Consider the following 40,430-nt stretch of genomic DNA (forward strand, 5'->3'; position numbering starts at 1 on the left):
GCATTTTCACTAGCACTTCAAAAGCGCTAGATTCACAATATACCATGTATCATTAATAAAATCAACAGGTAATAATTGGAGTGTTTCATTTTGTTCCGCTCTTTTCGAAAGGCGGATTACTAATATAACATGATCTCTTCACTTCATCAAATGAAATAACTGGAAAAAAGGTTGAGTCCTATTTTCCCCACGTAAATACATCTATGTAATGAGTGGTGTCAGCTTCGCTAATACCACCCGTTTTCATTAGACCCTAGCCCCTGATAGTCGTAATCATATTCTCCCTTGTTTCATCAAGGAGCTGTTTTTAGCTTTAGCATGATTTGTTCTTTATGCTGTCCTCGTTCGTCTGTCCATTTTAGATTCATTTTCAAATCTGAGAAGTAGTATTCGAGCTGTTCTTTCGGCGTATCTTTTCCAGGAAAATCGGGTGAGGGGGAATTCGGGTACTCCTGAAAAAGCAGGAGCTGCCGCTTTTTATTGATCTCCTCTAAATCAATTGGATTAAGGTTGCTAGCCCTACTCCCGTTGACTAAATCGGCTTCGGCATACACTTTCGTTACTTGGTTCTCCATTTTCTTTTTCAAATAAAATGGGTAGGCAACCACGATCCCCATCACCCTTGCTCATCCGCCCAATCCAAAAATCCGGACAACAGACTCTCTTCTTCCGCTTCATTTCCGCGTAGCTTTGCTTCTAACCGATCTATCCGCTTGTGATATGCCTCTGCGTCGGCCTTGGACCTGTTGCGCAACAGACTCGCCCGCTTTTTCCACTGCTCGTACGCTTGCTTCGTATAATCCAAAGCCTTCTCCCAATTCTTCAACTGGTGTTCATACAGCTTGGCAGCCTCAATATACACCTCTTCCGGGACATATCCGGTGGACTGAATGCACGACTCCCAAACGGTTAGGGCTTGGAGCCAATCCTTTTGCTTTTTATACAAATGACCGATGGCAAGCTTGGCCCGGTTACTCCATGCATGCTCACTATCTGCGACAAGGCGATAGCCTGCCATAGCGGCTTCCTGATCCCCAAGCACATCGTACCATCTGGCAATTTCGTAGCTTTCCTCGAGAGATACCGTTACACTCCCTTGCCCTACCAGTAGCCGCGTCATGTGAATGTACATCGTAATCAGAGACAGGACGTCCGTCTCGTTATGCCGCAGCACGCCTTCGATGACATCAGGATCTTGGGCATGCAAAAAGTCGAAATACCGCACCGGCGCCAAATAACCGGGTAAATCATCCTCGCGAAACACATCCAGCTTTTCCTGCTCGATGATTCCCAATCGGCACGATTCCAGCTCCGCTTTCCACAATCTCCTCGCCCCGTGCAAAAGGTCAAAATGACCAAAGGTAGGCAAAGCGGGCACTTGATCGCGCACCAGCGTATGCCTCGTCCGCACCTGTGGCCAGTCAAAGGACTTTCCATTAAAGGTCACCAGATGCGAGGACTTCTGTGCTTGCTCCAAAAACGATTGGTACAAGGTCACCTCTGCATGCGGGCCCGGGAGAAAATGCTGGCGCACCACGACATGCTCCCCCTCGAAACGACTGTACCCCAAAAGAAAAATCGCATTGCCTGCCCCACCTGACAGCCCTGTCGTCTCCGTATCAAAAAACAGCAAGTCTTCTGGCTTTCTGCCCGCAGCGGACAGTGGATGCTCTCGACCAGCCGCTTCCCACATACGGATCGCCTCATGCAGCTCAGAAAAGGCGTAAGTCCCATGCCGCTGATTGATCGGATAGCGAACCTCGCGAATCATGACGTACTCGTCATCCCAGATGTAGGGCGATGCCTGCATTTCCTTCCACTTATCGGCAAATGGTATCTGTAGCTCGGCGTTGCTATCCGCTGGTACAGCTGCCCTCGTCTCTTCCATCGACTCTTCCTTGCGAATGGGCGTTTCCGATTCGACTGCTGGCGCTACCGCTTTGTCCGTTTCCAGCGAGAGATGTCCCTTCATCCGTTGCAGCTTGGATTTAAGAGACATAAGTGCTTCCCCCTTGCGCGATTCGCAGCAAGGTCATGGCTAGCCCTTTGCTACCGTCATCTGTCGCTCCCACACAAGATGGACAGCCTGACTCACACGGGCAAGAGACAATCATCCGCTCTGCCTGCGTCAAAATCGTCTCCATTTCCTTATACACTTGCTCGCTCAAGCCGATGCCTCCCGGATAACGGTCGTACAGAAAAATCGTCGGCTCCTGCGAATGAACGGCCTTTCGTTGCGGTATCACATGCAGGTCCATCGGGTCGCACATGACAAACAACGGAGCTACGTGCTGCAAGACATGCGCCAAACCGACCAAGCCACGCTCCACATCCTCTGTCCCGATCTCGCCGAGCAACGCTTCCGAAAAGCCGATCCACGCCGCATTTGTATGCAGCTCCTCTTCCGGCAAATGAACCGGCCCCGAGCCGATGTTTTCGTGCGTTTCGAACTTGATTTTCTTAAAGATCGTCGCCATTGCATTCACTGCCACTTCGCCATAAGCCAACGTGCTCTGTGCATGACGACGGGACTGATCCTGCTCCAATACCTTCAGCGAGACAGCCAGGTTGGCATCCGTGTAATAATCGACCTGTACTTCCCGGACATACGCCTTCTTTTCCTCGTAGTCCAGCTTTTCCACCTGGAATTGCGTCCCCTGATGCAGGTAAATGGCTTCGTCATGCAAAAGTGTCATGGAGCTAAAACGGTCCATTTCCCCGATAACACGCTCATTCCCCCGTTCACTGATGTCGATAATCACAACATTTTCCTGCGAAGCTGACCGCAGACTGATGTTGTGGGCCGGGAATGAATCGTTCATCCAGAACCACTTGCCCCGCGAGTAATGAAGCACCTGCTCCTCGGTCAAGAACTCCAGAATTTCCACGATTTCCGCACGCCCGAATGTATCTCCCTCCCGAAACGGCAGCTCGTACGCCGCACATTTGAGATGATCCACCAAAATAATCAGGTTATCGGGATTGATCCGCGCTGTCTCAGGACTGCGGTCGAAAAAGTACTCCGGATTGGCGATCACATACTGATCCAATGGTGTGGAGCTACCGACCATAACGACGACGGATTCCCCCTGCCGTCTTCCCGCCCGTCCTGCCTGCTGCCATGTGCTTGCGACCGAGCCTGGATAGCCAGTAATGACACACGCTTGAAGCTGCCCGATATCTACCCCGAGCTCCAGCGCATTGGTGCTGACCACGCCCATAATGTCGCCATTGCGCAAGCCGCGCTCGATCTCTCTGCGCTGGCTCGGCAAATAGCCGCCGCGATACCCTTGGATCGTTTTTGGTCCAAGCTTGCGGCGAATCAGCTCCTGCAAATACGTGAGCAATATCTCTACTCGTACGCGGCTTCTCGCAAACAGAATCGTCTGAATGCCATTGGTAAGAAACTGCTCGGTAATGTCCCGCGCCTCCAATGTAGCACTCCGTCTAATATTGAGCTGCTTGTTGACCACAGGCGGATTGTAGAAAAGGAAATGCTTGATGCCCGACGGAGCACCATTGTTATTGACCAGCTCTACCTCTTCTTCTGTCAGGGCTTCCGCCAATTGTTTCGGGTTGGCGATGGTCGCCGATGTGCAAATAAATTGCGGGTGGCTCCCATAAAAAGCGCAAATACGCTTCAGCCTCCGAATGACATTGGCGACATGACTGCCAAAAACGCCGCGATATGTATGCAGCTCGTCAATTACGATGTATTTGAGATGCTCGAAAAAGGACACCCACTTGGTGTGATGGGGCAAAATGGCGGAGTGCAGCATGTCTGGGTTGGTGATGACGATATTTCCTGCCTTGCGCACCATCTGCCGGATATTTGCAGGTGTATCACCATCATACGTTTCCGATTTGATGGAGAGGCCCATTTCCGTAATCAACTCGTGCAGTTCGGACTTCTGATCCTGCGCCAAGGCCTTGGTTGGGAACAAGTAAAGTGCCCGCGCTTGCGAGTCTTCCGATAACGTCTGGAGGATCGGCAAATGATAGCACATGCTTTTGCCAGAAGCCGTGGGCGTAACCGCTACGATGTGTTTACCTTCGCGCACATGGCGAAAAGACGTTTCTTGATGCGTGTATAAGGAGGGAATGCCTCTATTTATTAGGGCATCTCGAATTCGTCCATCCAGCTCACTTGGAAATGGAACGGACTTTGCTTCACGAGCAGGAATGACCCTCCAATGCGCAATGTTATCGCGAAATCGTTCATCTGTTTTTATGTGATCCAATATGGCTGCGATATTTTTTTTCACATTCATTTTCGTCACCTTCTTGCTACCATTTTACGAATGGACGTTCGGTATGTAAACATGGAATAAAGATCCACACGTTGAACTCAAGTTGTGGACGACAAAAAAATAACAGTGCAAAATGATAAAATAATTGAACTTCTTGAGGAATTGAAAAAGCATTAAAAGCTATTTCTAAAAACGCTATGTATTGCACCTTTTTATCGACAAAATCCCAAAGCATGGCACCAGTGAACGAAGAATACTGAGTTCCCCATATGTGTTCTCGCAATCAAATATTGATAGAGTTAGAGTTAAATCTTGTTCGTTCCCATGTGCGTGCCGACGAAAAAAAGCAATCAGATCAACCTTCCCACGATCCGATTGCTTTTCTTTATAAGAGTATGGGTATGTGTTTCTTAATAGTCCGTTAATGAAACAAGGATGCCAGATGATGCTCCAGCACTTTCGTAATCCGTTCCCCATCGACACGCTGCGGTTCGAGATAGGCATGCAGGGCCAGACCGTCGATGACGGCATAGAGCTTTTCTGCTTCCAGCTCTTTGTCCAGCTCTTTGCGTAATAAATTCAGTTGGTCGGCAGAATCCAACAGCTTGTGGACGCCGGCATAGATTCCGTCATGCTGTGCGTCAAAGCCTTCTTTCTTGTGTCGGAAGTACACGGTAAAAGCAAACCAAACTTCCATTTCGACCATCTTTTCTTGATTCGTAGGGAGAAGCTCCAAAAAGATTTTGGTGATTTTCTCTTTTGGCGCCAACTCTTCATTCGCGTGAATTTCTGCAATTCGAGCTATTGCCCTCTCTTTTACGAGCTGCATGGCATACATTAGCAGTTCATCCTGTGTTGCGAAGTAATGTCGCAGAGCACCTAATGAAAGTCCTGCTTCTTTTGCAATGCCCCTTACCGTCGCTCCCTCCATTCCTTGCTCAACAATGACACGCCACGTTGCTTCTGCTATTTGTTGTCTTCTTTTCTCATGATCGATTATTTTCGGCATAGTTGTATTTTAACAAGATTGGCAAGGGACAAGCAACCTTTAACAATACAGTTGTATTATTTAACTGCCGATGTTAAAATCCTTTTTGTTAGCACGATCGTATTAAAAAAAACTCCTCATGCAGGAGAAGAAACTTCCGAAAAGGGGACCTATAATAGTGAATTTTGTTGCATGGATGATTGTCGCGTGCGAAATCGCCTTTTGGGTGGTCATTGTACTTGGCCTTTTCACAAGGTACGTACTCAAACAAAAAAAGGCCGGGCTTTTACTTCTCGCCCTGACGCCTGTTGTTGATGTGGTTTTGCTCGTTGTCACGAGCGTGGATTTGTATCGTGGAGCTACCGCAACGATTCCTCATGCGCTGGCTGCCGTCTATATTGGGGTATCACTTGCGTTTGGGAAAAGCATGATTCAATGGGCGGATGAAAAATTTCAGCAATACGTCACCAAGGAAGGCACACCTAAACCCAAACTATACGGCATGGAGTACGCCAAGCATTACGCAAAAAGCTGGTTTAGACATCTCTTCGCCTATGTCATTGGGGCGGCCCTCTTAGCCGGGACCATCTACTTTATCAATGATGCAGAACGAACTGCTTCTTTATGGTATATTCTTCGGCTATGGACCGTTGTACTGGGGGTTGATCTGTTGTTTACAGCCAGCTATTTTCTCTTCCCAAAGAAAGATAAGCGAGGCACCGTTTCCAAAAAGGATTGGTGAGAGGCTATTCTACTAGCTTTCGTCTTCGTTGTCATCCTCACCAAATGCAAGCTCAATACAAATAAATTGAATCACCAGCTGGCATATTTGCTCGTTTTCATCTAACCCAAAATAGACAGGATAGGCTCCATCTCCAAATCCGGTCTGAATCATCGGAATCGATAAATCCGTGCCTGGTATCGTCCAGTTTATATAATCTCCAGTGCTTCTTTGGTATTTTGGACGGTCTTTGTAACTTTGTGCAAAAACTTCCGCGAAATAATCATCGTAAATATTGCCGTCTGGATTCTCTTTTTTCCAGCTATCATAAAAATCCAGATAAACATCCCTCGTTTTGACATCTACCACAGTAGCAAGGCCTGCATCCACATTAAAGCCAAAATATTCGCCTTCCCCAAGATTTTCGAGATCCTCGTCTCCTATGAGGGCTTCCGTAAATCTTTGGGGAGTTTTATCTGTGAACTCTACCTTCGCAGCTGCATAACGGTAATGGTCTTCTTCGACTGTTACCACACAAACGGTTAATGGGAAGGTTCCTGTAGGGACTTTTCGAAAATATGGGGCACACACTCTCTCCAGATACACAAGCGGATCACGAACCATGATGTCTCCAGTGGGAATCGTGATTTCTCCCAAAGAAAGCAGGTTGATTGGCTTCCCACTGATGTTCGTTGATGTGAAATAGGTGTGTAAATCACCAAGGGGCGCTAACATCTGTTCTTTTTGTTCATATCGTGCTAACCATTGATCGTCTGGAATTTTCGTCATCCTTATACCCATCCTACTATTGTCAATTTGTCAATCACTCCTAAAATTATACAAAATCACCCATAGAAACGATAGTACGGCTTGGATGTTTGCATAACGGGCAAGCCGATGCATAGTCATGGTTAGTGGATGAAGTCCGACCAAATCTATGCATGTCCAAGGATGAAGGAGGTTGCCCCAAATGAATCCACCAGACAAAGGGAATCAGATTCCTCAGCCGATGAGAAGTGACGGGACCGGATGGGTCGATCTCGGCCCACGGAACGTCATGCGTGATCGGCAAAATCCGAATATGCTCGTTCCTCCCGTCACAGATGCGGGCTTGCTGCCCAATCTGAAATTTTCCTTTTCAGATGCCTTCATGACGTTAAATCATGGCGGTTGGTCCCGGGAAGTCACCATTCGCGAGCTGCCAATCGCCACTACACTTGCGGGTGTAAACATGAGCCTGACGCCAGGCGGGGTTCGCGAGCTGCATTGGCATCAGCAGGCGGAATGGGCTTACATGCTGCTTGGTCGTGCACGAATTACGTCCGTTGACCAACGCGGACGAAATTTTATCGCAGATATCGGCAAAGGCGATCTGTGGTATTTCCCACCTGGCATCCCCCACTCGATTCAGGGACTAGAGGAAGGCTGCGAATTTTTGCTCGTTTTCGACGATGGACATTTTTCCGATCTGAATACACTATCGATCTCCGATTGGTTTGCTCATACGCCAACAGATGTGCTTTCCGCAAATTTTGGTGTGCCTGAATCAGCCTTTGCCGACATTCCTTGCGAGCAAGTGTACATTTATCAGGACGAGATTCCCAGTCCCGTAGAAGAAGATGAGGTAGAATCCCCGTACGGAACCGTCCCCCTTCCCTTTACCCATCGCTTACTTGCGCAACGACCACTGATTACACCTGGCGGCAGTGTGCGCATCGTCGATTCCCGCAACTTCCCGATCTCCAAAACAATCGCGGCAGCACTCGTAGAACTACGTCCCGGTGCCATGAGAGAGTTGCATTGGCATCCCAATAACGACGAGTGGCAATATTATATTTCTGGCCAAGCGCGGATGACCGTTTTCACCGGAAATGGAAACGCCCGAACCTTTGACTACCAAGCAGGTGATGTCGGTTACGTTCCTTTTGCGACGGGGCATTATATTCAAAATACCGGGACGGAAACGGTGTGGTTTTTGGAAATGTTCAAGAGCGACCGCTTTGTCGATGTGTCGCTGAATCAATGGATGGCACTTACCCCGCATGAACTCGTCGCTTCCAACCTGTGTGTAGGTCCTGAACTATTAGATGCTTTACGCAAGGATAAATGGCCCGTTGTCAAATATCCTGGATATGGCTATGTCCCGTGAATGCCAGAAAAGACCAGCCCGAATGGACTGGTCTGTTTTTTACTTCTCTTTTTTAGGAGCCTTGTAGCTCTTCGGTTGCTTCAGACCACGCTGCTCCATGACCTCACGCAGACGGTCCGGGTAATCCGTAATGATCCCGTCTACGCCATCGTCGATCAGCTTGTTCATCGTAGGTGTGTCGTTGACCGTCCACGGAATCACCTTCATCCCAACCTTGTGTGCGTCCTCTACCATTTTCTTCGTGACATAGGGCACATAATTCTCGTCGGTGACTTTTCCATTTTGTGGAGAGCCATGCACCGGAGAGATAGCGTCTGCACCAAATGAGTGTGCTGCCGCCACGAGGTCTCCTTCAAAGTCGTCAATGTCAATTCCGCCCAACCATGGTGAAGCTCCTGGTTGACCTGGCTGCAAGAATTGCGCACCGTTCGTTAGGGCCACAATCGGCAATTGCGGCTCAACCTCTTTCATGCGCATGAGCGCCCCCCAGTCAAAGCTTTGGATCGATACCCGATCAAGCATTCCGGCATCGCGCACTTCACGAGCGACGATCTGCACGAAATCTTCACGCGGAGCGGTTTGCTCCGGTGCTCCCGCCTCTACCTTCGTTTCGATATTCATCCATACATGGTTAGCCTTGTAGTCCTTGACGAGGTCAAATACTTCGCTCAACAGCGGCATCTTAGCACCTGGGCTTGGACGCTGCCCTGGGTATTGCGGCAATGTCTGTGTACCACAGTCCAGCGTGCGAACTTGGTCGAGAGTCAGGTCCTTTATGTACTTGCCAACGTACGGATACTCAGGATCTCCAGCGAAAAGTGGGCCAGTATCTCGACACTTGGCACCGGAAATCTTGCGGTCATGCGTAATAACCGCCTGCTTGTCTTCTGTGATTTGCACGTCGAGCTCGAGTGTGCTCACTCCTAATTCAAGGGCGTGGGAGAACGACGCCAATGTGGACTCTACCGTGAGCCCGATTCCGCCGCGGTGAGCTTGAAGATCGAACTCTTTTGGAGAGTTTTTTGACCAGTGCGGATTGCCAGCGGCAGAAGCAATTGGTGCTACACACACCATAAGGGCAGCAGTTGCTATCATTACCTTGTTTCTCATCATTTGCTTCACTCCTTAAAGTATGGCTTACCGTATTCACTATAAATGAATGATGTAAATTTCTATTCCCATCTCTATTAAGTAATCATGAAAGTTTTATTTGCCCAAATAATGGAACAGCGGCGAGCTAAGACCTGAACATAAAATCTTAGACTCGCCGCTGCTTTATTCAGCTATCGTATCCCTTCACTTCATCATCCATGAATGGACGCTTGACTGGAAGTCGCATTGGCATCCTTCAGGTTGCGGTTTTTAACTCCTAGTGACAAGACGAAACAGATAAGCAAAATCAAACACGCTAGCGCATACGGATAGTTGATATCTATATCGAATAAAAATCCTGCTACGATAGGTCCTGCAATATTGCCAAGACTCGTGAAGGCTGAGTTAAGACCTGCAACATATCCTTGTTGATCCTTTGCGAGCATCGACATTTGGGTACTGATGGCCGGACGCAAAATATCGATCGCCAAAAATACGATAAAGGTAACGGCAAAAATCATCCAAAATCCGTGAACAAATAGCGTCAACACAATAAACAAACCAGCAAAGAGCAGACAGACTGAGATGACCCTTTTCTCGCCAAAGCGATTCATGATCCAGCTAAAGGCAGTAAGCTGGACCACTGCGCCTGCTATTGACCCGAATGTAATGATAAACGCGATATCTTTTGGCTCAAATCCAAACTTATGGTCGACAAACAATGAAAAGACCGTTTCAAAATTAGCCAGTCCGAAAGACATGACAAACACAATGATCAAACTGAAAAAATAAGGCTCCCGATACGAGTGCATTAACTGGGAAAGGAGACTGCTTCGTTGTTTTTCGCTAGAATGCGAGTCAGCCAATGCTTCTTCCGTCGGTTTCGATTCCTTTAGGATCAACAACGTGATGCATGCAGCAATCAGTCCCGCAATTCCTGCGGTATAAAAAGGTGCGCGAATACCAAATTCAGCAATGTATCCTCCAATGCCTGGACCGATAATAAAACCAGTTGTAATGGCTGCCGTAATATACCCCATCCCGGCCGCTCGTTCTTCATTCGTTGTAATATCTGCCGAGTAAGCCATTACGGCTGGCATAATCAGTGCGGCACTGATGCCGCCTAACAACCTAGAAACAAACAGCAGGACTGGAGAATTCGCTATACCGAACAGCCCTTCTGAGATAGCAAATACGATCAAGCCAATCACAATGATCTTTTTTCTTCCGAATGAATCAGCCCATCGCCCGGCAATAGGGGAAAAAAGAAGCTGCGTCAGCGAAAAGGCTGCCACTAACAGACCAATGGTTCCCCCGGTAATTCCCAAACTCTCCATGTACTTCGGCATAATCGGTATAACAAGCCCGATCCCCGTAAAGACAAGGAAAATATTGAACATCAGAATCAATAGGGCTCCCTGATTTTTTAATAATAAAGCCACTTCCTATTCCTCCAATCCGTTACCAAAACACTGAATATCCATTCTAAATCATTACGTAAAAAAAGCTAGCGGGATGGTTTGACAATGCCAAATAAAAACACATCCATCGCTAAGCGAAAGGTTGCCAGCGCTTCCTCGCGTTCCATTCGTCGCGAGTGTTGATTTAAACCAAACATCAGGCTGTCCAGGATCATTGCGACTCCGGTTACATTCGTCATTTCAAATTCGCCGTTATCGATCCCCTTCTGGAGCAACTGTTGATTAAAGTCAATATAGCCTTTGATCATTTTGTTGATACGCTCCTCCACATCGGAAGGCTTCTCCGACATGTCGAAAAATTCATCAGCAGCCTTGGTCAGAGGATGGTTCATGAAATCGGTCGCAAAATGTTCAGCCATTCCATACAATTTATCGATCGAGGTCGTGTAGAGATGTTCCTTGGCTAGCCATTCCTCTTCCCATTCGCTATTCCAAGCTTCAATCAGATGCAAGAACAGCCCTTCCTTGCTCTTGAAATGATAATAAATGTTACCGCCGCTGTATCCAGTAGCTTTCACGATATCATCTATTGATGTGGCCTTGTAGCCTTTTTGCATAAATAAAATTCTGGCCGCATCCGCTATTTTTTTCTTGGTCTGCTCCGTTTGCTGCTTCTTTTTATTCAATGCTCCCACCAACTTCCCATCCTACAATACTGAACTTTCATTCAGTATTATAAGCGTTACATACATAGTTGGCAAACTTTCTTTGGTTTGAGTCAACATAGTGGAGGAGAAGAAAAAGTACAGGTCTCTACGACTCTGACACGCCAGCAGGGGGGATTCACTGGCCGTCTCCACTTCAAAAAGGGGACCGTCGAGCCAAAGCCACCCTACGGGCGGAAGTTTCTCAAGGATGAAGTGTTCGACAAGCGGGTCCCCTTTTTGAAGTTCCGACTGGGCAGGCGTTGTCAAGGTCTACGAGCCCCGTGCTTTTTCTTCACACCGGCTTTATTGGTTCGTTTGAGACCTTTTAAAACTTAGGATGATAATGACAGCAATAGACCGTATAAAGCCCCCGTAACCACAACCAGCCATGGCGGCAGCTTCCAGTGCTCCAGCATGATAAACAAAATAGCCGCTGCGATAAAATCCAATGGAGCAAGGATCGTACTCGTCCAAATCGGATCGTACAGGGCTGCGAGTAAAATACCGACGACTGCTGCATTCACACCTACCAGCATTCCTTTGATTTTGGAATTTCTCCTCAAGGAATCCCAGAACGGCAATGCGCCGATGACGAGTAAAAAGGCCGGTAGAAAAATGGCAATCGTAGCTACTGCTGCACCGATTCCTCCTGCAATCATCGCTCCCAAATAAGCGGCAAACGTAAACAATGGCCCCGGTACTGCTTGTGTTGCGCCGTAGCCCGTCAGAAAAGCTTCTTGCGTTACCCAGCCTGTCGGGATCACTTCCCTCTCAAGCAAAGGCAATACAACATGACCTCCGCCAAAAACAAGAGAACCTGCACGGTAAAAGCTCTCAAACAGTGCTAGTAAGGAGAAGCCTGTGCTCTCTCGGAGGATGGGCAGCACAAGCAAAAGACCGAAGAAAGTGATCCAGCACATAATGGCTAGTGCTCGACTGATTGGCACACGAAATTCAGGGAAATCCGAAACTTTTTGCTGCCGGAAGAACAGCAATCCTGTAATCCCCGCTAGAATCATAATTGTGATCTGACTCCATGCAGAATGCCACAATAACGTGATGGCAGCCGCGAGAATCGCAATCGTCACCCGTGCTCGATCCGGGGCCAGCTTTTGTCCCATTCCCCATACAGCATGAGCAACAATCGCGACAGCTACTAATTTTAGACCGTGAATCCAAGAAGCACTTCCACTGTCCAGTCCTTGTAAAGTGAACGCAAATATCAGGAGCGCCAATACCGAAGGCAGAGTGAAGCCGATCCATGCAGCAACCCCTCCCAACAATCCGGCTCGCATGATTCCAATACCGATCCCTACCTGACTGCTTGCGGGACCGGGGAGGAACTGACAAAGCGCAACCAAATCTGCGTAGCTTTGCTCATCCAGCCATTTTCTACGTCGAATGTATTCGTTGTGAAAATAACCGAGATGCGCGATGGGACCGCCGAATGAAGTAACACCCAGCTTGGCAGAAACGAGCAAAACTTCAAACACAGACTCCCATCTACTTTTTTGGTGTCCTGTTTCTTCTCGGAGATTATTCTTCACTAAGCTGTACACCTCTCCGCTTCATCATATAAGCTATTTTATCGCTTTTCCTACCCTTTCATTGTAAAAAGATCATGAAGAGGGCTCCGCATCGATACGGAGCCTAAACACGGCTATTCCATTCGAAATACTGGTCCTCGCGCTACGAATGGCAGATTACTCCCCTTCGGCAGCATGATGGCATGACTACGAGTTACTTTGATCCGATCACATTCCCCATCGGTAATGATCAAAATCGGCCCGTCCTTTGGAAAATCGGTTGCTTTCTCCAGCATGTCAATGCCCGGCTGCAGGATCGTTCCCCCGCGTCCTTTTACTTTGACGCGACCTGCAATGTCCTCGGGAGAAAGGTAGCCCGCATCATACGCCTGCGCATCACAAAAGACCACGCGCGCATACGGAACATCTCGGGCTTCACTGTAGCTCGCAATCGCCCCCAATGCTTTGCCGAGCAGCTTGGTATCCATCGAGCCGGATGTATCAATCACGACGCCAAATGTACGTGCCAGCCGATCCGTTTCCCGAAAGCTCCAGGCAGGACGGGCAATATCGGGTGTTGAGGACTGTCTGCGGCTTGCCCTTGCATACGTGCGACTCTTTTCCAATGGGGGAAAATGCTCGTCGAACCAACGGGCAAGCTGAACATCCCATGGGATCGGCGGTTGCCCCAAGGCGCGAATCTCTTCTACCAAACCCGCAGGCAAAAGCCCTCGTCCCCTCTCCTGGTGATAGATCAAACCTTGCGACATCGCATTGCGATAAAAGTCATCCAGCGTCGTTCCCGGACCCTTTTCCCAAAAACGCGGATCATCGCCATCCAGAATATCGCCCATGCCGACTCCACGTAAGGTGTACAGCTTGCGATACGTACGCATGTCCGTCACGATTCGATCATAAATCGCCTCCGCCGACAGTCCCTTCAGGTCTGGGTCGTAAAGTCCGCCAATTTGCGGAAAACGTCCGATACCGATCTCCATCAGCCATTGATTAATCACGTAATCACAGCTGACATTCCAGTAATACGGGTCTCGGCCTTGGCAACGCTCATGGTGGCGAAGCCCTGCGTGCAACAGCTCGTGTGCCATTACGAATTTGCATTCCTCTTCATCCAAGCCCGCCGCAGGATTGATGAAGATTTCGTTGGCTGTTACATCAATGGCTGCCACCGAGATTTGCAGCCGCTGACAGAGCTGTGAATCCTCGATAATCGTGAAATGACTCGCTAAGGAAGCCAGTAATGGAAAATGATTAATGAACCAGCGCTTGGCCTTTTGTGCTTCGGACAGCTGGTTCTCTTCATTCCCGAGAGCATCGGAATAACCGCCCGCTACGCTGACAGCACTTTGCACCGCTTGTGCCAGCCCGATCCCCAAGAGACGCTCCCACTTCACATCCCGATTGTAGGTGTACCTGACGTATTTATCCGAGAAAAGCATATCTGCCTGTTTTTCCCCGCCCGTTCCAAACAGCTTCAAATGCTCCGGCACCCCATGCTTCACGAACCAGTCATACAGCTCTTCTTCGCTCTTTCCCGATTTATCTAGCTCAAAGGCCATTTCAGCAGGAGGCTTCCCCAGCTTCATATCTCTCAAGAAGCGCGTAATATAACAATCGCATGCGATGTTCCACAATATCGGCTGCTCTTTTTCCACAAAATGACCGAAGCCCAAATGCAAGAGCGCGTGTGCGAGAACATAAATCCATTCCCCGACTTCCCCTCTGCGCTTCGGATGCGCGTACAAGCTGCCTTCCCGGGTCACGACTACCCAACCGTTATCCGGACAAATACTTCGCTCGGAACGGATAAAGTGCGCTCGCGATGACAGTGGACCAAACATCGGGTGATGACTCAAAAAATGGAGGGCCTGCTCGTAGTTTTGCGTCGACGGGTCGGTTTGAACTCCTCTGGCCATTGCTATTTGCCCTTCCTGTCCATGGCCAATCGCGGTAAATCACGAATGACCTCCACAACAAACCAGTCTGGCAATCCGTCGCCATCCTCGTGCCGCGCCACTACCATCTGCGCCATTTCCAGTGAGATAGAAGCCAGCTCCTTCAAGAGAGCCTTCGCTCGGTGGGCAAACCGTTTATGCTGCTCCCCCACGGAGGCTTTATCCGCTGGCAGTTCTTTTTTGATCTGCGAACGGAAAGAATCGGCCAGAAAATACAGTACGTCTCGATCCTCTGGAGCTGTCGGGAAAGAAGCCTCTCCCTCCAAAATACGGTTGAGCTGGTATTTGCCTTGAATGTTCTTGTGAAAAGCCCGAAATTGAGCCGCATGCTGAGGCGTCAAGCATCCGTAGGCCAGTACCCCCACCATCTCCGTCGTCAAGTTCTCACCGAATTCGTTCAGGGCATCCGAGAGCATGTGCCAGGAACGCGGAGTAGAAAACGGTTCCTCACTCTTCGGTGGCTGCGACCACAAATAGTCCGGGCGCACCTCCAAAAATTGCAGCACGTAGGAATGGATGCCGTTGCTGTACGCCCAATTCATCCATTGTTCATACGAAACTAGCAATTGGACATGGAACATCCGGTTGATCAGAGCAGACGACATCGGTTTGACAATCGCGCTATCCTGCGCGCGATTTCCTGCTCCAATCACAATGGACCCTTCTGGCAGATGGTAATCCCCGATTCTCCGCTCATGAATCAAACTGTAAAACGCCTTTTGCACTTCTTGCGAGCATGCATTCAATTCGTCAAGAAACAAGCAGTACGGTTCTTCTCGCGCAATTTGCGCAGGTGGGCAAAATCTGCTTTTCCCATCTACGATCTGTGGGACACCGATAATATCCTCCGGTGCCAGCTGACTACCCAATAACGATACGCAAGGCAGGCCCACCTGCTCGGCAAATGCCTCGACGAGAGACGATTTGCCGATTCCCGGTGCGCCCCAAATAAATACTGGACGAGCTACTGCAACGTTTAGCAGCACATCCATCAGTTGATTTTGCGTCACTTGAATTCCTAGATTCATTTCATAACCTCTCTTGTTTGATTGATTTTTGCAGTAATCTACCTCTTTCCATGATTGATTTCCATTGACTAGAGCGACCGTCACACCACAAATATTTCCTAATATTACAAGAAGATTGAATAACGGGCAAGAAAGAAGGCATCACATGGTAAGCCGTGCCCGAATAAAAACATAAACCGACGAATTCCCTTATGTATGATATCGGAATAGGATGAAACGACATAAATAAAGGAGGACGTTTTATTTGTCACAAGCAAATATCCCCAACATTGCGCCGCTGTTGACCATTACTCAAAACCAAGTCGTAAACTTGCTACTCGCATCCTTCGCTTTGGAGGAACTTGGTTTAAGCCATATCATTAACGCAGAGGCGGAGAAGCTTCACTATGTCCTTGGCACGCTTCCTGGATTAACAGGTCCCCCTGCAACCATTAGTGATTTGCTAAACGTGAATTCTAGCGTAGTAAATACGCTTAGAGAGATCACAAAGAAAGACATTCTGCTGAACAGCAAGCTGAATTCCGTATTATCCGCATCGTTTATTGCGAGTCTGACAGGACCAACAGGGGCAACGGGTCCTACTGGGACTACTGGAGTAGGAATAACGGGTGCGACAGGAGTCGGCTTGACTGGGGCGACCGGGGCAACTGGAGCGACCGGAGCTGGAGGCACTGGTGTTACGGGGGCAACTGGCGTAACAGGTACTACAGGAGCCACGGGTGTAACAGGCGCAACAGGTACTATTTCCAGTGTTTTCGGTAACTTCTGGCTATCCTCCGCTATCGATATTTCTCCCAATACGATCGTCCCGCTAAATGTGGCGAATGCAGACAATTCCCTTGGCTTTTTACTCGCTGGCGGGCAAGTGACCGTACCTGCAAGCGGCATCTATCTCATCAGCTATCGCGTAACTACTGCCCAAGCGAGTGAAGTGTCTTTCATTATCAGAAGGAATGGCGCCAATATAACGGGCTCTGCCGGAACTTCAAGCAGTGCAGATAGTGCAGCGGATGGAAATGCATTCGGCATGGTTACCTCTTTCACCCGATTAGCAGCAGGTGACATCGTAGACATATTCCGCACGGGAGGTATCGCAGACCAGTTCTTGCAAAGCTTCGCAGACGGAACGACGACGGTAACCAGCTTCCTCACTTTAGTGAAGATTGCCGAGTAAACCAAACATATATCATGACGCCACTCGAAGCACAGCTACCCCGGCTGTCGTTGCGAGTGAAGCTCTTGCTGCGGACAAGCCTACTTCTACTCTTTATGTAACATTCCTTTTTTTACCACGTCACATAGGCAAAGGGGGAATAACAAAAGATGAGAAAAATCGTGAAAACCAGTGGCATTACCATATTGGTTGCATCCCTGAGCGGATGCAGCTCAAGCGTACAGTTCGTATCAAGAAGCGAAAGCGAAAATAAACCTGTAGCAGAGCAAGGTCAAAGCAATCAAGTAGCCTCCAGTCCAAGTCCTCCCAGCCAACTAGCTGATTATGCGCTGAAAAAATCGGTCAATCCCCTCCCCAATGACATGTACTTCAAAGATTACGGCACCAACCAATTTGTTTCTACAGCGAAGGACCGTCTGTCTACTTTTGCCGCTGATGTGGACACTGCCTCTTACACCATAATGCGCAATTTTATTAAAGACGGGAATCTCCCGCCAGCAGAAGCCATTCGGGTGGAGGAATTCATCAACTTCTTCCCCACTTCGTATCCTGCGCCAACCGATCAGACATTTGCGATCCAGGCCGAAAGTGGCCCCTCTCCTTTTCAAACAAATCTTCAAGTAGTCCGAATCGGGATCAAAGGAAAGGAATTACGCGCAGAAGAGCGCAAACCCGCTCATCTCGTCTTTGTCATTGACGTATCTGGCTCGATGAATCGCGAAAACCGATTAGAGCTGGTGAAAAAAAGCTTACATGTTCTCGTTGATCAACTCCAACCTACAGATTCAGTAGGGATCGTCGTCTATGGATCAGAGGGACGCGTTCTTTTGCCCCCAACCTCTACCGAAGACAAACAGGCGATTTTATCAGCCATCGAAAATCTGCAGCCCGAAGGCTCCACCAATGCAGAAGAGGGGCTGGTGCTCGGTTATGAAATGGCGGCCCGTTCCTTCAAGCCCACTACCATTAACAGGGTGATTTTATGCTCCGACGGGGTAGCCAATGTAGGCGAAACAGGAGCCGAGGGCATTTTGCGATCAATCGAGGACTATGCGCGAAAAGACATTTACTTGAGCACCTTTGGCTTTGGCATGGGGAATTACAACGATGTCCTGATGGAGCAGCTAGCGAACAAAGGAGAAGGCAACTACGCCTACATCGATACGTTCTCCGAGGCGCGCCGCATTTTTACGGAATCATTGACGAGCACCCTCCAAATGATCGCTCGTGACGTAAAAATCCAAGTAGAATTCGATCCTAAGAAGGTAGATTCGTATCGCTTGATCGGTTATGAGAACCGCGATGTCCGCGACAAAGATTTTCGCAACGACAAGACAGATGCAGGCGAGATCGGCGCAGGCCATAGTGTGACCGCTCTTTATGAAGTGAAGCTTGCTTCCCCTGCCCATACAGATCTCGGGACGGTTCGCGTGCGCTATCATAATGCCTCTTCCCAAAAAGTAGAGGAAATCTCCGAACCCGTAAAGGTGCAAAATGTCTTGTCTCCTGAGGTGACGTTCCTTGCTGCTGTAGCAGAATACGGGGAAATATTGCGGAAGAGTCCGCATGCCGAAAGAAGCTCCCTTGCCGATGTTCTCAAACTGGCGGAAGCCACAGCCACTGGAGAGGAACAGCTCGAATTTGTCCGCTTGGTTAAAGACAGCATGGCAATCAGCAGGAACTAATGCCTGTTCCTATGCTTTAGTGTCTCGCCTGTACCTCATCCAAATATAAACCATCATTCCAATCGCCGAACCGATTAGCAAAAATGTGATGCCATAATGACGTATATAAACGACGACCTTGAGCCACTCTTTCTCAAGCGCCCGTCCCAGCAGTAAAAAAGTGACACTCCAAAGAAATGCACCAGCGTAAGCAAATAAAGCGAATCGTCGAAACCCCATCGTAGAGACTCCTGCCAAATAGGCGGTAATATGGCGGACACCAGGCAAAAAATAGCCGATGAGCAACAAGTATGGACCGTACTTGGCAAACAGCTTTTGGGTCGACTCTATTCTTTTCGGCGTAATATGCAAATACGGTCCAACCTTCATAAGCAAAGGCAGCCCCCACTTCCACGCGATGGTATAGCTGATCGTAATCCCTACTGCCGCTCCCAAAAAGGCACTCAGCACCGTCAATGGCATGTGCAAAACACCGCGGGAAACTGCATAGCCAGCGTACGTCATGAGTACCTCATCGGGTATGGGGAGCCCTACAACACCGAGTGTGAGCGAAAAAAAGATGCCGACATATCCATATTTCATTAAAAAAAGATCCAAATGCTGCTCCACGGCTACCTCCAGAAATGTTGTCCTATTTCATTGTATTCTCTCCCTATTCTTTGACATTCTGGCTTTTTTACAAAAATACATCCCAAAGCGTATGGTATCCTTAAAAAAATCTTATTTCCTTTTTCAGGTGATGCCATGAACTATATGGAGCAAATAACGTATGCCCTCTCTTTTATCGAAAAGCAGTTAACGGAAAAAGTCACTCTTGATGAAGTGGCATCTGCCGCTGGATATTCCAAGTATCATTTTCAACGCTTGTTCTTTCACGTGACAGGAGAAACTGTGGGCCAATACATTTCGAAGAGACGCTTGACTGAGGCTGCCAAAACGCTGTTACTGGAACAAAAGAGCGTGACGGAGGTCGCCTTTACATATGGCTTTGATTCCCACGAAGCCTTTACTCGTGCTTTTACCAAACGCTTTGGTCTGCCTCCTTCTGCTCTCCGTCGATCAGGAAAAATGCCGCGGTACACCATGCTGGAGCGTATTGAGCTACCATATTTGGAAAATATTCAGCTGCAATCGATTGAGCCCGTCTATGTCCCTGCCCACGAAGAATTGACCCTGATAGGCTGCTCCTCGGCTACCCGTTCGACCACAGATATTGTCCATTGCTGGAACCGACTGGGACAGAAAATCGCCATGCAGAAAAACCAGAAGCGTTATGGGGTTATTCGCTACCCGGACGCTTTCGGGCTTTCGTTGAACTTCGCCTATTTTGCTGGCATAAACAGTACGGAGCATGTTGGCTCAGACGGATTGGAATCGCTCACTCTGCCTGCATCTGGTTATCTTGTCTTCCCTCACAGAGGATCGGTGCAAAATCTCAAGCTGACGTATCAGTATATATACGGGAGCTGGATGACACACGCATCCGCATCCGACCAGCTTTATGCCCGATACGATTTTGAATATTACGATCATCGCTTTCTCGGGAATAACCATCCTGATTCGCTTTGTTTCATTTATATACCCGTTCTTGCACGAGAATAGTCAGTAGCGATTCGCATTTTCGATCAAGTTTTCCTCGTTTTCCTGTCGTACGCTGGACGTGTGAAAAGGAGTGAATCGAATGAAAGAACTGACCTATTTGACAGCAACGGAGATGGGCACTTGGATTCGCGAGCGGAAAATAAGCGCCGAGGAAGTTACCCGGCATACCTTTACAAGAATCAGCTCGCTTAATGGCAAAATAAACGCTATCGTCGCTTATGACGAGCAGGCTGCTCTCGAATCTGCGAAGCAAGCGGACAAAGAAATGGCGGAAGGCAACATTCGGGGGCCCCTTCACGGGGTGCCGATCACAATCAAGGATTCCTTTGCCACAGCCGGACTCCCCACTACTTCTGGCTTCCCCCCACTAAAAGGCTACATTCCGCAGCATGACGCAGCCATCGTCCGCAGACTGAAGCAGGCAGGAGCCGTTTTGATTGGCAAAACGAATGTCTCTACCCTGCTCATGGATCTCCAAACAGACAACGATATTTACGGCAGGACAAATAATCCGTGGAATCAGGAGAGGACTTCAGGAGGGAGCAGCGGAGGCTCGGCAGCCGCAGTGGCCGCAGGACTTTCTTATTTGGATATCGGGAGTGACATCGGGGGATCGTTGCGCGTTCCCGCTCATTATTGTGGTGTGTTCAGCTTGAAGCCAACAGAAGGAGCCGTGCCGGCAACAGGACACATGCCCGGCTTTGAGGGAATGTCTGATTATACCTCGTCCCGTCACTTGGCCTGCTACGGCCCTGTAGCCCGTTCGATCGAAGACTTGGAAGTGGCGTTTTCCATCATGAGTGGTGGAAACGGCAACGCTGGCTTGCCTCATGGACCACAAGTCTTGCCCCTTTCCCTCAAGGAACAGCCCCTGCACATTCGCTGGATGGAGGAGCTGCCCGGCTACCCGACGAGTCGAGCCATTCGCGATCAGTTGCGTCGCTTTGTCAAAGTACTGGAGCAACAAGGCATGCGCGTAGAACAAGTCACGGTACCACCTTTGGATGTACGCAAAGCTTGGGAAACATGGGGAAAAATCATCGACGCGGAGTTAAACTCCACGACGCCTACCCTTATGAGAGGATTGGCTCATCTCCTCACCATGCCGATCTATCGCCAGGTTCCCACGGCTACCATGCTCATCCCGCTGACGTTCAAAAACTACATGCGTGTCTTAACCATTCGGGAGCAGCTCATTCGCAGCTTCGAGCAATTTATGGCCGACTGTGACTTGTTCTTGTGTCCGGTCAGCTGCACGACAGCTTTCCCACATATGGCAAAATCGAAAATGTGGGGCTACAAGCCGCTTTACAACAAACCGCTGTACGTAGACGAGAACCCGCAAAACTACTGGGTCGCTACGACTTTTTATACGAATCTGTTTAATGTCACTGGAAGTCCGATCGTGACGATGCCAATTGGTTTTGATGAGCAAGGTCTTCCTATTGGCATACAGTGTGTGGGAAAGCGATGGCGTGATAGGGAATTACTACAGGGAGCGTCAAAATTGTATGCGACCTGCCCAGAGTGGCGGGCGCCTGAAATTTCTGTGGAGCCGCATTAAGAACAAATATTCCAGTCCAACTTGCATAAAGCCCCTTTCCTATGAAGAAAACTACCAGTGCGAACCCCATTTCTGGTAATGAGGAGGGCTTTATGCTTCCATTATTGAAAAAGCGCCTGACACTGATGCTTTCCCTGCTTTGCATGATGCTTCACCTGTCCGGCCTGTCCTATGCAAAAGAGACAGCAAACCCTCCATCTGTTCAACAGTCACCTCTCCTCCAATCGAAGTCGTTTCTTCAATCGCAGGAAAGGCTAGCCTATTCGCTTGGCATTCAAGCATACATCTACGGCTATCCATTAGTGATGTCCGCCAAAACGATGGAAGCCATGGTTAAAAGTCGTGCTCCGATCAACCAGTTTTACTATGCGGACACACTCGCTTCCCCAGCTTATCGGGATATTGTGACGCCGAACTCCGATACATTGTATATGAGCGCGTGGCTGGATTTGTCGGAGACGCCCGTCCGTTTGACTGTCCCTGCCAATCCGCAAAACCGCTACTATACCGTGCAAATGCTGGATGCGTACACGAATACGTTTCGCAATGTCTCCAATCGTTCCACCAAGCAGCAGGCCGGGCAATATATCATTGCAAGCCCACAATGGAAAGGGCCTACCCCTGCCCATATACCTGTGATCTACGCCCCTACGAATACCGTCTGGCTAATTGGTCGTGTCGAGGTAAAGGGTGAAGCTGATTTGCCGCAGGCTGTCTCGTTCGAAAAACAAATTGCGATTGCCCCTGTCCACCCAAAATTGCAAACGGCACATGTTCCCGAAACGCTTCCCCCAGATGTGTTATCGTCCCTTTCTTTTTTTCAAGTCATGACGAAATGGCTCCAGAGCAATCCTCCGCCCGAATGTGATCGCGTCTTGCTCGATCAATTTGCTCAAGTCGGGATCGATGTCCAAAAAGGCTTTGATCCTTCCGCACTCGGTCCAGCCAAACTTGCCGGCCTACAGCGTGCCTTGCGGGATACACCGTCTATTGTACAAAATGGCTTTCCCGGTTACGCCACCTTCCGTAATGGATGGGGCTCCTTTTCCCCCATCGGCACATATGGAAACCAGTTTCTCGCTCGTTCTTTTATCGCCTATTCCGGCATAGGGGCCAATGTGCCGAGCGAGGAAGCTTATTATCGCGCATTGACAGATGGCTCCGGAAAACCACTTACGGGAGCCAAAAGCTACACGTTGCATTTTACAAAGGAACAGCTTCCCAAGACGTCTGCTTTCTGGTCGATCAACGTCTATGACAACCAGTTGTTTTTAGCCAAAACAGCGGCTGATCGCGCATCGGTTCGCAGCAATACAGGAACGCTTGCGTACAATCCGGATGGTTCCCTTGACCTGTATTTGCAACAGCAACCGCCCAAAGGCAAGGAAGGCAACTGGCTCCCTCTCCCGGAAGGAGAGTTCAATCTCGTTTTGCGGATATTTGCACCGGAGCCTGCAACGCTAGACAATCAGCACGCTTGGCCCGCTGTCATGGAAAGCAACCCAATACCGTAACAGAACGCAAAAGGCACCGCCCCATCGTGAGCGGTGCCTACTATATTGAGTCTGTTACTTCTTCAAATCTTCAATGGAGTTGATCTCCATGTAGGTTGGAACAGCCAATCCCAACTTGGTTCCTTGCAGGTTCGGACCGAGGTCCTCTACGTCTTTCCCCAGCTTTTCCATGTAGTCTGCGTGCGTCGTTGGCAGCCAAGCTGCTACCATTCCATCCACATCGCCGTTCGATACACCGACCCACATTGGTCCAGCTTCTACTTGGCTCATTTCCACCTTGTATTTCAACTTTTGCTCCAGGACCGTCTTCACCACATTCGTACTGGCGATCTCAGAATCCCACGCGACATAGGCGAGCGTCAATTTTTTGCCTTCTGCTGGCTGGATGCCTTCTACCCACTTGTTGACGGTAGCCTCATTATTTTTCACCCATTCGGCTGCTGCCTCTTCCGGCTTTTTGCCGCTCTCAATATCGAGCATCACTTTTTCCATGTCCGCAGGTGTCCATGAAAACTTGTCGAGGAACGCATGCGCGCTTGGGTGTTCCTCTTTCAGTCCTTTGCGCACGATGGTATGAATTTGTTCATCCTTCCCGAAGACGCCTTTCGGGTCGTCGAGGTATTTCATTTCGAACTTAGAGAACATCCAGTGCGGTGTCCAACCAGTTACAATAATTGGCTTTTTGTCTTTGTAGGCTTGTGTCAGAGCTGCCGTCATCGCTGCGCTGGAACCCTCCACCAGTTCCCAATCTTTCAGATCGTAGTCTTTCATGGCTTTTTCCGTCGCTTTCATCAGACCAGCGCCAGGATCGATTCCGATAATTTTATGATTCACTTGTGCTCCAACGCTATTTGGTGCAGACGTACCCGTATTGCCCTCGGCAGGCTGATTTCCCTGCGGTGTTCCCGCGTTTGAACATCCTGCCATCACCATACTGAGTCCGAGTGCGACTGCCAGCCCTTTCAAGGCACCTTTTTTCATTTTCATGAAAACCCCTCCTACGCGTTTTTTCTTTTTCCAACACTTTGCGTGAGTCGATCCAGCAGAATCGCCAAAATAACGATGGCCAGCCCCGCCTCAAAACCTTCACCGATCTTGATCTGCGTTACGGCACGATACACGTCCGCCCCCAAGCCTTTCGCCCCAATCATGGAGGCAATCACGACCATGGACAGCGCGAGCATAATGCTCTGGTTAATCCCGGCCATCATTGTCGTCTTGGCAATCGGCAGTTGTACCTTCGTCAGCTTTTGCCAGTAGGTAGAACCGAACGCTTCAGAAGCCTCGATCAGATCGGCAGGAACTTGACGAATTCCCAGGTTGGTCAGACGGATTGTCGGTGGCATCGCAAAAATGACAGAAGCGATAACCCCCGGTACTTTACCGAGTCCGAAGAAAAAGATGGCAGGAATCAAGTACACAAACGCCGGCATCGTCTGCATGAAATCAAGCAGCGGTGTGACGACCTTTTGCACAGAATCATTCTTCGCGCACCAGACACCGACCGGAATCCCGATAATCACCGAGATCAACCCTGCCGTCAATACCAGCGCAAGCGTTTCCATTGAGTGCTCCCAATAACCCAAATTCTGAATCAGAAGAAGTCCAATGAAGGTAAAAAGAGCAATTGCCACTTTGCCAGCGCGATACGCCAGCAGCGTAAACAAAATGATCAAGACCCAAAACGGGATTCCTGTTAGAATCCATGAAAACAAGTCAACGGTTCCACCGATTCCAGCTGATATGAAGTCGAACAAGAAGCCCAAATTCTCTTCCAGTCCATCTACAATTGCCTCTACCCAACTGTCGAGCGGCAGCTTCGGAAATAGTTGGTTTTGACTCATGATGGATTCACCTGCCCCTCTTCATTCGTTGCCTCCGGAACTTGTTGATTTACTTTTCCAGCCAATCCACCCAGGACGGCACCTTTTACAATCACGCCCAACAGACGATTTTGTTCCCCGGTAACCGCCACAGGAATATCTGAAAACGCAACAAGGTCAAACATCTCATTGAGCAGTGTCTGCGGTCCGACAGTCGGTACCTCTGTTCGCAGTACGGATTCCAGCGACTGTCCTGCTTCCTTGGCTCCGTTTACCGCGTCTGCCGTTAGCACACCCAGCAATGTTTTTCGTTTATCCACTACGTACAGACTTGATACACCGCGCTCACGCATCATTTGCAGTGCGACGCGAGGCCCTCTGTCCAGTGTGATCGTCTCCGCTCGCTTCATGACTTTTTCAGCGGACAACACCTTGGAACGATCCACATCCTCTACGAAGCGTTCTACGTATTCGTTTGCCGGATTGGTCATGATTTCTTCCGGCGAGCCGATCTGCACGATCGCACCGTCTTTCATCAGAGCGATTCGATCCCCGATCTTCAATGCTTCGTCCAGATCATGCGTAATGAAAATAATGGTCTTCTGCATGGTGCTCTGCAGTTCCAACAGCTCATCCTGCATGTCCTTGCGAATTAACGGGTCCAAGGCACTGAACGCCTCATCCATCAACAACACATCAGGTTCATTCGCGAGTGCACGAGCGAGACCCACACGCTGCTGCATCCCGCCACTCAGCTGATCCGGGTAGCTTGCTTCCCAACCGCCGAGCCCGACGAGTGCGAGTGACTTTTTCGCTTTTGCCTCACGCTCGGCTTTTGGCATCCCTTGAATCTCAAGACCGTACTCCGCATTTTCAAGTACTGTCCTGTGCGGGAACAAGGCGAACTTTTGAAATACCATGCCCAGCTTCTTTCTTCTTACGTCCTGTAACTGCTCGGTGTTCATACTGACGATATCCGTACCGTCAATCAGGATTTTGCCTTCTGTTGGTTCAATCAACCGGTTCAACAATCGAACCAAGGTCGACTTCCCGCTTCCCGAAAGCCCCATGATGACGAAAATTTCGCCTGCATGCACCTCAAAACTCGCTTGATTCACCCCAAGGGTAAGACCCGTTTCCTTCAAGATTTCTTGCTTGGTCTTCCCCTGCTTCACCTGGGACAATGCGCGTTGGGGTTGGCGTCCAAAGATTTTGGTCAAATTCTCTACTTTGATCTTGGGCATATGGTCACCTCCAACTATTACGCCCGGCATCCGGACTGTTCTTTACCCTTACAATTGTAACCAGCCAATTTTTTTACCTCAAACTGGGTGAGGCATGATAATCCGTCATTTTCAGCGTTCAGAAAAAACTTTACGTACTTTACTTCCTGTATTCTCAGTTTATCACGTATATACTGTACAACATCTCCATTTACTTTTTTCTTTTGGAGACGTACAATTCTAGTCAGGTTACTAAGACTAGAGGAGCTGCTTTTTTCAAAATGGATACCAATCAGGAAAAAATCCTCGAAAAAGCTCAGGAACGCGTGATTGAAACGCTCGCTCGCAACATGGATCTGTATGGAATCACCATGTCAACGGGACTGCTGTATGGCACATTGCTCTTTCAGGACAAGTCAATGACACTCGATGAGATGGGCGAAGCACTGGGCATGAGCAAAACCAGCATGAGCACCGGCGTCCGCACATTGATGGAATTAAATATGGTAGAAAAGATATGGAAAAAAGGGACGCGGAAAGATCATTACGAGGTCAATCTGGACTGGTACCAGAATTTCATCGACCTCTTTTCCGTGAAGTGGCGACACGCCTGCGAACATAATGTACACGCCTTGAAAAAGTCGCTCCTGGAGCTTCGCGCTCTTCAGCAATCAGAAGAGCTTTCGGAAGAAGTCAGCGAGCGTGTGGAGCTCAGTATCAAGCGCATTGAAAATGGGTTGGAGTATTATCTGTGGCTGTCCCGTTTGATCGACTCCTTCGAATCACATGATATCTTTCAGTTTGTACCGAAAAAGGAAAATGAATCATAAGACGTTCGCAATTGAAAAAGACTCGTTCCTTGCAATAGGAATGAGTTTTTTTGTGGTACAATTATCCAGAATAGTTTCATTACTCTTCTACGATGAAAGGAGTGGTCAGTTATGAAAAAGGACAGAAATCAACGTTCTTATAAAGCTGTGCGTGTACGAAATAACCAAAAAGGGGAACGCAAACACTAACCCCCTTTCACCTAGGAGGAAATGGATTGATTCGAAAAACAGCTCTACTGATTATTGATGCGCAGGTTGGTATTATCGAAGGGCAATTTGGTCCTGTTTTTCAGCCGGCTACACTTGTCCAAACATTGAAAAAAGTAAGAGAGGATGCCTATAGCAAGGATATTCCTGTGCTGTACGTTCAGGATGCCGATGTCGGAGGAGTCGGTTCAGACGACTTTGCCATCCACCCTGAGATCGCACCTCTGCCATCAGAAACAGTGATTCAAAAACTAGCGACAGACTCGTTTCACGGAACAGACCTGCACGAAAAGCTACAAGCACTCGGGATTAACCACCTAGTCATCATGGGATGCAAAACCGAGTTTTGTATCGACAGCGCCTGCCGCAAAGCGACGACACTCGGCTATGATGTAACACTCGTCAAAGATGGGCATTCTACATCGGACAATAAGGTATTGTCAGCAGAACAAATCATCGCCCATCACAATACTTGCTTGCATGGATTGGGAAATATTGAGCCATTTATTTTGGTGCGGGAATCTACGGAAGATGTCTTCGCCCCTACCCATGATACTTACCGCTAATATTTTGCTGAATTTCTCGAAACCGTCTATTCAGGCGGTTTCTTGTTTTGTTCTGCTTGCGATTGGGCCTTGCTATAATGAAAGAAATGAATCAGCCTAATTAAAGGAGAAACCATGTCGACGACTATCGCTATACCAAGATTGGGAGTAGGAGCTGTCATCCTAAACGACAAGAATGAGATTTTGCTGGTTTTACGAAACAGAGATCCAGAAAAGAATACGTGGAGTATTCCCGGGGGAAAAGTTGATCCCTATGAACAGCTAGAGACGAGTGTCATCCGGGAAATCAAAGAAGAAGTCAATCTCGATGTCGAGGTAAAGGCTCTGCTTTGTACCGCAGAAACCATCCGCCCGGAAAGTGCCGAGCATTGGGTTTCAGTCATTTACGAGGTCACGATCCTGAGTGGAGAAGCACGCAATTTAGAGGAAGGCGGGGCGATTGGAGACATGCGCTGGTTTTCGTTCGATGCCCTTCCGTCGAATCTGGCTTGCTTCGCCGTACCAGCTATTGAGCATTTGCAAAACCGGAACCGTTCATAAAAAGCAAAACGGACAGTTGCCCCTGTGGCCTGTCCGTTTTTTCTGAAGAAGATTTTATTCCCCTTTTCGGATGATCTCTTGCACTCTCCCAACCTGTCCATCCGTCAAACGAACCTTGATTCCATGTGGATGAGTACTGGAGTTCGTCAAGATATCCTTAACGATCCCGCTGGTGCGCTTGCCTGTGCGTTGGTCCTGCTTCAATACAATCTCGACTTCAAGCCCCGCTGCGATATCTTTTCGATTTTTTCCGTTCATTTTTCCCTTCTCCTTTTTTCGTTCTATGTCCCGCTATGATATAATCGACAAACAAATCCATCTCACCGGAGGAATCCATGCTTACTTTTGAAGAAAAACTAGCGATTATTGAATCTTTTCCACAACTGACTCGGAATGACGTCTCCCTGAAACGGGTTAATTTTCATTATGAGGAAAGCCTTCATGACAAAAAGACGGTGGTCTATCATCTGCATCCGAACGGCAACGGGTTTGTGTTTGCCGCGTTTTTGAAGGGCTACCAAAAAGACGACAAGGGCTATGTCAACATCCGTGATTTCTCGGCGGACGAGCTGCGCAAGGTAGTGGAGGCTTCAATCCAATCCCTCTCTGTGAAACGTGAACCAGCTCCAAAAGCTACCAGTTCAGCTGAACAATTGGAGCAAACATGGGTTGACAAGCAAAACCGCACGCTCTTGTTGCAACAGGAAGACGCGCTGTGGAACGTATACCACGGAATGAATCTGGAAGCTTCCTTTGAATCGTACGTAGAAGCGGAGCAGTATCTGATTGAAGAAGGATTTTCCCTACAACAATAAGCCTTTCCTCCTCCCTGCTACATGTACCATACCAAATCGTAGACGTTTTGATCAAATCGGCGCAGGCGATCCGACTGCTTGCGCCATCCCAACACAGGGAGGCGATACTTCATGATCAAGTACAGAGAAACGCTTCTTGCAAATATCCATAAACAGATTGAGACGTGGTACGACCAGGAGGTTCCCGTCCCTCATGATGATCTTTATCGATTTCTCCATTCGTTGAAGGGAACTGCGGGGACGATTGGATTGAACGACCTATCTGATCTGTCTCAACTCCTTCTGGGTCAAATGGATGACATGCCTGCCAAGGATTGGTCGCTCGGTGAATGGCGATTGTTTTTGCAAGAGTTGATCAGCTTGTGTTACGAACAGCAGCCGGAACAGGAAGTTTTTATCGAGAACTCCACTCTCCAACTGGAATCCCCTTGTGAGCAACAGCCTTTGGTCCTCATCCTGGATGATGACGTCACCCTGCTGATGTATCTAAAGGAATATTTAGAAAACCACAATTGGTCTGTCATCGCAACGGTCTATCCTCATAAGGCTCTCGACTATTTTCACGACATGAACCCTGACTGCTTCATTCTGGATTTGAACATCCCGGAAACGGGCGGCTTCCAAGTGATGCAGACGATTAGCGAAAAAATTAAGAAGCAATACGTGCCTACGACCATCATCAGCATTGATTGCGAACGGGAGACCCGTCTGAATGCCTATCGTTTGGGCGCAGATGACGTCATGAGCAAACCGCTTGATATGGAAGAGTTGGTCGTACGCCTCGAACGCCAGCTTCGCCGGAAGCGCTGGATGAACAGCATCTTGTTTTTGGACGAGCTCACGGGTGTCAACAATCGGAATTCTTTTGTTGATACGTACCAACGGCTTCTTTCTGATGCCCAGCGAACCAACACCCCCTTCTCTCTGGCATTTTTAGATATCGATTTTTTCAAAGGGGTCAATGATACATACGGTCATCTGATTGGAGACGAGGTTCTGACTCGTTTTGCTGCTTTCATTGGGCAGAGCGCGGAAAAACATGATGTAATATTCCGGTACGGCGGAGAGGAATTCATCCTGCTGATGCCACGTACGACTGTAGAGACAGGAAAGATGCGCCTGGAGCAGATGCTCTCTGCTTTTTGTTCGCTTACGTTTGAGGCTTCTGGAGGAACGTTTTCTTTGAGCTTTTCCGGTGGAATCGTACAAGTAGATGATCCTCATAAACCGCATACGTATTGGGTAGAAGCTGCAGACACTGCTTTGTATGCGGCCAAAAATGCGGGGCGGCGCCGGATAGAAACCGCTCAAATCACAGAGACGCATGATCCCCCTAAGGTAAAACTGAAGGTCGCGATTATCGATGACGATCCGATGATTCGCGTGATGCTTGCCGATTCCATCCAAACCTGTTTTGACGGTTGGATGCACGTCGACATCCAGACTTTCGAAGAAGGAGCAGCTTTCTTTGACTCCTCTTGGCATCAGGGACAAGAGCCTTATCTCGTCATTTTAGACGGGATGATGCCACAGATGGATGGCCTCGAGGTTCTAAAGAAAATCCGGAATTTGCCGAATGCCAAGAAATATACGGTGATCATGCTAACAGGCCGTACGGAAGAGCAAGACATAGTCCGTGCCCTTCAGCTCGGTGCTGACGACTATATGACCAAGCCATTTCGTACGCGCGAACTGGATGCTCGCATCACACGACTGGTTAAGCGAATGTTGTAAGGAGGTAGCTAGATGGCAACCATTATGCTGGCCGAAGACGAAGCCGTGTTACGCATGTTAATTGGCGACACGCTCGAAGACGAGGGACACGAGCTCGACATCGCTTGCGATGGAGAGGAAGCTCTGCAAAAAATCGGCCAAAATGAGTACGACTTGATTATTTTAGATTATATGATGCCAAGGCTGACAGGCTTTGAAGTATTGCAGCAGCTCAAACAGATGGACGATAAAAAGGCAGTCAAGGTCCTGATCCTCTCGGCAAAAAGTCAACATGCCGAACAGGAGAAAATGCGTGCAGCTGGTGCTGATGACTTCATGCCGAAGCCCTTTAGTCCGATGGATCTTGTGCGGAAAGTGGAGGAAATGCTCGCATGACGGGGTTCTTGGCGTTTATCAGAAAAAGCATCACACGTCGCTTCATAGCGATGATGCTTCTTTTTCTGTTACTTCTGATTGCGGGCGCTGGCATCGTTCAAGATTTGAATAGCAACGCATTAACCCATTATCAGACGGAGATATACAATACCAAGGAAAAACAAAATTTGGTCGCAGACATCGCTGAGCACACGAACCAGATCTTTTTTCGCGCAAGGGGTTATTACGCTTTTTTGAGCCCATCTGAATACAATGAGCTATTTGTTGAAAAAAAGAAGCTGGAACAAGCGCTGGATGAATTTAAGAAGCTCCCGCTCAATGATGAGGAGAAAGCGCTTGTCGCTTCGATCGAATCTTTCTTCACGAACTTTTTTGCCAATGTGTTTCCTACTTTTTCGAGTTATGCAAAGAACGGAGACTTTGAATCCCTGCGAAAAGCTTCGGCCAGTGGCGTGAATCAGGAAGTAAACAACCTGCTTAAATACGCCGGGCGGTATCAGGAAGAGCACGATCAGCTTTTGTATACGAAAAACCAACTACTGTTCGAAGAGTTGTCACAGCTAAGCACCTGGTTTCTCGTGTACTCGCTGATGGTGCTGGTGATCATGATAGTAGTCACCATTCAAACTACGCGGGATATCGGCAGGCCGTTGGTTCGTCTATCCCAAAATGCTGAACAGTTCGCTAATGGCGGTACACCTCTTTTGCAGGATTTGAACAGGATTGACGAAATTGGTAGACTCTCCCGCTCCCTCGACTATTTGATCAGGCAAATTCAAGCCAAAGAAGAAGTGCTCATGGCGCAAAACGAAGAGCTGCAAGCCCAGCAGGATGAACTGATGATGCAGCAAGAAGAGTTACAAGAAGCATTGGGCAAGATGGAGGAAAACGAACGGTACTTGGAAAAGAAAAACCGTTTCATCCTCTCTTTGTCGAATACGCTGGATAAAGATGAGCTGCTGTCCAGTATCATTCGCAATATAACTGAAGTCATGGATGCCGATAAAGGTGTCGTCGTCATGTTGAACACTGACAGGGACGCAGCTAGCTTTGGCGTTTCCCAGAACGGTCTGGAGCAATTGCGCAAAGGATTGGATGATGGTCCATTCGTGCGAATCAGGGAAACGGGCCTGCCATATGTCCTGATGCGCGAAAGTACTGACGCTGAGCGCGGCTACACGGAGGAAATGTCACAAACATTTGAGCTTTACCTCCCAGTATTAGATGCTCAGCAGACAATCGTTGCATGTATCATCATCTCCCGGATCGGTCGAAAATTCACGAATCAGGAGCTACAAGTCATCATCGGAATAGCCAAGCAGATTTCCTTGGCACTCGACAAGCTCGCGATGTACGAGGAGACAGAACGGCAACGTAAAATGACGCAGGATATGCTCGATTCTGTTCAAGAAGGCATTCAGCTTATTGATCTGAGTGGAGAAACACTTCAGGTGAACTGGAATTTTTGTGAGCTCTTGTGTTACGACCATCAGCTCGCTTCGCAAGGGTTTGACTTGGAACAGTTCCTTTCCCATCTACAGAGTCGAACCTCTGAGCCTGATCGGCTGATTCAATATGTCAGATCTGTCGTTTTAGACGAAGGTGCCATTCCTTCAGGCAGTATTGTGTTTCAGATGACCGGACCGCAAGTACGCTATATTCAGCTCTATGCAGAGCCACTGTACCGGAATCAAGAGAAATGGAGTACCTTGCTCGTTTACCGTGACTTCACCAAGGAATACGAGATCGACCAAATGAAATCGGAATTCGTCAGTACGGTCAGCCATGAGCTGCGTACTCCTCTCGCCAGCGTACTTGGCTTTGCGGAGCTGCTGTTAACGAAAAAGCTCAAGCCCGAACGTCAACAGCGATACATAGCGACCATTTATCAAGAAGCTACTCGCTTGACTGCACTAATCAACGATTTCTTGGATTTGCAACGCATGGAATCCGGCAGACAGACTTATGAGCTAGAGAATGTTGCCATTGATCAAGTGATTCGGGATATTTTCGAACTTCATCGAGTCCAGTCCCCTCTCCATCGGTTTGAACTCGATTTGCAAACGGAGCAAACCGTTGTTTATGGAGACCAAGCCAAGTTGCATCAAGTATTTTTGAATCTGATCAGTAATGCCGTCAAATACTCCCCGCATGGTGGTCATATCCGGGTGGGTTGTCGACAAGATGGCAATCGCTTGCTCGTGGAGGTCCAGGATGACGGGCTCGGCATTCCTTCCGAAGCCATCCCTCACCTGTTCACCAAATTTTATCGCGTAGATAACTCGGATCGTCGCGAGATTGGCGGTACTGGATTGGGTCTCGCCATTGTTCAGGAGATCGTCCATATGCACCATGGAGAAGTTTCCGTTACGTCCGAATCGGGCAAGGGTAGTACATTTACGGTTACTCTTCCATTGACTGAGCACGCTTTGTCCCCCGGCTATCCAGCGGGAAGTGAGGAGGCAGTTTCTCCAACTGGTCAATGCAAAGGAAACGTTGTGATCGTCGAGGACGATTTGAACTTAACCGAGCTGCTGCGTCATGAGTTAACATGCTCTGGATTCAGCGTCAATTCCTTCTCTACGGCGTCTGAGGCCGTAGCAGCAATCGAGGAGCTGCGACCGGATGCTGTCGTGCTTGACCTAAACTTGAAGGATGGCGAGAGTGGTTGGAAGGTCATTGAGGAGATACGCAACAACCCGGATTTACGAACCATTCCGATCGTGATCTCCAGTGCTTTTGAGGAAAAGAAAAAGGCATTTGATCTGGGGGCAACTGGTTATCTGATCAAGCCTTATCATCCAGATACCTTGTCTAAAGCGATTTTGCTGGCTATCACGAATCAAGAAGCCACAGGACAGATCTTCATTCCTGACGAACAGTAAAGATGGCCATGGGCAAAAGAGGCTGCGACGATGAAAGCGCGGCCTCTTTTTTTTTACCTTCTACCAAAGAAAATCTTGGTATATTCATGCGCTTTCCATCACACATTAATAGAGGTTACTTTGTGCACTTTTGCCCTGCAAAGGAGGAGTTCATGTGTATTTCTCAAAAAAAGCAGTCGTTCCAATCGAAGAAGAGGAAACAGATGTATGGACGTGCAGTAACGAGGGCTGTACGTGCTGGATGAGAGATAACTTTTCCTTTGATAAGAGCCCGAACTGCCCCTTTTGCCATTCCAGTATGGTAAAGGACACGCGCATGCTACCGGTCCTAACCAATCACAGCAGCAAACGGAACTCGTAAGCCCTTCTTTTCTTTTTTCTTGCGGGTACTCTTCCTCTTCTCTACAATAAGCTCATGACGTACGAATGTTAGAGGAGTATGCCCATGAACCGAAAAGAAATGGAAGATCAAGTGATTCAAGCCTACCAGCGCGACGAGGGCATGATGATTCTCGTTTTTGCCCAATGGTGTGTGAATCACGGTTTAGACGCACGCGAATTATACCGCCGCGCTTATCCCGCTCAAGGGGAAAATGCGTTACTCGCTCAAATGCTGGACAATACCGTACCAAAAGAAGAAGCAGAGGACATTCCTGATGCGACTCTCCTTGGTGTATTGTCGCTGTTTGGCAATGACGATTTGGCGTTTGTGGTCAATGAAACCATCAATGAAATGAAAAAGAATCCGAAATAATGTATGAAAGCCATACTCGTGCGACAGCTACACACGCGGGTGTGGCTTTCTTTCTTTTTATTCTTTCCAGAATTCCCCTCCTCTGTCCAAATACGAATCAAAGAAAACTTTATTATCATAAATCCATTCACAGGTTATTGTTTGAGCGACAACGTCAGCCGACAAACGATGAAATGGAGAATATCGAAATGTATACAGATTCAAAAATCTTGAAATCTCTGTTTTACATCCAGCTCTTCTCAAGTTTTCTCGTTGTAGTCGGTCATTTCACGGCTTCTGCACTTTCTTTTACCGATCCGTTTTGGATCGTGGCCCTCAATCAGATCAGTCGCTACGGCACTGTCCTGTTGACGATCGCCACCGGTTATTTGACTGCTTATTCTTTTGAAGCCAAGAGCCCTACTGCTCGCGAGTTTTTTTCAGGGAAGCTTCTGTATATTTTTGTTCCCTATTTAGTATCTGGTGTCCTGTATCATTACTTGTTGAAAAAAGGGATGCCTTATACTGCCCAGGACTTTACGAACATTATATTAGGCAAAACGGGTGACCATCTGTACTTTGTGTTTATGATTTGTCAGTATTACGTTTTTGCCTATCTGTTTCGACGTGTGATCACGAGGCGCAACATTTTGTATGCTATTTGGATTCTGCTCGGTATTCAATACGTCTACATCAACTACATCCATCAGGGCTGGTTCGGGCTCACTACGCGTCATATGCTCCCGAGCTGGATTTTTACCCTGTACATGGGGCATATGTTGTATTGGTACCGTGAATCGATCCTTTCCTTTTTGCGAAACAACCGCTCGATCCTGACGCTGATGACGGGTGTTTCCACTGCGGCTGCGCTGTTTTTTGTTGTCTCAAACAAGCTGTATGTGGCTGTGCATTTGACTTTTGTCTTCGCTACGCTTTTGTCGTTTCTCGTGCTCATGGTCTTCTTTTTGGAACGCGTCGATCGTTTGCACATCAAGTTTCGAAAAGGGCTGACGTATTTTATTTTCTTGTTCCACTCTGCTTTTTTGATCATGTTCAAAGATTATTTGTTTGCGAAATACGGCGAGGTCGCTTGGCTGTTTGAAAACACGTGGTACTCGCTGTTGTACTTGCTCCTGATTATCGGCTGCAGTTGTCTGTTGGCACTCATGCTGGTCTGGCTGGTCAACAAGCTGGAGCGTATCTCCAAAACCATACGACAAACAAGCAGGCAGCTTTCCACTGGCAAATAAGTAGTCACGTCCTTTTTCACAAAAAAAATGACCTATTCATGATGCACGTCTGTTATCGAGCGTGGCTTCATGGATAGGTCGTTTTTTGTGCATTAGATATGATGGCTCATCGACATCGAGCCACTCGTACATATGTCGCAGGGCCTGAATTGCATGGAAAATTTCGTCTGCTGATCAGTAGACTCGCATGTAATCTTTCCTCCGTGCCGCTCAATGATTTCTTTGCAGACATATAAGCCAATTCCAGTACCGAGCTCCTTCGTCGTGAAAAACGGTTCAAAAATAACCGAGAGCAGGTCAGGTGGAATTGGCAATCCATTGTTGGAAACGGTAATCAAGGAACTGTCAGGCGTTTGGGACACGTCAATGATGATCTCCTTATCGCCTGTTTTTTTATGTAACGCATCCAGCGCATTCGAAATGATGTTGATAAACACCTGCTTCATCTCATCCTTGTAGCCTTTTAGTTGAAAGGTAGGATCGATACTGCATTGGATATCCACATTCACGTCAACGATATTCGGATAGAGGAAGGACAGAATCTCATCAAACAACTCCCAAACGCTAAAAACCTCCATTTGCTTATAGACCGCTCCCTTTTTCGAGACCAGCAAAAACTGCGAAACCCGGTAATTCAATTGCCGCAGCTCATTTTCAATAATTTCTACGTAAGGGAGATTCGGGTAATCTTCTTTTAACAAACGAGAGAATCCCATAATGGAAGTAAGCGGATTTCGGAATTCATGGACGAAGCTGGACGCCATTTGCCCCAGAATCGTGAGCCTGTCTTTGTGAGAACGCTCGATAAATAGCTTCTTCTCTTCCAAATCGTTGTCTTTGAGGTCGGTGTATTTGAAGACAGCGTGTACCAAAAAGACATCAAAGCATTCGTTTATTTTCAATAGGGCAGGCATTAAAGTGGCAGGCGTAAACGGACCTTTTTGGAGAAGATCGATAACCATTTCCCGGCCCATGCACACGTTGGAAACAAAATCGCCAATGTTGGTCTCTGCCCGGTTTCGTTCATATGCGACCTTGTAAGCCAATTCTTTAATATCCTCAAGAGTGATTTCCGAACGAAAATATTCAATAACCATACGATACAGTGCTTGGCCATTCAGATGGATCAATCCCTTGTATTGATCACTGTCCGAAACGGCAATTCGTCGCTTGAATTCTTTTACGATCATTGCCTCGTGCTCGTCCAAATATACTGCCAAGTCATCCATCGGCATCTATCCCCACTCCGAATAATAGGGCAAATCCCCTTCCAAGCTATTATACTATCATCATCATTAATTAACTAAATATTTTTACTACTTTAACAAAAAGAAATAACAAGGGAAAAGGAACTACTTGTCATCGTAGCTCCTTTTTGCCTACTACGTACTTATTTTTATAATCGTCAGGGTCGCACCAGCCCCTGTCAGGAGGGTAGCTGTTCCCAATAATCCAAACAGTTGCAGCGTGATTGTGGCTCCAGCGGTGAGAGGAGCGATGACGGTATTATTGAACGATGAAAGTGAAATAGCTGGCGAGATGATCGTCGGCGTGTATGGCGTCCCATTTATCAAGATCCTTGAGCTAACCAGTAACGCGGCAGTTGTGTTAATGGAATACGAAATTAAATAGTTGCCTGCTGATGGAACCGTAAACACCGTATTGGCGCCATTCACCGTAATGCCACCTGTTAACACCTGGTTGTTCGGTAGAGGGATATTCGTTCCTCCTAGGACTACTGCTATGAGAGATCCTGAGGTATTGGCCCCGAAGGCGTTGATGTTGGTGAAGACCGTACCTGTTGCTCCGGTAGGGCCGGTATCTCCAGTGGCTCCGGTTGCACCAGTGGCTCCAGTGGCTCCTGTCGCTCCGGTGGTTCCGGTGGTTCCGGTTGCACCAGTAGCTCCGGTGACTCCCGTAGCACCAGTAGTTCCAGTGGTTCCCGTTGCTCCTGTGACTCCGGTCTCTCCTGTCAATCCGGTTGTTCCAGTTACTCCCGTCGCTCCGGTTGTTCCGATTGTTCCCGTTGTTCCGGTCTCTCCCGTTACTCCGGTTGCTCCTGTGGTTCCCGTTGCTCCAGTTACTCCTGTTGTTCCTGTCGCTCCAGTTGCTCCGGTGACTCCTGTTGTTCCTGTTGTTCCTGTTGTTCCTGTTGTTCCTGTTGTTCCTGTTGTTCCTGTCGCTCCGGTTACTCCCGTGGTACCGGTTGTTCCAATTGCTCCGGTGGTTCCTGTCGCTCCAGTTTCTCCCGTTGCCCCTGTTACTCCGGTTGCCCCAGTTACTCCGGTGACTCCAGTTACTCCAGTTACACCCGTTACTCCGGTTTCTCCTGTTGCACCCGTCGCTCCGGTTTCTCCGGTTTCTCCGGTTTCTCCGGTTTCTCCTGTTGCACCCGTCACTCCGGTTTCTCCGGTTGCTCCGGTGGCTCCAGTTACTCCGGTTTCTCCAGTTGCTCCAGTTACTCCAGTTGCTCCAGTTGCTCCAGTTGCTCCAGTTACTCCGGTTGCTCCAGTTGCTCCAGTTGCTCCAGTCACTCCGGTATCTCCGGTTGCCCCAGTTACTCCGGTGACTCCGGTGACTCCAGTTACACCCGTTACTCCGGTTGTTCCTGTCGCTCCAGTTTCTCCGGTTGCACCCGTCACTCCGGTTTCTCCTGTTGCACCCGTCACTCCGGTTTCTCCTGTTGCTCCAGCTTCTCCTGTTGCCCCAGTTACTCCGGTATCTCCTGTTGCTCCAGTTACTCCGGTATCTCCTGTTGCTCCAGTTACTCCTGTTGCTCCAGTCGCTCCAGCTACTCCGGTATCTCCTGTTGCTCCAGTTACACCCGTTACTCCGGTTTCTCCAGTTGCCCCAGTTACTCCGGTATCTCCTGTTGCTCCGGTTACTCCGGTTGCTCCGGTTACTCCGGTTGCTCCGGTTACTCCTGTTGCTCCAGTTGCTCCAGTTTCTCCTGTTGCACCCGTTACTCCGGTTTCTCCTGTTGCTCCGGTTGCTCCACTTGCTCCCGTGGTTCCGGTTGCTCCAGTCGCTCCAGCTACTCCGGTTTCTCCAGTGGCTCCAGTTACACCCGTCACTCCGGTTTCTCCGGTGGCTCCAGTTGTTCCTGTTGTTCCTGTTGTTCCTGTTGTTCCTGTCGCTCCGGTTTCTCCTGTTGCACCCGTCGCTCCGGTTGCTCCCGTGGTACCGGTTGCTCCGGTTGCTCCCGTGGTACCAGTTGCTCCAGTTACACCCGTTACTCCGGTATCTCCCGTTGCCCCAGTTACTCCAGTTTCTCCTGTTGCTCCAGTTATTCCGGTTTCTCCAGTTACTCCGGTGACTCCAGTTACACCCGTCACTCCGGTATCTCCTGTTGCCCCAGTTACACCCGTCACTCCGGTGGCTCCAGTTGTTCCTGTCGCTCCGGTTTCTCCCGTGGCTCCGGTTGCTCCGGTTGTTCCGGTATCTCCTGTTGCACCCGTCACTCCGGTTTCTCCTGTTGCTCCGGTTGTTCCTGTCGCTCCGGTTTCTCCTGTTGCTCCGGTTGTTCCTGTCGCTCCGGTTTCTCCCGTTGCTCCGGTTGTTCCAGTTGCTCCGGTGGTTCCAGTTGCTCCGGTTGTTCCAGTTGCTCCGATTGCTCCGGTTGTTCCGGTTGTTCCGGTATCTCCTGTTGCACCCGTCACTCCGGTTGCTCCTGTTGCTCCAGTTACTCCGGTTTCTCCTGTTGCTCCGGTATCTCCAGTTACTCCGGTTTCTCCGGTTTCTCCAGTTGCCCCAGTTACTCCGGTTTCTCCTGTTGCTCCTGTTGCTCCAGTTACTCCGGTCGCTCCGGTTTCTCCTGTTGCACCCGTCACTCCGGTTTCTCCAGTCACTCCGGTATCTCCTGTTGCTCCGGTGGTTCCTGTCACTCCTCCCGCTCCAGTTTCTCCTGTTGCCCCAGTTACTCCGGTGACTCCAGTTACACCCGTCACTCCGGTTTCTCCCGTTGCCCCAGTTACTCCGGTGACTCCAGTTACACCCGTCACTCCGGTTTCTCCCGTTGCCCCAGTTACTCCGGTGGCTCCAGTTGTTCCTGTCGC

The 40,430-nt window shown here is 48.7% G+C and carries 35 protein-coding genes; 17 read left to right on the forward strand and 18 right to left on the reverse strand.

Translation table 11 applies throughout. The annotated features are described in order from the left end of the window. Positions 1–293 precede the first annotated feature (293 nt). The 4 genes from KB186_RS27670 to KB186_RS27685 form a co-directional block, all read right to left on the reverse strand. The gene (locus tag KB186_RS27670) at positions 294–620 is read right to left on the reverse strand and encodes a hypothetical protein (RefSeq protein WP_232774793.1); all 327 of its coding nucleotides are present in this window, start codon (positions 618–620) and stop codon (positions 294–296) included. Then, complete coding sequence (locus KB186_RS27675; protein WP_232774794.1) at positions 617–1,999, reverse strand: ribonuclease H-like domain-containing protein; 1,383 nt, start codon at positions 1,997–1,999, stop codon at positions 617–619. Before KB186_RS27675 ends, KB186_RS27670 begins: the two co-directional genes overlap by 4 nt. Then, positions 1,989–4,271: a DEAD/DEAH box helicase gene (locus KB186_RS27680; protein ID WP_232774796.1), complete on the reverse strand. Its 2,283-nt coding sequence runs from the start codon at positions 4,269–4,271 to the stop codon at positions 1,989–1,991. The genes KB186_RS27675 and KB186_RS27680 overlap by 11 nt, the downstream gene beginning before the upstream one ends. Positions 4,272–4,671: 400 nt before the next feature. Next, positions 4,672–5,259 (reverse strand): TetR/AcrR family transcriptional regulator, encoded by a 588-nt coding sequence (locus tag KB186_RS27685; RefSeq protein WP_173612496.1) that lies wholly within the window; start codon positions 5,257–5,259, stop codon positions 4,672–4,674. Between the two features lie 157 nt (positions 5,260–5,416). On the opposite strand from KB186_RS27685, the gene KB186_RS27690 reads away from it, so the two are divergent. Continuing rightward, positions 5,417–5,980, forward strand: a complete 564-nt coding sequence (locus KB186_RS27690; RefSeq protein WP_106785661.1) for a hypothetical protein — start codon at positions 5,417–5,419, stop codon at positions 5,978–5,980. Positions 5,981–5,992: 12 nt separating this feature from the next. Here KB186_RS27690 and KB186_RS27695 read toward each other — a convergent pair whose 3' ends face one another. Continuing rightward, on the reverse strand, positions 5,993–6,748 hold the full coding sequence (locus KB186_RS27695) for a DUF4241 domain-containing protein (RefSeq protein WP_232774798.1): 756 nt from the start codon (positions 6,746–6,748) through the stop codon (positions 5,993–5,995). A gap of 181 nt (positions 6,749–6,929) precedes the next feature. Between KB186_RS27695 and KB186_RS27700 the strand changes: the two genes are divergently transcribed. Then, positions 6,930–8,108 (forward strand): oxalate decarboxylase family bicupin, encoded by a 1,179-nt coding sequence (locus tag KB186_RS27700; protein WP_232774800.1) that lies wholly within the window; start codon positions 6,930–6,932, stop codon positions 8,106–8,108. Positions 8,109–8,147: 39 nt separating this feature from the next. On the opposite strand, the gene KB186_RS27705 is transcribed toward KB186_RS27700, so the two are convergent. The 6 genes from KB186_RS27705 to KB186_RS27730 all read right to left on the reverse strand — a co-directional run bounded on the left by KB186_RS27705 (position 8,148) and on the right by KB186_RS27730 (position 15,855). Continuing rightward, entirely contained in the window at positions 8,148–9,221 is a 1,074-nt protein-coding gene (locus KB186_RS27705; RefSeq protein WP_232774801.1) for a glycerophosphodiester phosphodiesterase, read from the reverse strand. A 191-nt stretch (positions 9,222–9,412) separates the two neighbouring features. Then, positions 9,413–10,642 (reverse strand): MFS transporter, encoded by a 1,230-nt coding sequence (locus KB186_RS27710; protein ID WP_232774802.1) that lies wholly within the window; start codon positions 10,640–10,642, stop codon positions 9,413–9,415. Between the two features lie 65 nt (positions 10,643–10,707). Further along, entirely contained in the window at positions 10,708–11,307 is a 600-nt protein-coding gene (locus tag KB186_RS27715) for a TetR/AcrR family transcriptional regulator (protein WP_173612503.1), read from the reverse strand. Between the two features lie 353 nt (positions 11,308–11,660). Next, positions 11,661–12,875, reverse strand: coding sequence for a chromate transporter (locus KB186_RS27720; protein ID WP_232774803.1), 1,215 nt, complete (start codon positions 12,873–12,875; stop codon positions 11,661–11,663). A 113-nt stretch (positions 12,876–12,988) separates the two neighbouring features. Then, on the reverse strand, positions 12,989–14,788 hold the full coding sequence (locus KB186_RS27725; protein ID WP_232774804.1) for a vWA domain-containing protein: 1,800 nt from the start codon (positions 14,786–14,788) through the stop codon (positions 12,989–12,991). A gap of 2 nt (positions 14,789–14,790) precedes the next feature. After that, a complete protein-coding gene (locus KB186_RS27730; RefSeq protein WP_173612489.1) occupies positions 14,791–15,855 on the reverse strand; it encodes an AAA family ATPase in 1,065 nt (354 codons plus the stop codon). Between the two features lie 244 nt (positions 15,856–16,099). On the opposite strand from KB186_RS27730, the gene KB186_RS27735 reads away from it, so the two are divergent. After that, the gene (locus tag KB186_RS27735) at positions 16,100–17,029 is read left to right on the forward strand and encodes an alpha-helical endospore appendage domain-containing protein (RefSeq protein WP_232774805.1); all 930 of its coding nucleotides are present in this window, start codon (positions 16,100–16,102) and stop codon (positions 17,027–17,029) included. Positions 17,030–17,178: 149 nt separating this feature from the next. Beyond that, entirely contained in the window at positions 17,179–18,714 is a 1,536-nt protein-coding gene (locus KB186_RS27740; RefSeq protein ID WP_232774806.1) for a vWA domain-containing protein, read from the forward strand. A 9-nt stretch (positions 18,715–18,723) separates the two neighbouring features. Here KB186_RS27740 and KB186_RS27745 read toward each other — a convergent pair whose 3' ends face one another. After that, positions 18,724–19,335 (reverse strand): DedA family protein, encoded by a 612-nt coding sequence (locus KB186_RS27745; protein ID WP_173612502.1) that lies wholly within the window; start codon positions 19,333–19,335, stop codon positions 18,724–18,726. 123 nt (positions 19,336–19,458) lie between these two features. Between KB186_RS27745 and KB186_RS27750 the strand changes: the two genes are divergently transcribed. From KB186_RS27750 to KB186_RS27760, 3 genes are all read left to right on the forward strand, one after another. Further along, positions 19,459–20,316 (forward strand): AraC family transcriptional regulator, encoded by an 858-nt coding sequence (locus tag KB186_RS27750; protein WP_232774807.1) that lies wholly within the window; start codon positions 19,459–19,461, stop codon positions 20,314–20,316. Between the two features lie 79 nt (positions 20,317–20,395). Next, positions 20,396–21,880, forward strand: a complete 1,485-nt coding sequence (locus KB186_RS27755) for an amidase (protein WP_232774808.1) — start codon at positions 20,396–20,398, stop codon at positions 21,878–21,880. Positions 21,881–21,972: 92 nt separating this feature from the next. Further along, positions 21,973–23,394 carry a DUF1254 domain-containing protein gene (locus tag KB186_RS27760; protein ID WP_232774809.1) on the forward strand — a complete coding sequence of 474 codons (1,422 nt, stop codon included), beginning with the start codon at positions 21,973–21,975 and terminating at the stop codon, positions 23,392–23,394. A 54-nt stretch (positions 23,395–23,448) separates the two neighbouring features. On the opposite strand, the gene KB186_RS27765 is transcribed toward KB186_RS27760, so the two are convergent. From KB186_RS27765 to KB186_RS27775, 3 genes are read right to left on the reverse strand one after another with little or no spacing between them, the layout of a single operon-like run. After that, on the reverse strand, positions 23,449–24,375 hold the full coding sequence (locus KB186_RS27765; protein ID WP_232774817.1) for a glycine betaine ABC transporter substrate-binding protein: 927 nt from the start codon (positions 24,373–24,375) through the stop codon (positions 23,449–23,451). A 17-nt stretch (positions 24,376–24,392) separates the two neighbouring features. After that, a complete protein-coding gene (locus KB186_RS27770; protein WP_173612483.1) occupies positions 24,393–25,238 on the reverse strand; it encodes an ABC transporter permease in 846 nt (281 codons plus the stop codon). Next, entirely contained in the window at positions 25,235–26,461 is a 1,227-nt protein-coding gene (locus KB186_RS27775) for a quaternary amine ABC transporter ATP-binding protein (RefSeq protein WP_173612482.1), read from the reverse strand. The genes KB186_RS27770 and KB186_RS27775 overlap by 4 nt, the downstream gene beginning before the upstream one ends. Before the next feature lie 260 nt (positions 26,462–26,721). On the opposite strand from KB186_RS27775, the gene KB186_RS27780 reads away from it, so the two are divergent. The 3 genes from KB186_RS27780 to KB186_RS27790 all read left to right on the forward strand — a co-directional run bounded on the left by KB186_RS27780 (position 26,722) and on the right by KB186_RS27790 (position 28,583). Further along, positions 26,722–27,270 carry a GbsR/MarR family transcriptional regulator gene (locus KB186_RS27780; protein ID WP_173612481.1) on the forward strand — a complete coding sequence of 183 codons (549 nt, stop codon included), beginning with the start codon at positions 26,722–26,724 and terminating at the stop codon, positions 27,268–27,270. 215 nt (positions 27,271–27,485) lie between these two features. Then, entirely contained in the window at positions 27,486–28,043 is a 558-nt protein-coding gene (locus KB186_RS27785; RefSeq protein ID WP_221868897.1) for a cysteine hydrolase family protein, read from the forward strand. A gap of 114 nt (positions 28,044–28,157) precedes the next feature. Further along, the gene (locus KB186_RS27790) at positions 28,158–28,583 is read left to right on the forward strand and encodes an NUDIX domain-containing protein (protein ID WP_173612479.1); all 426 of its coding nucleotides are present in this window, start codon (positions 28,158–28,160) and stop codon (positions 28,581–28,583) included. A 54-nt stretch (positions 28,584–28,637) separates the two neighbouring features. On the opposite strand, the gene KB186_RS27795 is transcribed toward KB186_RS27790, so the two are convergent. Continuing rightward, a complete protein-coding gene (locus KB186_RS27795; RefSeq protein WP_232774811.1) occupies positions 28,638–28,841 on the reverse strand; it encodes a YwbE family protein in 204 nt (67 codons plus the stop codon). Between the two features lie 77 nt (positions 28,842–28,918). Between KB186_RS27795 and KB186_RS27800 the strand changes: the two genes are divergently transcribed. From KB186_RS27800 to KB186_RS27830, 7 genes are all read left to right on the forward strand, one after another. Next, positions 28,919–29,398, forward strand: coding sequence for a hypothetical protein (locus KB186_RS27800; RefSeq protein ID WP_221868896.1), 480 nt, complete (start codon positions 28,919–28,921; stop codon positions 29,396–29,398). Between the two features lie 111 nt (positions 29,399–29,509). Continuing rightward, entirely contained in the window at positions 29,510–31,132 is a 1,623-nt protein-coding gene (locus tag KB186_RS27805; protein WP_173612476.1) for a response regulator, read from the forward strand. 12 nt (positions 31,133–31,144) lie between these two features. Further along, positions 31,145–31,507 carry a response regulator transcription factor gene (locus KB186_RS27810; RefSeq protein ID WP_232774812.1) on the forward strand — a complete coding sequence of 121 codons (363 nt, stop codon included), beginning with the start codon at positions 31,145–31,147 and terminating at the stop codon, positions 31,505–31,507. Continuing rightward, positions 31,504–34,392 carry an ATP-binding protein gene (locus KB186_RS27815; protein WP_232774814.1) on the forward strand — a complete coding sequence of 963 codons (2,889 nt, stop codon included), beginning with the start codon at positions 31,504–31,506 and terminating at the stop codon, positions 34,390–34,392. The genes KB186_RS27810 and KB186_RS27815 overlap by 4 nt, the downstream gene beginning before the upstream one ends. A 154-nt stretch (positions 34,393–34,546) precedes the next feature. Next, a complete protein-coding gene (locus tag KB186_RS27820; RefSeq protein ID WP_173612474.1) occupies positions 34,547–34,753 on the forward strand; it encodes a cold-shock protein in 207 nt (68 codons plus the stop codon). Positions 34,754–34,837: 84 nt separating this feature from the next. Beyond that, positions 34,838–35,146 (forward strand): hypothetical protein, encoded by a 309-nt coding sequence (locus KB186_RS27825; RefSeq protein WP_106785682.1) that lies wholly within the window; start codon positions 34,838–34,840, stop codon positions 35,144–35,146. A 188-nt stretch (positions 35,147–35,334) separates the two neighbouring features. Next, complete coding sequence (locus KB186_RS27830; RefSeq protein ID WP_232774816.1) at positions 35,335–36,375, forward strand: acyltransferase family protein; 1,041 nt, start codon at positions 35,335–35,337, stop codon at positions 36,373–36,375. 92 nt (positions 36,376–36,467) lie between these two features. Here KB186_RS27830 and KB186_RS27835 read toward each other — a convergent pair whose 3' ends face one another. Then, complete coding sequence (locus KB186_RS27835; protein WP_221868894.1) at positions 36,468–37,610, reverse strand: sensor histidine kinase; 1,143 nt, start codon at positions 37,608–37,610, stop codon at positions 36,468–36,470. Between the two features lie 147 nt (positions 37,611–37,757). Beyond that, positions 37,758–40,430: BclA C-terminal domain-containing protein (locus KB186_RS27840; protein ID WP_483298229.1), on the reverse strand; the 2,673-nt coding region annotated here is incomplete at its 5' end.

The organism is Brevibacillus sp. AF8 (genome assembly GCF_021270385.1).
Taxonomy (GTDB): domain Bacteria; phylum Bacillota; class Bacilli; order Brevibacillales; family Brevibacillaceae; genus Brevibacillus.

Bases quoted from the DNA above. Each gene is read 5' to 3' on its own strand.
- KB186_RS27705 (WP_232774801.1), bottom strand. From the start codon at position 9,221: ATGATGAGAAACAAGGTAATGATAGCAACTGCTGCCCTTATGGTGTGT.
- KB186_RS27685 (WP_173612496.1), bottom strand. From the start codon at position 5,259: ATGCCGAAAATAATCGATCATGAGAAAAGAAGACAACAAATAGCAGAA.
- KB186_RS27755 (WP_232774808.1), top strand. From the start codon at position 20,396: ATGAAAGAACTGACCTATTTGACAGCAACGGAGATGGGCACTTGGATT.
- KB186_RS27770 (WP_173612483.1), bottom strand. From the start codon at position 25,238: ATGAGTCAAAACCAACTATTTCCGAAGCTGCCGCTCGACAGTTGGGTA.
- KB186_RS27765 (WP_232774817.1), bottom strand. From the start codon at position 24,375: ATGAAAAAAGGTGCCTTGAAAGGGCTGGCAGTCGCACTCGGACTCAGT.
- KB186_RS27790 (WP_173612479.1), top strand. From the start codon at position 28,158: ATGTCGACGACTATCGCTATACCAAGATTGGGAGTAGGAGCTGTCATC.
- KB186_RS27700 (WP_232774800.1), top strand. From the start codon at position 6,930: ATGAATCCACCAGACAAAGGGAATCAGATTCCTCAGCCGATGAGAAGT.
- KB186_RS27750 (WP_232774807.1), top strand. From the start codon at position 19,459: ATGAACTATATGGAGCAAATAACGTATGCCCTCTCTTTTATCGAAAAG.
- KB186_RS27675 (WP_232774794.1), bottom strand. From the start codon at position 1,999: ATGTCTCTTAAATCCAAGCTGCAACGGATGAAGGGACATCTCTCGCTG.
- KB186_RS27780 (WP_173612481.1), top strand. From the start codon at position 26,722: ATGGATACCAATCAGGAAAAAATCCTCGAAAAAGCTCAGGAACGCGTG.
- KB186_RS27805 (WP_173612476.1), top strand. From the start codon at position 29,510: ATGATCAAGTACAGAGAAACGCTTCTTGCAAATATCCATAAACAGATT.
- KB186_RS27760 (WP_232774809.1), top strand. From the start codon at position 21,973: ATGCTTCCATTATTGAAAAAGCGCCTGACACTGATGCTTTCCCTGCTT.
- KB186_RS27730 (WP_173612489.1), bottom strand. From the start codon at position 15,855: ATGAATCTAGGAATTCAAGTGACGCAAAATCAACTGATGGATGTGCTG.
- KB186_RS27680 (WP_232774796.1), bottom strand. From the start codon at position 4,271: ATGAATGTGAAAAAAAATATCGCAGCCATATTGGATCACATAAAAACA.
- KB186_RS27835 (WP_221868894.1), bottom strand. From the start codon at position 37,610: ATGCCGATGGATGACTTGGCAGTATATTTGGACGAGCACGAGGCAATG.
- KB186_RS27795 (WP_232774811.1), bottom strand. From the start codon at position 28,841: ATGAACGGAAAAAATCGAAAAGATATCGCAGCGGGGCTTGAAGTCGAG.
- KB186_RS27815 (WP_232774814.1), top strand. From the start codon at position 31,504: ATGACGGGGTTCTTGGCGTTTATCAGAAAAAGCATCACACGTCGCTTC.
- KB186_RS27825 (WP_106785682.1), top strand. From the start codon at position 34,838: ATGAACCGAAAAGAAATGGAAGATCAAGTGATTCAAGCCTACCAGCGC.
- KB186_RS27810 (WP_232774812.1), top strand. From the start codon at position 31,145: ATGGCAACCATTATGCTGGCCGAAGACGAAGCCGTGTTACGCATGTTA.
- KB186_RS27740 (WP_232774806.1), top strand. From the start codon at position 17,179: ATGAGAAAAATCGTGAAAACCAGTGGCATTACCATATTGGTTGCATCC.
- KB186_RS27830 (WP_232774816.1), top strand. From the start codon at position 35,335: ATGTATACAGATTCAAAAATCTTGAAATCTCTGTTTTACATCCAGCTC.
- KB186_RS27725 (WP_232774804.1), bottom strand. From the start codon at position 14,788: ATGGCCAGAGGAGTTCAAACCGACCCGTCGACGCAAAACTACGAGCAG.
- KB186_RS27695 (WP_232774798.1), bottom strand. From the start codon at position 6,748: ATGACGAAAATTCCAGACGATCAATGGTTAGCACGATATGAACAAAAA.
- KB186_RS27775 (WP_173612482.1), bottom strand. From the start codon at position 26,461: ATGCCCAAGATCAAAGTAGAGAATTTGACCAAAATCTTTGGACGCCAA.
- KB186_RS27800 (WP_221868896.1), top strand. From the start codon at position 28,919: ATGCTTACTTTTGAAGAAAAACTAGCGATTATTGAATCTTTTCCACAA.